The sequence below is a fragment of the Methylobacterium sp. Leaf93 genome, assembly GCF_001422345.1.
Taxonomy (GTDB): Bacteria; Pseudomonadota; Alphaproteobacteria; order Rhizobiales; family Beijerinckiaceae; genus Methylobacterium; species Methylobacterium bullatum.
Genome location: NZ_LMMS01000026.1, coordinates 225742 through 281095 on the forward strand (window position 1 = coordinate 225742; position 55354 = coordinate 281095).

The 55354-nt window shown below is 67.3% G+C and carries 56 protein-coding genes, 1 tRNA gene and 1 pseudogene (1 of these 58 cut by a window edge); 31 read left to right on the top strand and 27 right to left on the bottom strand.

Features of this window, described 5'->3' with window-relative positions; translation table 11 throughout:
- Positions 1-331: the 5' end (the start) of an MFS transporter gene (locus ASF26_RS14780; protein ID WP_200925945.1), read on the bottom strand. Its footprint begins 977 nt before the window's first position; 331 of the gene's 1308 nt are visible here — the first part of the coding sequence; the start codon lies at positions 329-331; its stop codon lies off the left edge, out of view.
- Positions 332-597: 266 nt separating this feature from the next.
- On the opposite strand from ASF26_RS14780, the gene ASF26_RS14785 reads away from it, so the two are divergent.
- The 6 genes from ASF26_RS14785 to ASF26_RS14810 all read left to right on the top strand — a co-directional run bounded on the left by ASF26_RS14785 (position 598) and on the right by ASF26_RS14810 (position 5913).
- On the top strand, positions 598-1206 hold the full coding sequence (locus tag ASF26_RS14785; RefSeq protein WP_056255409.1) for an XRE family transcriptional regulator: 609 nt from the start codon (positions 598-600) through the stop codon (positions 1204-1206).
- 78 nt (positions 1207-1284) lie between these two features.
- On the top strand, positions 1285-2454 hold the full coding sequence (gene solA, locus ASF26_RS14790; protein WP_056255411.1) for an N-methyl-L-tryptophan oxidase: 1170 nt from the start codon (positions 1285-1287) through the stop codon (positions 2452-2454).
- A 130-nt stretch (positions 2455-2584) separates the two neighbouring features.
- Positions 2585-3415, top strand: coding sequence for a transporter substrate-binding domain-containing protein (locus ASF26_RS14795; RefSeq protein WP_056255413.1), 831 nt, complete (start codon positions 2585-2587; stop codon positions 3413-3415).
- Positions 3416-3537: 122 nt separating this feature from the next.
- Positions 3538-4284: an amino acid ABC transporter permease gene (locus ASF26_RS14800; protein WP_056255415.1), complete on the top strand. Its 747-nt coding sequence runs from the start codon at positions 3538-3540 to the stop codon at positions 4282-4284.
- Positions 4281-5132 carry an amino acid ABC transporter permease gene (locus tag ASF26_RS14805; protein ID WP_156463000.1) on the top strand — a complete coding sequence of 284 codons (852 nt, stop codon included), beginning with the start codon at positions 4281-4283 and terminating at the stop codon, positions 5130-5132. Before ASF26_RS14800 ends, ASF26_RS14805 begins: the two co-directional genes overlap by 4 nt.
- 28 nt (positions 5133-5160) lie before the next feature.
- Positions 5161-5913 carry an amino acid ABC transporter ATP-binding protein gene (locus ASF26_RS14810; RefSeq protein ID WP_056255419.1) on the top strand — a complete coding sequence of 251 codons (753 nt, stop codon included), beginning with the start codon at positions 5161-5163 and terminating at the stop codon, positions 5911-5913.
- Positions 5914-6108: 195 nt separating this feature from the next.
- On the opposite strand, the pseudogene ASF26_RS23475 reads toward ASF26_RS14810, so the two are convergent.
- Positions 6109-6377: pseudogene (locus ASF26_RS23475) on the bottom strand (IS256 family transposase); the annotation flags it as partial.
- Positions 6378-6805: 428 nt separating this feature from the next.
- Positions 6806-7327, bottom strand: a complete 522-nt coding sequence (locus tag ASF26_RS14815; protein WP_056255421.1) for a MarR family transcriptional regulator — start codon at positions 7325-7327, stop codon at positions 6806-6808.
- Positions 7328-7477: 150 nt separating this feature from the next.
- Here ASF26_RS14815 and ASF26_RS14820 point away from each other — a divergent pair, with 150 nt between their 5' ends.
- The 14 genes from ASF26_RS14820 (at position 7478) to ASF26_RS14885 (ending at position 21273) form a co-directional block, all read left to right on the top strand.
- Complete coding sequence (locus tag ASF26_RS14820; protein WP_056255423.1) at positions 7478-8752, top strand: amidohydrolase/deacetylase family metallohydrolase; 1275 nt, start codon at positions 7478-7480, stop codon at positions 8750-8752.
- A 26-nt stretch (positions 8753-8778) separates the two neighbouring features.
- Positions 8779-9645, top strand: coding sequence for an alpha/beta hydrolase (locus ASF26_RS14825; protein WP_056255426.1), 867 nt, complete (start codon positions 8779-8781; stop codon positions 9643-9645).
- The gene (locus ASF26_RS14830; protein ID WP_056255428.1) at positions 9642-12014 is read left to right on the top strand and encodes a xanthine dehydrogenase family protein molybdopterin-binding subunit; all 2373 of its coding nucleotides are present in this window, start codon (positions 9642-9644) and stop codon (positions 12012-12014) included. Before ASF26_RS14825 ends, ASF26_RS14830 begins: the two co-directional genes overlap by 4 nt.
- A complete protein-coding gene (locus ASF26_RS14835) occupies positions 12011-12886 on the top strand; it encodes an FAD binding domain-containing protein (protein WP_056255429.1) in 876 nt (291 codons plus the stop codon). Before ASF26_RS14830 ends, ASF26_RS14835 begins: the two co-directional genes overlap by 4 nt.
- On the top strand, positions 12883-14106 hold the full coding sequence (locus ASF26_RS14840) for a 2Fe-2S iron-sulfur cluster-binding protein (protein WP_056255431.1): 1224 nt from the start codon (positions 12883-12885) through the stop codon (positions 14104-14106). The genes ASF26_RS14835 and ASF26_RS14840 overlap by 4 nt, the downstream gene beginning before the upstream one ends.
- A gap of 44 nt (positions 14107-14150) precedes the next feature.
- Positions 14151-15302 carry an ABC transporter substrate-binding protein gene (locus tag ASF26_RS14845; RefSeq protein ID WP_056255813.1) on the top strand — a complete coding sequence of 384 codons (1152 nt, stop codon included), beginning with the start codon at positions 14151-14153 and terminating at the stop codon, positions 15300-15302.
- Between the two features lie 71 nt (positions 15303-15373).
- Positions 15374-16246: a branched-chain amino acid ABC transporter permease gene (locus ASF26_RS14850; RefSeq protein ID WP_056255814.1), complete on the top strand. Its 873-nt coding sequence runs from the start codon at positions 15374-15376 to the stop codon at positions 16244-16246.
- A complete protein-coding gene (locus tag ASF26_RS14855; protein WP_056255433.1) occupies positions 16243-17274 on the top strand; it encodes a branched-chain amino acid ABC transporter permease in 1032 nt (343 codons plus the stop codon). The genes ASF26_RS14850 and ASF26_RS14855 overlap by 4 nt, the downstream gene beginning before the upstream one ends.
- Positions 17271-18086, top strand: a complete 816-nt coding sequence (locus ASF26_RS14860; RefSeq protein ID WP_200925940.1) for an ABC transporter ATP-binding protein — start codon at positions 17271-17273, stop codon at positions 18084-18086. Before ASF26_RS14855 ends, ASF26_RS14860 begins: the two co-directional genes overlap by 4 nt.
- Positions 18079-18783 carry an ABC transporter ATP-binding protein gene (locus tag ASF26_RS14865; protein ID WP_056255436.1) on the top strand — a complete coding sequence of 235 codons (705 nt, stop codon included), beginning with the start codon at positions 18079-18081 and terminating at the stop codon, positions 18781-18783. Before ASF26_RS14860 ends, ASF26_RS14865 begins: the two co-directional genes overlap by 8 nt.
- Positions 18755-19105 (top strand): Rieske (2Fe-2S) protein, encoded by a 351-nt coding sequence (locus tag ASF26_RS14870; RefSeq protein ID WP_056255438.1) that lies wholly within the window; start codon positions 18755-18757, stop codon positions 19103-19105. Before ASF26_RS14865 ends, ASF26_RS14870 begins: the two co-directional genes overlap by 29 nt.
- Positions 19106-19480: 375 nt before the next feature.
- Complete coding sequence (locus tag ASF26_RS14875; protein ID WP_244475941.1) at positions 19481-20488, top strand: alpha/beta hydrolase; 1008 nt, start codon at positions 19481-19483, stop codon at positions 20486-20488.
- A 112-nt stretch (positions 20489-20600) separates the two neighbouring features.
- Positions 20601-20909, top strand: coding sequence for a HigA family addiction module antitoxin (locus ASF26_RS14880; protein ID WP_056255445.1), 309 nt, complete (start codon positions 20601-20603; stop codon positions 20907-20909).
- A 166-nt stretch (positions 20910-21075) separates the two neighbouring features.
- The gene (locus ASF26_RS14885; protein WP_056255447.1) at positions 21076-21273 is read left to right on the top strand and encodes a hypothetical protein; all 198 of its coding nucleotides are present in this window, start codon (positions 21076-21078) and stop codon (positions 21271-21273) included.
- A gap of 29 nt (positions 21274-21302) precedes the next feature.
- Here ASF26_RS14885 and ASF26_RS23480 read toward each other — a convergent pair whose 3' ends face one another.
- A complete protein-coding gene (locus ASF26_RS23480) occupies positions 21303-21443 on the bottom strand; it encodes a hypothetical protein (protein WP_244475942.1) in 141 nt (46 codons plus the stop codon).
- A 78-nt stretch (positions 21444-21521) separates the two neighbouring features.
- Positions 21522-21770, bottom strand: coding sequence for a hypothetical protein (locus tag ASF26_RS23760; RefSeq protein WP_348271092.1), 249 nt, complete (start codon positions 21768-21770; stop codon positions 21522-21524).
- A gap of 335 nt (positions 21771-22105) precedes the next feature.
- Between ASF26_RS23760 and ASF26_RS14895 the strand changes: the two genes are divergently transcribed.
- Together ASF26_RS14895 and ASF26_RS14900 are read left to right on the top strand one after the other, a co-directional pair.
- Positions 22106-22525 carry a hypothetical protein gene (locus tag ASF26_RS14895; RefSeq protein WP_056255816.1) on the top strand — a complete coding sequence of 140 codons (420 nt, stop codon included), beginning with the start codon at positions 22106-22108 and terminating at the stop codon, positions 22523-22525.
- A 62-nt stretch (positions 22526-22587) separates the two neighbouring features.
- Positions 22588-23799, top strand: a complete 1212-nt coding sequence (locus ASF26_RS14900; protein WP_056255449.1) for a PHB depolymerase family esterase — start codon at positions 22588-22590, stop codon at positions 23797-23799.
- A gap of 46 nt (positions 23800-23845) precedes the next feature.
- Here the strand turns inward: ASF26_RS14900 and ASF26_RS22140 are convergent, their stop codons facing one another.
- The 4 genes from ASF26_RS22140 to ASF26_RS14915 form a co-directional block, all read right to left on the bottom strand.
- Entirely contained in the window at positions 23846-23983 is a 138-nt protein-coding gene (locus ASF26_RS22140; protein ID WP_082477647.1) for a DUF2474 domain-containing protein, read from the bottom strand.
- The gene (gene cydB, locus ASF26_RS14905; protein WP_056255451.1) at positions 23983-24990 is read right to left on the bottom strand and encodes a cytochrome d ubiquinol oxidase subunit II; all 1008 of its coding nucleotides are present in this window, start codon (positions 24988-24990) and stop codon (positions 23983-23985) included. Before cydB ends, ASF26_RS22140 begins: the two co-directional genes overlap by 1 nt.
- Before the next feature lie 10 nt (positions 24991-25000).
- Positions 25001-26419, bottom strand: a complete 1419-nt coding sequence (locus ASF26_RS14910; RefSeq protein ID WP_056255817.1) for a cytochrome ubiquinol oxidase subunit I — start codon at positions 26417-26419, stop codon at positions 25001-25003.
- Positions 26420-26512: 93 nt separating this feature from the next.
- Positions 26513-26917, bottom strand: a complete 405-nt coding sequence (locus ASF26_RS14915; protein ID WP_056255454.1) for a DUF983 domain-containing protein — start codon at positions 26915-26917, stop codon at positions 26513-26515.
- A 192-nt stretch (positions 26918-27109) separates the two neighbouring features.
- On the opposite strand from ASF26_RS14915, the gene ASF26_RS14920 reads away from it, so the two are divergent.
- Entirely contained in the window at positions 27110-28501 is a 1392-nt protein-coding gene (locus tag ASF26_RS14920) for a PLP-dependent aminotransferase family protein (RefSeq protein WP_056255457.1), read from the top strand.
- Positions 28502-28768: 267 nt separating this feature from the next.
- A complete protein-coding gene (locus ASF26_RS14925) occupies positions 28769-29533 on the top strand; it encodes a sigma-70 family RNA polymerase sigma factor (protein ID WP_244475958.1) in 765 nt (254 codons plus the stop codon).
- A 1264-nt stretch (positions 29534-30797) separates the two neighbouring features.
- Here ASF26_RS14925 and ASF26_RS14940 read toward each other — a convergent pair.
- Positions 30798-30872: transfer RNA gene (locus tag ASF26_RS14940), tRNA-Glu, on the bottom strand.
- Positions 30873-31027: 155 nt separating this feature from the next.
- On the opposite strand from ASF26_RS14940, the gene rlmB reads away from it, so the two are divergent.
- Positions 31028-31843 carry a 23S rRNA (guanosine(2251)-2'-O)-methyltransferase RlmB gene (gene rlmB / locus ASF26_RS14945; RefSeq protein ID WP_026175694.1) on the top strand — a complete coding sequence of 272 codons (816 nt, stop codon included), beginning with the start codon at positions 31028-31030 and terminating at the stop codon, positions 31841-31843.
- Between the two features lie 118 nt (positions 31844-31961).
- Here rlmB and ASF26_RS14950 read toward each other — a convergent pair whose 3' ends face one another.
- Complete coding sequence (locus ASF26_RS14950; protein ID WP_056255467.1) at positions 31962-33509, bottom strand: CYTH and CHAD domain-containing protein; 1548 nt, start codon at positions 33507-33509, stop codon at positions 31962-31964.
- A 220-nt stretch (positions 33510-33729) separates the two neighbouring features.
- Between ASF26_RS14950 and ASF26_RS14955 the strand changes: the two genes are divergently transcribed.
- From ASF26_RS14955 to ASF26_RS14965, 3 genes are all read left to right on the top strand, one after another.
- Entirely contained in the window at positions 33730-34476 is a 747-nt protein-coding gene (locus tag ASF26_RS14955; RefSeq protein ID WP_056255469.1) for a TlyA family RNA methyltransferase, read from the top strand.
- Positions 34477-34487: 11 nt separating this feature from the next.
- Complete coding sequence (locus tag ASF26_RS14960) at positions 34488-35753, top strand: methyltransferase (RefSeq protein WP_056255818.1); 1266 nt, start codon at positions 34488-34490, stop codon at positions 35751-35753.
- A gap of 82 nt (positions 35754-35835) precedes the next feature.
- On the top strand, positions 35836-36084 hold the full coding sequence (locus ASF26_RS14965) for a hypothetical protein (RefSeq protein ID WP_156463001.1): 249 nt from the start codon (positions 35836-35838) through the stop codon (positions 36082-36084).
- Between the two features lie 17 nt (positions 36085-36101).
- Here the strand turns inward: ASF26_RS14965 and ASF26_RS14970 are convergent, their stop codons facing one another.
- From ASF26_RS14970 to ASF26_RS14995, 6 genes are all read right to left on the bottom strand, one after another.
- Positions 36102-36863 (bottom strand): SOS response-associated peptidase, encoded by a 762-nt coding sequence (locus ASF26_RS14970; protein WP_056255474.1) that lies wholly within the window; start codon positions 36861-36863, stop codon positions 36102-36104.
- Between the two features lie 85 nt (positions 36864-36948).
- Positions 36949-37953 (bottom strand): magnesium transporter CorA family protein, encoded by a 1005-nt coding sequence (locus ASF26_RS14975; RefSeq protein WP_056255477.1) that lies wholly within the window; start codon positions 37951-37953, stop codon positions 36949-36951.
- 10 nt (positions 37954-37963) lie between these two features.
- Complete coding sequence (locus tag ASF26_RS14980; RefSeq protein ID WP_056255479.1) at positions 37964-38830, bottom strand: NAD(P)-dependent oxidoreductase; 867 nt, start codon at positions 38828-38830, stop codon at positions 37964-37966.
- 10 nt (positions 38831-38840) lie between these two features.
- Entirely contained in the window at positions 38841-39698 is an 858-nt protein-coding gene (locus tag ASF26_RS14985; RefSeq protein ID WP_056255482.1) for an SDR family NAD(P)-dependent oxidoreductase, read from the bottom strand.
- Complete coding sequence (locus ASF26_RS14990; RefSeq protein WP_056255485.1) at positions 39695-40453, bottom strand: enoyl-CoA hydratase-related protein; 759 nt, start codon at positions 40451-40453, stop codon at positions 39695-39697. The genes ASF26_RS14985 and ASF26_RS14990 overlap by 4 nt, the downstream gene beginning before the upstream one ends.
- Positions 40454-40880: 427 nt before the next feature.
- Positions 40881-42647, bottom strand: coding sequence for an acyl-CoA dehydrogenase (locus ASF26_RS14995; RefSeq protein ID WP_056255487.1), 1767 nt, complete (start codon positions 42645-42647; stop codon positions 40881-40883).
- Between the two features lie 186 nt (positions 42648-42833).
- Between ASF26_RS14995 and ASF26_RS15000 the strand changes: the two genes are divergently transcribed.
- Positions 42834-43826, top strand: coding sequence for an L-threonylcarbamoyladenylate synthase (locus tag ASF26_RS15000; protein WP_056255490.1), 993 nt, complete (start codon positions 42834-42836; stop codon positions 43824-43826).
- 188 nt (positions 43827-44014) lie between these two features.
- Here the strand turns inward: ASF26_RS15000 and wrbA are convergent, their stop codons facing one another.
- The 9 genes from wrbA to ASF26_RS15045 form a co-directional block, all read right to left on the bottom strand.
- Entirely contained in the window at positions 44015-44614 is a 600-nt protein-coding gene (wrbA, locus tag ASF26_RS15005; RefSeq protein ID WP_018042435.1) for an NAD(P)H:quinone oxidoreductase, read from the bottom strand.
- Between the two features lie 233 nt (positions 44615-44847).
- On the bottom strand, positions 44848-45309 hold the full coding sequence (gene greA, locus ASF26_RS15010; protein WP_056255492.1) for a transcription elongation factor GreA: 462 nt from the start codon (positions 45307-45309) through the stop codon (positions 44848-44850).
- Positions 45310-45351: 42 nt separating this feature from the next.
- Positions 45352-46338: an MDR family oxidoreductase gene (locus tag ASF26_RS15015; protein ID WP_056255494.1), complete on the bottom strand. Its 987-nt coding sequence runs from the start codon at positions 46336-46338 to the stop codon at positions 45352-45354.
- Positions 46339-46450: 112 nt separating this feature from the next.
- Positions 46451-47062, bottom strand: a complete 612-nt coding sequence (locus ASF26_RS15020; protein WP_056255495.1) for a hypothetical protein — start codon at positions 47060-47062, stop codon at positions 46451-46453.
- Between the two features lie 207 nt (positions 47063-47269).
- Positions 47270-48241 (bottom strand): cell wall hydrolase, encoded by a 972-nt coding sequence (locus tag ASF26_RS15025; RefSeq protein ID WP_082477648.1) that lies wholly within the window; start codon positions 48239-48241, stop codon positions 47270-47272.
- 231 nt (positions 48242-48472) lie between these two features.
- Positions 48473-48730 carry a hypothetical protein gene (locus ASF26_RS15030; protein ID WP_056255498.1) on the bottom strand — a complete coding sequence of 86 codons (258 nt, stop codon included), beginning with the start codon at positions 48728-48730 and terminating at the stop codon, positions 48473-48475.
- A 210-nt stretch (positions 48731-48940) separates the two neighbouring features.
- Positions 48941-51619, bottom strand: a complete 2679-nt coding sequence (ppdK, locus tag ASF26_RS15035; RefSeq protein ID WP_056255821.1) for a pyruvate, phosphate dikinase — start codon at positions 51617-51619, stop codon at positions 48941-48943.
- Positions 51620-51955: 336 nt separating this feature from the next.
- Positions 51956-52633, bottom strand: coding sequence for a L,D-transpeptidase (locus ASF26_RS15040; RefSeq protein ID WP_056255500.1), 678 nt, complete (start codon positions 52631-52633; stop codon positions 51956-51958).
- Positions 52634-52716: 83 nt separating this feature from the next.
- A complete protein-coding gene (locus ASF26_RS15045) occupies positions 52717-53553 on the bottom strand; it encodes an N-acetylmuramoyl-L-alanine amidase (protein WP_056255503.1) in 837 nt (278 codons plus the stop codon).
- A 205-nt stretch (positions 53554-53758) separates the two neighbouring features.
- Between ASF26_RS15045 and ASF26_RS15050 the strand changes: the two genes are divergently transcribed.
- On the top strand, positions 53759-54202 hold the full coding sequence (locus ASF26_RS15050) for a VOC family protein (RefSeq protein ID WP_056255505.1): 444 nt from the start codon (positions 53759-53761) through the stop codon (positions 54200-54202).
- 10 nt (positions 54203-54212) lie between these two features.
- Here the strand turns inward: ASF26_RS15050 and ASF26_RS15055 are convergent, their stop codons facing one another.
- The gene (locus tag ASF26_RS15055; RefSeq protein WP_056255506.1) at positions 54213-54656 is read right to left on the bottom strand and encodes a cyclic nucleotide-binding domain-containing protein; all 444 of its coding nucleotides are present in this window, start codon (positions 54654-54656) and stop codon (positions 54213-54215) included.
- A 345-nt stretch (positions 54657-55001) separates the two neighbouring features.
- On the opposite strand from ASF26_RS15055, the gene ASF26_RS23765 reads away from it, so the two are divergent.
- A complete protein-coding gene (locus tag ASF26_RS23765; RefSeq protein WP_027172650.1) occupies positions 55002-55196 on the top strand; it encodes a KGG domain-containing protein in 195 nt (64 codons plus the stop codon).
- Positions 55197-55354 lie beyond the last annotated feature (158 nt).

The following is a 55354-nucleotide window of genomic DNA, read 5'->3' on the forward strand; positions in this document are numbered from 1 at the left end:
GGCAGCCGATCAGGAATGTGCCGAGGCCCATGATGATGATCGTCAGGGACAGCATGGCCTTTCGACCGATCTTGTCGCCGAAATGGCCGAAGACGATGCCGCCCAGGGGGCGTGCCAGAAAACCGACAGCGTAGGAGCCGAAGGCGGCGATCGTCCCGACGACGGGGTCGATGCTCGGAAAGAAGAGCTTGTTGAACACCAAGGCACTGGCGGTGCCGTAGATCAGGAAGTCGTACCATTCGACCGTCGTGCCGATCACGCTCGACCAGACGATCTGCCGTCGGTCCGCGAGGGACACCTCGTTCCGGTCGAGGCCGACTTCGGCCTCCATCGCGATCGCCGCACTGGCCATGATGATCTGCCCTCCACGAACTTGGAGAAATTTCCACTCATGTGGAGGCAATCGTCGTGCCACATGCGGCAGCGATCGTTTGGCGAGCCCAGGTCGCGCACGCTGTCGCCCGGCTGTGCGGCGAAAGCCGGGACGTCGCGGGATGGGGCGCGTGCAAACGTCAGGACGATCCCCTATTCAGGGGCGAAGCTGACCCGCACGGCCCTACTTGCCGGTCTACCGGGAGGATAGGAGTGGATGACGGCATGTCGGTGAGGGAGATGGTTGCCCCGGCGCAGACAGCGGCCGAAACGAGTTCCCAGGCCTACGTGTCCGAGGAGATCCGTCGCCGCCGCAGGGAACTCCACCTGTCCCTGGAGGCGCTGGCGACGCGCTCCGGCGTGAGCCGCTCGATGATCTCGAAGATCGAGCGCGCCGAGGCGGTGCCCTCGACCGCTGTGCTCTCCCGCCTGGCGGAGGCGCTCGGCGTGACCTTCTCGCGATTGATGTCCCCGGCGACCGAACTCGAGGTCCTGCTGATCCCGGCGCGTCGCCAGCCCATCCTTCGGGACGAAGAATCGGGCTTCCTGCGTCGCTGCTTGTCGCCGGTCCTACCGGGCCGAGGCATCGATCTGGTCCTGAACACCCTGCCGCCCGGTGGCAGCACGGGCGAGTTCACGGCCCATCGCCCCGGCGTCTCGGAATACATCTACATCCTGCGGGGCCGCCTGCGCGCCGTGATCGGCGACCGGACCGTGATCGCGGAGACAGGGGACAGCCTGTATTTCGAAGCCGATGCCGGGCACGCCTTCACGAATCTCGGCACGGACCCGTGCGAGTATATCCTGGTGATCGATCCATCCCGCGCTCGGTAGCGATCGTCCGTCGGGAGATCGGGGTTTCGCATGCGTTGCAGAGAATCGGCCTGAGAACGAACCGGAGCGCATCCTGCGATGGAAGACCGTTTCGACATCGCCGTCGTGGGCCTTGGCGCCATGGGCAGCGCGGCCCTCTATCAATTGGGGCTGAGGGGGGCGAAAGCGGTCGGCCTCGATCGCTTCGCCCCGCCGCATGCCCTGGGGTCGAGCCACGGAGAGAGCCGCATCACCCGGCAGGCCGTCGGGGAGGGCCGCGACTACGTCCCCTTCGTCCTGGCTTCGCACCGGATCTGGCGCGCTCTGGAGGCGGAGACCGGCGAGACGCTGCTGACGGCATGCGGCGCCTTGGTGATGGGACCGGGCAGCGGCGACACCTCCCATCACGGCAAGCCGGATTTCGTCGGGCGTTCGATCGATGCCGCACAGGCCTTCGCGATCCCGCACGAGGTCCTCGACGGAGGCGAGGTCGCGCGCCGTTTCCCGCAATTCCTGAATCTCAACGGCGACGAGAAGGCCTATTACGAGCCTGGCGGCGGTTACGTTCGCCCCGAACGCTGCATCGCCGCGCAACTGCGACGGGCCGGCGAGCTCGGCGCCGACATCCGCACCGGGACGACGGTGCTGTCGATTATCCAAGAGCCGGGCGGGGTCCGCATCGAGACCGAAAACGGCGTCGTCCTGGCCGATCAGGTGGTGGTCTCGGCCGGGGCCTGGACCGCCCCACTTCTCGGCGCGCCGTTCACGGAACTGCTCACGGTCAGCCGCCAACTCCTGCACTGGTACGCCCTCGACGACGCCTCGGCCTACGGCTCCGAGGCGCCGGTCTTCATCTGGATGCACGGTTCCGGCGACGCGGACTACCTCTACGGCTTTCCGCCCCTGCCGGGGGAGGCCCAGGTCAAGGTCGCCACCGAACAATACGAGACCTCCACGCTGGCCGAGGCCTTTGACCGCGCCGTGAGTCCCGAGGAATCCGCCGCCATGCATCGGCACCACGTGGCGGGCCGGCTCGCCGGCGCGACGGCGCGGGTGACCAAGGCCGCGGCCTGCCTTTACACCGTGACCCCCGACCGCGGATTCATCATCGACCGCCATCCGCGGATGGACCGGGTGCTCGTCGTCTCGGCCTGTTCGGGGCACGGCTTCAAGCACTCCGCCGGGATCGGCGAGGCCGTGGCGAACGAGATCATGCGGACCAGCGGGCGCATCGATCTCGAACCGTATTCGCTCGCGCGGTTCGGCTGATCCCCCCAGTGATGGCCTGCCGATTGCTTGACCCGGTTGGACCGGACAAGGCAGTCTCTCTGAAGAGGGTCCGTCGCGCCCGGATCTCGTATCCGGTCGACCCGGATGTCCCAAGCACAGGTGTTGTTTCATGCGCAAGCCGACAATGGCGTTCCTCGGCTCCGGTCTGCTTGCAGCGGCGACATTGCTTTCAGCCTCCTTGGCAACGGCTGCGGATGGGATCGAGGCGATCAAGCAGCGCGGGACGCTCATCGTCGGCGTGAAGGCGGATTACCGCCCCTTCGGCTTCCGCGATCCGAGCGGAGCGATCATCGGGTTGGAACCGGATCTCGCCGCCGACGTCGCCAAGCGCCTCGGCGTGAAGCTCGAACTCGTGCCGGTAGTCTCCTCCAACCGGATCGAGTTCCTGCAGCAGGGCAAGGTCGACCTCCTCATCGCCACGCTCTCGGACAAGCCGGAGCGCCGCCGCGTGGTGCAGGCCATCGACCCGCAATACTATTCCGACTTCGTCAACGTCATGCTGCCCAAGAAAGCCGGCATCACCGACTGGGCGCAGCTGAAGGGCAAGCCCCTCTGCGCCACCTCGGGCGCCTGGTACAACAAGGATGTTGCTCGCACATACGGTGCCGAGATCGTCGCCTTCGACGGCTCCGAGAAGCCGCTCTTCGCGCTCAAGCAGGGCAACTGCCTCGGCTACGTCTACGATCAGAGCATGCTGCAGGGGAAGCTCCTCGACGCCGACTGGAAGGCGGATTACGCCCTGCCGCTGAAGGGCATCTTCGACGCCCCCTGGATGATGGCGGTGGCGCCCGGTAACAGTTCGCTGCAGACGATGATGGAGGCCACGACCAAGGACTGGATGAAATCCGGTTTCATCGTCGAAGGCGAGAAGAAGTGGGGCATCGAGCCGACGGAATACTCGAAGGCGATGCACGAGAAGTACAAGAACGCGACCAACTGAGTGTCTCTCACGAAAGTCCCGCCGCGCAGCAGGGTTCAGGGCGAGAACCGGCCGCGGTTGGGAGTTTCATGAGGCACTCCGAGCCGCGCCGGGCCGATCGACCCGCCGTCTTGAGGAGCACGATGGACGCCGTTCCGAACTGGTTCCGGACCCTTTACGACACGACGGGCTTCAACTTCACGGTCTTCTACGACCCTTATGATTGGGACCGCTACGTCAACGGCCTGAAGACGACCCTGCTGCTGGCGGTGACGACGATTCTGGCCAGTCTCGTCATCGGCGCCGTTGGGGCACTCCTCCAGGGTGGCCCGTCGCGGCTCCTGCGCGGAGTCGTGAACGGCTTCGTCGTGGTGTTCCGCAACACGCCGCCGTTGGTGCAGATCTTCTTCTTCTACTTCGGGCTGGGCACCCTGCTGCCGGCTACCCAGACTGCAGACGGGTTGCGCGTGCCGATCCTCGACAACGTGCAATGGGCCATCGTCTCGCTGGCGCTGTTCGCCGGCGCCTTCAACGTCGAAATCTTCCGCTCCGGAATCGAGGCGGTGCCGCGCACCACCATCGAGGCTGCCGAGGCCCTCGGCTATACCCGCCTGAAGGCCTACCTCTACATCGTGCTGCCGCTCGCGCTGCGCGTCTGCCTGCCGGCCCTCAACAACAACCTCATCAACCTCCTCAAGACCACCACTCTGGCCTACGCCATCGCGGTGCCCGAGACGCTCTATGCGGTAAAGCAGATCTGGTCGGAATCGCAGAACGTGCTCGAGATGATGATCGTGCTGCTCGCCACCTACGCGGTCCTCGTCGGCGTCCTCGTCTGGATCATGCATCGCTGGGAGCGGGCCTTGCGGATCCCGGGATACAGCCGGTGAGGGTGCCGGAGCCGCCTGCAAGCGACCTGCCGGTCCTGCTGCCGTTCCGAGTCTCGCGCACGCGGACCCAGTTCGCCCTCCGCCCGACTCAAGGGTGGCTCCTCGGGGCGTGGCTCGCCGGCCTCGTCCTCGTGGTGCCGGCCTTCGCGCAAGGGCCGGACGCCGTGCTGTCGCCGCTCCAGGTCGTCCTGCGCTGGGCGCCGCTGCTGCTGACGGGCTTCGCCTTCAACGTCGCGATCTCGCTCGTGGCGATGCTCCTCGGCACGGGGGCGGGGCTCGGGCTGGGGCTCGCCCTGGTGAGCGAGGGGCCGGTCCTGCGCCGCATCGCCTGGGGCGTGACACAGTTCTTCCGCAACGTGCCCTGGCTGGTGCTGCTGTTCTTCGTGATGTTTCTCGTACCGTTTCAGGTCACGGTCTTTGGCCTGCGCGTGCCGCTGCCCGACTGGGCCAAGGCGACGGTGGGGTTCGCGCTGCCGGTGATGGCCAACGTCGCCGAGATCGTTCGCGGCGCCGTGCGTTCGGTGCCGGCCACTCAGTGGGAGGCGGCCGAATCCCTGGCCTTCACCCTGCGCCAGACCCTGTTCCGCATCATTCTGCCCCAATGCCTCAAGCGCATGCTGCCGCCCTGGATGAACGTCTACGCCCTGATCGCCATGGCGACGGTGCAGGCCTCCATCGTCGGTGTCACCGAGATGCTGACGTTGACGGCGCAGGTTCACGCCGCCGAAGGCGGGCGGCCCGAGCTGTTCGCGCCCCTCTACGGCTTCGCCCTGCTGTGCTTCTTCCTCTACTGCTACCCGATCGACCGGCTGACCGCGCGCCTGGAGCGGCGCTTCGAGACGGCATGAGGTCAGTGTTCCCTATGGTGCGTCCCCGATGCTGAAGGTCCCGACCGCCCATGCGCCGATCATCCAACTGCTCGACGTGCACAAGTCCTTCGGCGAAGCCGAGGTACTCAAGGGCATCAGCTTCAATGTGCGTCGCGGTGAGGTCGTCTGCATCATCGGGCCGTCCGGCTCGGGCAAGTCGACGCTGATCCGCTGCATCAACGCCCTCGTTCCGGTGACCTCCGGCACCATCCGGGTCGACGGGATCGAAGTGGCCGACTCGAAGCTCGACAAGCTGGCCCTGCGGCGCAAGGTCGGCATGGTGTTCCAGCAGTATAACCTGTTCCCCCACAAGACGGCGCTGCAGAACGTCATGATGGCGCCCATCCACGTGCTCGGCCAGGACAAGCGGGAGGTCGAGGCCCGGGCACGGGCGCTCCTTGCGAAGGTGCGGCTCGCCGGCAAGGAGGCGGCCTATCCCGGCGAGATGTCGGGCGGGCAGCAGCAGCGCGTGGCCATTGCCCGCTCGCTCGCGATGCGGCCGGACGTGATGCTGTTCGACGAGGTCACAGCCGCCCTCGATCCCGAGACGGTCAAGGAGGTGCTGGTCACCATCCGCGAGTTGGCCGAGGAGGGCATGACCTGCCTCCTCGTCACCCACGAGATGAACTTCGCGCGCGAGGTCGCCGACCACGTCTACTTCACCGATCTCGGTGTCATCGTCGAGCACGGACCGCCCGAGACCCTGTTCTCGTCCGCCGTCGATCCGCGCACGCGGCGATTTCTGTCCCAGGTTCTCTAGAAATCCATTCACGCCTATTCCGACGAGCTTCGAGGTCGGGGCTTTGGCTGCACACCCCGGCAGGCTTTACGTTCCATCGCCGAGCGTCGCACGAAGCCGGCGCGGAGCCCGTCAATGTCGGGCACGGACGACAAGGTCGGCCTCAGCCGCGATCCCTCGTCTATCTCCCGAGCAACTCACCCGATTCCTGACCCAGCCCATCGCTTGCGTGAGGTCCTCTGCGGAGCGGATCGAGATGCCCAGGATGTAGGCCTTCTGAATCACCGCCGTCAGTGCTTCTTATCCTGAGCTTGTCGGAGGGGTCGGCCGTGCGCTGCTTCTTCAGGAGGCCGGGAAGACACAACCCTTGCGCAGCCCTCCAACGCCGTCAGCCGCTCGGCCGCAAAGCCGATCATCGAGCTCAGAAAATCTGCGTCCGGGCTCTGCTCCATGAGGCCGCGCAGGGGCCTCGTCTCGTCGGTAATCAGGGAGCTCTCGGGCTCGGGGTTGGCAGTCGCAACCCGACCCCGCCCGACAACCGCCCCGCGCTACATCACCGCCCGGGCCACGACCTCAGCATCCCGTCGATGGTTCAGGGAATGGTTTTATCGCCGCTCTACACGACTATCTTCCGAGACAAGTAAATAAGTAGAATTTCACTGATCTGCAAAGCGATCGAACAGTAAAAATTAGTGTTATTATTTAATAAATATAAAACAACTATTTACGGATAATCGGTGCTCTAGTCGTGTAAATACATTGTTATTAATCTCAATCATCATCGGGCCAATAGTACGCTCGACGACGGGTCAATCGCTCCTGTTTACGGGATTGCCCGGCCCCGCGACGATGCCTGCGCGTTCACAGTCGCGAGCTTCATCGAGACACGGATGCGGCGGACGTTGTACGGCAATCACCCCAGCAACTCATCTTTGCCCCGACGCTGTTGGTTGGCTGCAGTGATCTTCTTCATCAGGCGGATCAGGGTCGCTTGCTCGTCTTCCGAGAGGGATTCGAGCGTCGCGTCGTGGGCCTGTCGTGCGGCCGCCTCCATCCGGCTCAGCAAGATGCGGCCGGCCGGAGTCAACCGGCAGCGTTGAGAGCGTCGGTCGGTCGGTGAAGCAGAGCGTTCGACGAATCCGCGTGCTTCCAGACGTTTGATGGCGCCGGTCGTCGTCGTACGGTCGAGAGCCACAGCATTGGCTAAGGTTGTCTGATCGGCTTCGCCGCGTTCTGCCAGCAAAGAGAGCAGGCTGTATTGCAGCGGAGTGATACGGAAAGCGCCACAACGCTCTGAAAAGAGGCTGACGTGAATCTGATGCAGCCGCCGTATCAGAAAACCCGGCCGTTCCGGCAGGAGCCAGGGCGATCCGAGGGGCTGAAGAGCCTCCGGTGAGGGCGCCGCATCCGCTTCAGCCAGCCCGCTTTCGTTCATCTGCGTCCCGTCTCCCGCTCCCGATCCGAAGCCCGGACGGTTCCTGGCACGTAACATGCGTGGGCAGATATACGAAGCATGCTTCGCATTTCCCGGTCGCGTCTATGCGAGGCGAGACGAAGGCCGGCGCGAGACGTTGGAGGAGATGACATGGACGGTGGTCGCTACGACACGTTGCTGCGCGGCGGACGGGTCATTTGCCCGGCCTCCGGCATCGACGGCATCAAGGACGTCGCCATCCGTGACGGGCGGATCGCTGCCGTCGAGGACCACATCGTCCCCTCTGCATCGACCGAGGTGGTGAACGTCCAGGGCAAGCTCGTCCTGCCGGGGATGATCGACACCCATGGCCACGTCTACCAATACGTCACCGGCCGGTTCGGACTGCCGCCGGACATGGTCGGCGTGCGCTCGGGCGTGACCACGGTGATCGACCAGGGCGGCGCGTCCTGCATGACCCTGCCGGGCTTCCGCCACTTCGTCGCGGAGAAGGCCGAGACCCGGATCTACGCCTTCCTCTCCGCCTACCTGGTTGGCGGCCTCGAAGGGCATTTCTACCCGAATCTCTACAGCCCGGACGGGGTCGACATCGACGCCACGGTAAAGTCGGCGGTGGAGAACCGCGACCTCGTGCGCGGCATCAAGGGCCATGCGGAGATCGGGGGCTTCGCCCGCTGGGGCATCAAGGTGATGGAGATGGCGGCCGAGATCAGCCGCCGGGCCGACCTGCCGCTCTACGTGCATTTCGGCCAGCTCTGGGGCCTGCCCGAAAGCGGCGCCAACGGCGAGGACGCCAACACCATCATGGAGCGGGTGATCCCGCTGCTGCGCCCCGGGGATTTCCTCGCCCACCCGTTCACCCGCCATCCGGGCGGCTTCATCAACGAGGAGGGCGTGGTCCACCCGATCATCCGGGCGGCGATGGATGCGGGCCTCCGGGTGGATGTCGGGCATGGCAGCCACTTCTCCTACCGGGTCGCCCGTGCCTCCCTGCCGGCGGGCGTCATGCCCTACACGTTGGGCGCCGACATGCACGGCTACAACACCGAGGTGCCGCGGCCGGCGGGTACCCCCGACGAACACCATGACGACGAGAACCATCCCTTCCTGGGCCAGGCCCGCTTCAGCCTGACCCAGGCCATGAGTTCGATGATGGCTCTCGGCCTCAGCCTCGAAGAGGTCGTGCCCATGGTGACGAAGCACCCGGCCGAGATGCTGGGCCTCTCCGACCGGATCGGCGCCCTGACGCCGGGTTTCGCCGCCGACGTCTCGGTGCTCCACGACCATCGCGGCCGGTTCCTGCTTCGGGACAACGAGGACACCCAGGTCATCGCCCAGCGCCTGCTGCAGCCGGCCTTCTGCCTGCGCGCCGGCAAGCGCTTCGACGCCGACTCGCCGATCCTGCCCAGCGCCATCGCAGCCTGACCCTGGCACTCGAAGGAGACGACCGCATGAGGGCCGATCCGTCCCCGCTGCCGCCCGACCCCCGGCACGATTGGTCCCGTCTCGACCGGGTAGCGCGCGATGCTGCCTACGACAACAACGCGGCGGTGCCCGATGCCGCCGCCCAGGCCGCCGCGCGCAACGCGGCCTCCGCCGCCTACCGCGCCGCGCATCCGGGCGCCCTCGACATCCCCTATGCGTCGGCGCCGCGCACGGCCCTCGACCTCTATCCGGCGAAAAACCCGGCGGCGCCCTGCCTCGTCTTCATCCATGGCGGCTATTGGCAGCGCAATTCCCGTGACCTGTTCGCCTGCTTCGCCGAAGGCCCCGCCGCCGCCGGCTGGTCCGTGGCGATGCCCGGCCACACCCTTGCCCCCGAGGCGAGCCTGACCCGGATCGTCCAGGAGATCGGCTTGTGCCTCGACTGGCTGGCCGAGCACGGGCCGGCGCACGGCCTCGGTGGCCCGCTGGTCCTCGCCGGCTGGTCGGCGGGGGCGCATCTCGCCGCGATGCAGCTCCATCACCCGGCCGTGGTCGCGGGGCTCGCCATCTCGGGCGTCTACGAACTCGGGCCCATCCGCGACACCGGGCTGAACGATGCTCTCTCCCTTACCGATGCGGAGGTTGCGGCCTTGTCGCCCCTGCGCCTGCCGGTGGTGGGGAAACCCCTGGCCATTGCTTATGGCAGCGCCGAGCGCCCGGCCCTCGTCCACGACGCCCGCGACTTCCATGCCCTGCGCAGCGCACACCACGCGCCGGGGCCGCTCGTCCCCGTGGCGGGGGCCGAACATTTCTCGATCTTGAACGAACTGCGTCGTCCCGGCGGCGTGCTGGTTCGCGCCGCCATCGATCTCATCGACGGGAGACACGCATGAGCGACGCGAAAGGCCTCACCGAAGGGGTCGGCGCCCGCCTGCCCCGCAAGGAAGACGACCGCCTGATGCGCGGGCGCGGGCAATATGTCGGCGACCTGCGCCTGCCCGGCCTGCAGGACGTGGCCTTCGTCCGCAGCCCCCTGGCCCATGCCCGCATCCGGGCGATCCACGTACCGGAGGCGTTTCGCGCGCAGGTGTTCACCGCGGCCGACCTGACCGGCGTGCAGCCGATCCGGGCCGTTTCGGGGCTCGCCGGCTTCAAGGTCTCCGAGCAGCCGGTCCTCGCCAGGGACAAGGTCCGGCAGGTCGGCGAATTGCTGGCGATCTGCCTCGCGCCGACGCGGGCGCAAGCCGAGGACATCGCCGCCGCCGTTGTCCTCGACTTGGAGGAGCTTCCGGCCGTGCACGACATGCTCGCCGCCCGCGAGCCCGGCTCCGCCCTGGTCCACGAGCATTGGGGCGACAACGTTTTTCTTGAGACCCTGGTCGACGTGAACTTCACTTCGGCGCTCGACGCTCCGATCAAGGTCTCGCGCACCATCTCCACCGGACGCCAGTGCATGGCGCCCATCGAGGGGCGGGGCACGGTGGTGCATCTCGACCACCGCATGGACCAGCTCGTGGTCCACACGGCGAGCCAGATGCCGCACATCGTGCGCAACGGCCTCTCCGAATGTCTCGGCATCGAGCAGGGGCGCCTGCGCATCGTCTCTCCCGATGTGGGCGGCGGCTTCGGCTACAAGGCGATCCTGCTCGCCGAGGATGTCTGCCTCGCCTGGCTCGCGCTCCGCGTCGGCCACCCCGTGCGCTGGCTGGAAGACCGGCGCGAGCACCTCACCGCCAACGCCAATTGCCGCGAGCACCATTACCGCATCACCGCCTATGCGGAGCGGGACGGCACCCTCCGGGGCATCGATTGCGAGGCCACGGTCGATTCCGGTGCCTACTCGGCCTACCCGTTCTCCGCCTGCCTGGAGGCCGCGCAGGTGGCCAGCATCCTGCCCGGCCCCTACGACTTCCCGGCCTATCGCTGCCGGACCTGGTCGGTGGCCACCAACAAATGCCCGATCCTGCCCTATCGCGGGGTCGCCCGGACCGGCGTGTGCTTTGCCATGGAACTGATCCTCGACGCGGTGGCGGCCGAGGCGGGCATCGAACCCTGGACGGTGCGCGAGAAGAACCTCGTGCGGGCCGAGCAGATGCCCTTCGACAACATCACCGCCAAGCATTTCGACAGCGGCGACTACCCGCAAGCGTTGAGACGCGCCCTCGCCGCCATCGACGTCGAGGCCGTACGGGCGCGCCAGCGGATTCCCGAGGCCGACGGGCGCCGCATCGGCCTCGGACTCTCGATCTATTGCGAGCAGGCGGCGCACGGCACCTCGGTCTATTCCGGCTGGGGCATCCCCATGGTGCCGGGCCACGAGCAGGCCGGCGCGCGGCTCACCCCCGATGGCGGCCTCGAACTCCGGATCGGCGCCCATTCCCACGGGCAGGGATTGGAGACGACCCTGGCGCAGGTGGCGCACGAAATCCTCGGCGTGCCGGTGGCCCGCACGCGCCTCGTCCATGGCGACACCGCGATGACGCCGTATTCCACCGGTTCCTGGGGATCGCGCGTCATGGTGATGGCGGGCGGCGCCGTGGCGTCGGCCTGCCGCGAGCTCAGCTTGCGGGCGCTCCGCATCGGGGCGCACCTGCTCCAGGCCGACCCGGCGGACTGCCGCTTCGAGGCGGGTCGCGTCGTCGGCCCCTCGGGCGATGTCGGCCTCGCCCAGATCGCCCACACCTGGTACCGGAGCCCGCAGGATCTCGCCCTCGATGTCGATCCGGGCGGCCTCGAAGTCACCGCCGGCTACAAGCCGCAACGCGATTCCGGCACCTTCTCCTACGCCGCCCATGCGGCCCTCGTCGCCGTGGACCCCGATTTAGGGGCGGTGGAAATCCTCGACTACGTCATCGTCGAGGATGGCGGCACCCTCGTGAACCCGCTGTTGGTGGACGGCCAGATCTATGGCGGCCTGGCGCAGGGGATCGGCACGGCCCTCTACGAGGAGATGCGCTTCGATTCCCGGGGCCAGCCCCTCGCCTCCACCTTTGCCGACTACCTCCTGCCCGGACCGGCGGAGGTGCCCGAACCCCGCATCGACCACATGGAGACCCCCTCCCCCTACACGCAGTTCGGCGTGAAGGGGATCGGCGAGGGCGGGGCCATCGCGCCCCCGGCCGCGCTCGCCAACGCCATCAATGACGCCCTGCGCCCGCTGGGCGTGGCGATGCTGCATTCGCCGGTGAGCCAGCATCGGATCGTCGAGGCCGTCTTGGAGGCCCGTGACGTGGCCACTGCCCGCAGCCGGGAGGCCGCATGAAACCCGCCCGCTTCGCCTATGAGCGCCCCGGCGATCTGCCCGCCCTGCTCGCCCGGCTCGCCACCGCCGAGGGCAGCGTGAAGCTGATGGCCGGGGGGCAATCCCTCGGACCGATGCTGAACCTGCGCCTCGTCGAACCCGACCTCGTCCTCGACATCACGGGCATCCCCGAGCTGCGCCGGGCGTCCGTCGAAGGCGAGACCCTGGTGCTCGGCGCCTGCATCACCCACGCGGATATCGAGGACGGGCGTGTCCCCGACGTCACCGGCGGCGCCATGGCGCGGGTGGCGATGGCCATCGCCTACCGGCCGGTGCGCAATCGCGGCACGATCGGCGGCTCGCTCGTCCATGCCGATCCGGCCGCCGACTGGGTGACGTCGCTGATCGCCCTCGGCGCCGAGGTCGAGCTGGCCTCGACATCCGGTCGCCGCCGGCTGGCCCTGGAGGACTTCGTCACCGGCGCCCTCGACGTGGCCCTGGCGCCCGGTGAGATGCTGGTCGCCGTACGGATTCCCGCCCTCCCTCCCGGCATCGCCTGGGGCTACGTCAAGCATTGCTCCAAGATCGGGGAGTTCGCCCACGCCATCGGGGCCGTGCGGATCGAGCCCCATGCCGGGCGCAGTCGCGTGGTGATCGGCGCCATCGAGCGTGCGCCCCTCGTGATCCCGGACGCATCCGACCTGTTCGGCGGCCGGATCGGACCCGACTTCGCCGAACGCTTCGATGCCCGGGCCGCCGATGCGCGCCTGCGCGGGGCCGGGATGACCGACGCCGTCGACCGCCACGTCCACGTCACCGTTCTGGCGCGCGCCATCGCGCAGGCGGCTGCCGCGCCGCCCTCCCTCACACGCACAGTCGGCGAGGCCGCATGAGCACCGCATCGTTCGCCCTCCGCGACGAGAGCCCGCCCCTCGCCCTCACCGTCAACGGCCGGGCGCGCAGCCTGCGGGCCGAGCCGCGCACCCATCTCGCCGACGTCCTGCGCGACACCCTCGACCTCACCGGGACCCATCTCGGCTGCGAGCACGGAATCTGCGGCGCCTGCACGGTGCTCCTCGACGGCGAGCCGGCGCGGGCCTGCCTGACCTTCTCCGGCGCCTGCGCGGGCGCCGAGGTGACCACCATCGAAGGGCTAGACGATGACCCGGTCGCCGGTGAGTTGCGGGCGGCGTTCAACCGCGAGCACGCCCTTCAGTGCGGTTACTGCACGCCCGGCATGCTCATCGCCGCTCGCGACCTCGTCCTGCGCCTGCCAGATGCCGACGAGCGCCGCATCCGCGCCGGCCTCTCGGGCAATCTGTGCCGCTGCACAGGCTATGTCGGCATCGTCCGGGCGGTGCGCGGCGTCATCGCCGAGCGCCGGGCCCGTGGCATCGCGCCGACGACCGGCGGACAGCGCGGCCTCGGCCCCGTCGGCGCACGCCTCGGCACGCCGTCCGGCCCGGCATCGGAGGCGGCCCGCACGCCCCTGCGGCCCGTCGCGCAGACGGAGGCCGCGCCGTCGAGCGCCGATCTCGACGGCGATTTCGTGCCCGCCCACCGGTTCGGCCAGTCCTTCACCGTGGCGCACCCGCCCGACACCGTCTTCGCCCTGTTCGGCGACGTGGAGGCCGTGGCCGCCTGCCTGCCCGGCGCCATGCTGACGGGCCAGCCGACTCTGGACGCCGTCGAGGGCGCGCTGCAGGTGCGGATCGGGCCGATCGCCGCGCGCTTTCGCGGTCGCGCCCGGATCTTTCGCGATGAGGCGGCCCGCACGGGACGCATCCTCGGCGCCGGCAGCGACGCGGGCGGACGCTCCGCCACGCAGGGCGAGATCCGCTACCGCGTCGGACCGGGCGAGACCCCCGGTACCGCCCGGATCGATCTCGCCGTCGGCTACACCCTTAAGGGGCCGTTGGCGCAGTTCGGGCGGCCGGGGCTCGTGCGCGACCTCGCCGGGCGCCTCGGGGCCGACTTCGCCGCGAACCTCGAAGCCCGGCTCTCCGGTGCGCCGGCCCCGGCCGCAACGGGCCTCAACCCCCTGCGCCTGCTCCTCACGATGCTGACGACTTCCCTGCGCCGGCGCCTCGCCGCATGGGGCCGCCGTTCCTGACCGTCGCCTCCTGCCCGCGATCCTGCCAAAGACCGGAGACCACCATGACGCGCAGCCACACGATCCCCGCTCTGACCCTCGCCTTCGTCCTGTCGGCGGGGGTGGCCCACGCGCAGGCCATCCGGATCGGCGTCAACGAGCCCCTGACCGGACCCTTTGCGGCGTCGGGAACCTACGTGGTCAATGGCGCCAGGATCGCCGCCGACGAGATCAACGCCAAGGGTGGCGTGCTGGGCAAGAAGCTCGAACTCGTCGTCGAGGACAACAAGAGCAACCCCACAGAAGCGGCGGCGGTGGCCGAAAAACTCATCACCAGCGACAAGACCCCGGTGCTCATGGGCGCCTGGGGTTCGAGCCTGACCCTCGCGGTGATGCCCAAGCTCGCCGATTACGAGACTGCGATGCTGGTGGAGACCTCGTCGTCCGGCAAGATCACCACCTCGGGCAACCCGTACGTCTTCCGCATCTCGCCGCCCTCGGCCCTGGAAGCCGAGGCCTTCGCGCCGATGGTTGAGAAGCTTGGGCTGAAGAAGGTCGATTTCCTGGCCATCAACAACGACTGGGGCCGGGGGGCTGCGGCCGATTTTGGCAAGATGCTCAAAGGCAAGGGTGTCACGCTCGGCCTCGTGGAGACCATGGACCAGGGCGCGCAGGACATGAGCGCCCAGCTCTCCAAGCTGAAGGGTTCGGATGCCGACACGCTTCTGATCACGGCCGCCGTCGATCAGCTGACGCTTCTGTTCAAGCAGATGGCGGCGCTCGGCCTCAAGAAGCGGATCATCACCACCGGCGGCTCCCAGAATCCGGACCAGATCATCGCCCAGGCGGGTGCTGCCGCCGAGGGGACGATGCATCTCACCACCTTCCTGCCCTGGTACCCAGAGAAGACCCCGAACCCGGCGGCCACCGCCTATTTCATCGGCGAGTGGAAGAAGCGCGGCTTCGAGTTCGCCGGCGTCACCGAGAGCTTCCGGGGCTACGACGGCATCCGCGCCATCGCGGCGGCCATCGAGAAGGGGGGCGCCCCTGATGCGGCCTCGATCAAGAAGGGCTTCTGGTCGGTCGATTTCACCGGCCTCAACGGACAGATCCGCTTCGCCAAGGCCGGCCCCTCCGGGTCCGAGAGCGGCCAGAGCAAGCCGGACGTCTATCTCGTCAAGATCGACGGCGGGAAGGTCGTGATGCCCGAATTCTAGCCGAGCGCAAGCCTCCCGGCGGACCCATGACCGGGGCCGCCGGACCTATCCGTCGCACCGGCGAGGCCTCGATGACCGAATTCCTGCAGCACCTCCTCAACACCCTGGTTCTGGGGGGCACCTACGCCCTCCTCGGTATCGGGCTGACCCTGATCTTCGGCATCATGAATGTGGTGAACTTCACCCACGGGGCGCTCTACACGGTGGGCGCCTACGTCATGTACCTCGCCGTCACCGCCCTCGGGCTCGGCTTCTTCGCCGCCCTGCCGACCGCGATCCTCGGCGGCCTGCTGCTCGGCGCAATCCTCGACCTCGTGCTGCTGCGGCCCTTACGGGGCGCGGACATGGATACGACCATGCTGGTGATGATCGGGGCCGGGATCGTCCTGCAATCGGGCACGCTCTGGCTCTTCGGCGGCGTCGCCAAATCGATCCCCACGCCGTTCCCGGATGCGCCGCTCCAGTTGGGGGCCGTCTCCGTGTCGTGGCTGCGGCTGTTCGTGCTGGGTGCGGCCCTCGCGCTGATCGGCCTGACCTACTGGCTCATCAACCGGACCCGCCTCGGTCTGGCCATGCGGGCCACCTTCCAGGACCACGACACCGCCTCGCTGATGGGGGTCAACGTACGGCTCATCTACACCGCGACCTTCGCCATCGGATCGAGCCTCGCGGCGGCGGCGGGCGCACTCCTCGGGCCGGTCTACGTGGTGTTCCCGCAGATGGGCGGCATGGCGGAGCTGAAGGCTTTCGCCATCGTGATTCTCGGCGGGCTCGGCAACGTCACCGGGGCGGCCATCGGTGGCTTCATCCTGGCACTCGCCGAGGAACTGGGCGCCGGCTACATCTCGTCGGGCTACCGGGACGCCATGGGCTTCCTGATCATCATCGCGGTGCTGATCTTCAAGCCGACGGGCCTCTTCGCCAAGGCGGAGCGCATCGGATGACCCGGCACCTTCCCGCTCTCGCCCTGCTGGCGGCTCTCGTCGCCCTGCCCTTCGCGCTGGGCCACAATCCCTACCTGCTCAACGCGCTGATCACGACGGGCATCGTGACCATCGCCGCCATGAGCCTGAACCTGCTCCTCGGCTTCACCGGGCAGCTCAGCCTCGGGCATATCGCCTTCTTCGGCATCGGCGCCTATGTCAGCGCGCTGACCAGCCTCGGCTTAGACGTGGAGCTGCTCTGGGGCCTTCGCGTCGTACACGAGCCCTGGCCGCCGGTGGTGGGGTTCGGCCTCGCCGTGCTGGCGACGGCCGCCTGCGGCTACCTCGTCGGCCGCCTCTCCTTCCGGGTGCGGGGCGCCTATTTCGTCATCGTGACGATCTCCTTCGCCGAGGTGGTGCGGCTCGTGGCCCTCAACTGGGTGGAGCTGACTCAGGGCCCCCTGGCGCTGACGGGTATTCCGCCGTTCACCCTCTGGCTCCCCGGCCTCGGCTCCGTCACCCTGCGGACGAAGCTGCAGAACTACTACCTCGTCCTCGTGGTCGGCACGCTCTGCTACGGGCTCATCGTGCGCCTCGTCCGTTCGCGCTTCGGCCGGGCCATGCGGGGCCTGAAGGAGAACGAGTCCCTCGCCCTCTCGGTCGGCATCAACGCCACCCGGACCCTGACTCTCGCGGCGGTGATCTCGGCGGCGATGGCGGGGGCGGCCGGCAGCCTCTACGCCCATTACCTCCGCATTATCGACCCCGACGTGTTCCTGTTCTCCACCACGGTGACCATGGTCATCATGGTGGTGGGTGGCGGCAAGGGCACGCTGCTCGGCCCCGTCGTCGGCGGCCTGATTTTCGGCCTGCTTCCCGTCGCCCTGCGGCCGGTCATGGTGCCCGAGGCGCAGTGGATGGTGTTCGGTCTCGTGCTGATCGTGATCCAGTTCGTCATGCCCCGGGGCATCGTGCCGGGCGTCGCCCGGCTCGCCACGCGCCGCCGCGCTTCGGAACCCGCCCGCGTTCCCGTGGAGGTCAGGCCATGAGCGAGATCCGCGCTCCCATCCTGTCGGTGGACCATGTCGGCGTGCGCTTCGGCGGCCTTGTCGCCATCGCCGACCTGCATTTCGACGTCCATCCCGGCGAGATCGTCAGCCTGATCGGCCCGAACGGGGCCGGCAAGACGACGGCCTTCAACGTGATGACGGGCTTCCTGAAGCCCAGCCAGGGTCAGGTCCGGTTCCGCGGCACCAGCCTTCAGGGGTTGCAGCCGCACGAGATCGTCCGGCTCGGCCTGAGCCGGACGTTCCAGCGCACGAGCGTGTTCCCCGACGACACCGTGTTCGACAACGTGATGATCGGCCTCCATCGCCGGGGCCGCGCGCGGCTGGTCGACACCCTGCTCGGGCGGGACCGCGCCGGCGAGGCCGCTCTCCGGGACCAGGCCCGTGAGCTCCTCGACTGGATCGGACTTGCCGGCCGGGCTCAGGACAAGGCCGGGTCCCTGGCCTATGGCGAACAGCGCCTCGTCGGAGTCGCGCTGGCGCTCGCCACCGAGCCGGCGATGCTGCTCCTCGACGAGCCGGTCTCCGGTATGAACGCCTCCGAGACCCAGGTCTTCGTGCGCCTGATCCGCTCGATCCGCGAGCGCGGCGTCACCATCCTGCTCGTCGAGCACGACATGCCGATGGTCATGGAGGTCTCCGACCGGATTGTGGTGTTGAACTATGGCCGCCTCATCGCCGAGGGGCCGCCGGCGGCGATCCGTGCCGATCCGGCCGTGATCGAAGCCTATCTTGGGCAGGGCAGTGCCGCCCGCGAAGCCGCACAGGCCGCCAAGGAGGCGATCGATGCTTGAGATCCGCGATCTCGTCTGCGGCTACGGCGCGGTGACGGCCCTCAAGGGACTCTCCCTGACAGTCGAAGAAGGGCAGCTCGTGGCCCTGGTGGGCGCCAACGGCGCCGGCAAATCGACGACGCTCCGGGCCGTCTCCGGCCTGATCCCGGCGCGCTCGGGCAGCATCCACTTCGACGGGCGGGACATCACCGGCACCGACCCGCGCAAGGTGCTGGCCCAGGGCATCGCCCATTGCCCGGAGGGGCGGCGGGTATTCCCGCAGATGAGCGTCGCCGAGAACCTCGCCATGGGCGCCTACCTGCGGCGCGATCCGGCCGGAATCTCCGCCGATCTCGCGCGCATCTACGGCGAGTTCCCGCGCCTCGCCGAGCGCCGCAATCAGGCCGCCGGCACCCTCTCGGGGGGCGAGCAGCAGATGCTGGCCATCGGCCGCGCGCTGATGTCCCGCCCCCGCCTCGTCCTGTTCGACGAGCCTTCGCTGGGCCTTGCCCCCAACATCGTCGAGCGCATGTTCGCCGTCATCCGGGCGATCTGCGATACCGGCACCACGGTCCTCCTGGTGGAGCAGAACGCCTTCGCGGCCCTGGAACTCTGCGACTACGCCTACCTGCTGGAGACCGGCCGGATCGTGCTGGCGGGACAAGGCTCGACGCTGATCGCGGACCCGCATGTGCGCCAAGCCTATCTCGGTGGCTGACAGCGGGCGTTGGGTTCACGTCTGCCGTATCGAGGCGCTCGCCGGCCGTGCGATCATCCCGGTCTTCGTGGCTGGCCGTCATCTCGTGCTCGTGCAGGACGGCGACGGGATCTTCGCCGCGGAACGGGCCTGCCCGCATGAGGGGGCGGATCTCGCCCTGGGCCATTGCTCCGGAGGGCGCCTGTTCTGCCCGCGGCACCTGGCATGGTTCGCGCTCGCGAACGGTGCCGTCTCGGCGGGATGGTCCTTCCGCGCTCTTCGCACCTACCCGACCCGCAGGGAGGGGGGCGATATCCAGGTTCGGATCGAGGCCCGGGGATGAGGGTGCCGAAAGGAGGCGGGTAGGTGACGAAACATTGGGTTCTGACAGGTCTGCGGCCAAGGTGATATCGTTGCGCTGGCCGGGACTGGCTCAGCAAATTTCGCAAAAGTGGTCACCGGTTCTGCTGCGTCCCAAAAAGGCGCGTCGGTCGCGGGAGGGAGCTTCGTGCTCGGCCCGGCACTGTTGACATGCTCGCCGATGTCGCCGTCCGCGACGGTTGCGGTGCCGAGCACCGGACGGTCCTCATGTGGCCCGGACGAACGGCCAGGGAGCCACGCCGCGCGGCGGACACATGTCCTCACCGGTTGTTGGTGTAGGGTCATGTCATCTCGACCGACAAAGGGGCATCCTATGAGACTGATCGGGGCTCTCTGCTTGGGAGGCGTCATCGCTATGAGTGGGCTTATCCAGCAGGCATCGGCGGGTGACGCAGAACTGCCCGGTTATTCCGAGGGGGCTCAGGTCGTTCGCGTCGAAGGAAGCCGAGTCCAGGTCGACCAGATCAGCGGTGTGATCTATTCCCAGATCCGTTCGATGCGTGCGGTCAGACAATTGCGCATGTCGCTGCTCGTGCCGCGCACCAGCGACAAGAAGCCTGCGATCGTCTATTTCCCGGGTGGCGGATTCATCTCTGCCGACTATGAGAAATACTTCGAGATGCGCTCGGCGTTGGCCGCGGCCGGCTTCGTCGTGGCCGCCGCCGAGTATCGCGTCGTCCCCGACAGGTTTCCGGCTCTCTTGCAGGACGGCAAGGCGGCCGTGCGCTACCTGCGGGCTCATGCGGCCGAATATGGCATCGACCCGGCCCGGATCGGCGTGCTCGGCGATTCGGCCGGGGGGTATCTCTCGCAGATGGTCGGCGTCACCGGTGGAGAGAAAGCCTTCGACAAGGGCGATCATCTCGATCAGTCCTCCGATGTGCAGGCGGCGGTGACCCTTTACGGTATCTCGAACCTCCTCAATATCGGCGAGGGATTTTCTCCGGCGGTTCAGCTCATGCACCAATCGCCCGCGGTGACCGAAGCGCTTCTGGTCAACGGACCGGCCTTTCGCGACTTCGCCGGTGCTTCGATCTCGGCCGATCCCGCAAAGGCGCTGGCGGCAAGTCCCATGGGTCATCTCGGCGGCAACGAGCCGCCCTTCCTGATCATGCACGGCACCGCCGACACGCTCGTCTCACCGGTACAGAGCAAGCAGTTGTTCGAGGCCCTGCGGGCGAAGGGCAGCAAGGCGGAGTATGTGCTGGTCGAGGGAGCGAACCACGGCGACCTGCCCTGGTTTCAGCAGCCCGTGATCGATCGGGTCGTCGCCTGGTTCAAGGCGACGCTCGGTGGCCCCATCGCGGGCGCCGGCGGCAAGACCGATCCCAGATCCGATCTCTGACCGCCCCCCGGCCACGGTACCCTCGTTGCAGCTTATCTTTCGATGGGACGGCAGTTGCGGCGAAGCGTCGGAACTCTATCTCGACGACCATAGCTATCGGTGAGGTGATGCGATGTTGATGACCACACGCAAGCCGGCCACGGTGGGCGAAATCCTGACGGAAGAGTTCATGCAGCCGCTTGGCCTCACACAGGCGGTACTGGCCGACGCAATGGGCGTCCAGCGCAAGCATGTGAACGAACTCTGCAACGACCGGCGCAACGTCACGGCTGCGACTGCGCTCATTCTCGCGCGGGTGTTCGGCAACAGCCCTGACTTCTGGCTGAACACGCAGCGTCGCAGCGATCTCTGGAGCGTCATGAACTCACCCGACCAGCGGGCACGGATAGACCGGGCCAGACCCCTGACAAAGGCGGCATAAACAGGACGCGATCCTGCCGGTTCGTTCTGCCACTCTCGACTTGCCGTCGCGCGATGTCGGTTGGCCTTGCACAGAGGAACGGGGACCGCCGGCCGCATGGGAACCCGACCCCGGCCCCCGCGCTTGCCCTCACGAGCCGGCATTCCGCCCGGCCGAGGAGACCGCCATGTCGAGCGACACCGAGAAACATCAGGCTCTCCTGGCCGCATTGAAAGCCGCCCAGGGCAAGGGTGACGGATCGTTCGAGCAGGCCGTCACGCAAGCCTTCGCGCATGTCTTCGAGCATCTCGAGCGCCTGAACGCCGTTAGCGGTCCCGATGAAGGACGCGCGCTTCATGCCGGTGAGTCCCCGACCCTGCGGTAGGTCCGCGCCCATCGTGGGCAGCGAGGTTCTCAGCTGCCCGGGTCGATGACCGTGCGGACCTGTTCCAGCAAAGACGGACGGAGCGCCAGCGGTCCGTCGAAGGGGCGTTCGTGCATCGCCACGACGCCCAGCGTGATCACCATCGCCAGACCGAAGACGGCCAGCGTCACGGCCTGCGACGAGGGTCGCTTGGTGTGGATCGCGGCGATGACCAGCAGGGTCAGGGCCAGGAGCGCGAGCAGGGTCGCCTACTTGCTGTCGTCCCCCTCCACCTCGCTGAGGGCGAGCCGTTCGCTACGGGCGGTTTGCAGGGCGAGGGTGGCGGCCAGGAGAGCGGAGTGATTGGCTCGTCCGACGACGATGTCGATATTCGGCGCCACCACGGCCTGGAGCAGCCGGCCGAACGCCAGATCCGCCTTCGATGATGCCTTTCCGCCATTGGCCATCGCCGGCCATTCTTCGACCACGATGGTCTCGCTGTACTCCGCGAGCATCATGCGGATATCCGGCAATTCCTTCGACACGCACCGGCTCAGGTTGAATACGGCCCGCGCCTGAGCGCTCTCCGTCTGGACGACGCGGGAGGCTTGCCTCTGGCGCTCCCACGCATCGTTGGCGACGAAGCCCGTCAGGAGTGAGGCACCCGGTGCTCACGATCCTACGGGCCATGTCGGCGCGAACTTCGGGCCCGCCGGTTATAACCCCGTCACGCTCTCGGAAAGAACGCCGCGATGCCCTCGTTCCGGCGCCGAGGATCGCCGTCGGCACTTGCGCTCGTGCTGCGGTGCACCATCTTTAAACCATCCAACGAGATGGTAAGGGGATGGTTTCGATGTCGGATACGGTTCGTGAGCTTCGTCCCAAAGCGCCCGACAGCGAGAAGCTGACCCTCAATCTCGGCTTCGTCGATCTCGGCCAGATCGATCTCCTGGTTCGGGACGGGTTCTATGCCAACCGTGCCGACTTCATCCGCACGGCCGTGCGCAATCAGCTCGACCGTCAGAGCGACGCGGTGAAGCAATCGGTCGCCCGCAAACAGCTCAGCCTCGGGCTGTCCCACTACACCGTCCGCGATCTCGAAGCCGCCAGGGATGCGGGGACGCCGCTTCATATTCAGGTGCTCGGCCTTGCCAGCATCGCGTTCGACGTGACGCCGGAGCTGGCCCGACAGGCCATCGCCTCGGTGCAGGTTCTCGGGGCCTTCCAGGCCAGTCCCGGAGTCAAGGCGGCCTTGGCCGACCGCATTGCCTGACCCTTCACCATGACCCGTGCGGAACGCCGTTCCGTGCCGCCACCCCATCCAGGATCGTGACCATGACTGCTTTCTCGACCATCGACATGGGTGAGGTGACCCGTCTCACCCGCGCGGGCCAGTTGAGCGAGGCGATGGCCCTGCTCCAGGGAAGGCCCGTTCCATCGACACCGACCGGCCCCCACACTGCTGCCGGGACCATCGACATGGTGGCGCCCACGATGTCCGGCGGGGCCTGGACCGCGCCCGGCACCGATCGCACTGCCGCCGATGGGGCGGCCAGCACGGCGAAAACCGTCTTCGCACGGCCGGGCCTCGCGGAGACGATCCAGACCCTGCGCGAGCGTTTCCCCAAGATGGCCGCGATGCCCGACCTCGGACAGGGCATTGGATCGGCGCGGGGCGTCACCGTCACCGTACCGGAAGGGGCGCGGTTCGAGGAGCGGAGCTTTGGCAACGAGGCGGGCAGCCGAACCTATAAGGTCTATGTGCCCAGCGGTTACCGGGGCCAGGCCCTTCCCGTCATCGTCATGCTGCATGGCTGCACCCAGAACCCGGACGATTTCGCCGCCGGAACCCGCATGAACGACCTCGCCGAGGAGCAGACGTTCCTCGTGGCCTATCCCGGCCAGCCGCAATCGGCCAACATGCAGAAGTGCTGGAACTGGTTCAACGCGGGTGATCAACAGCGGGGTCGCGGCGAACCTTCCCTGATCGCCGGCATCGCCCTCGAGGTGGTGAAGGAGTTCTCCGCCGATCCGAGCCGGGTCTATGCGGCGGGCCTGTCGGCCGGCGGGGCGGCGGCGGCGATCATGGCGGCGACCTATCCGGATGTCTTCGCGGCGGTCGGCGTCCATTCCGGGCTGCCGTGCGGGGCGGCCAGTGACATGCCCTCCGCCTTCGCCGCCATGAATGGGGGCGGTACTTCCAAGGCGCCGCAAAACGGTCCGGGCGTGCCGACCATCGTCTTCCACGGGGATGCCGACAAGACGGTGAAGCCGGTCAACGGCGAACAGGTCATCGCCCTCGCGATGCCGGACGTCTCGCTCGCGCGCACGGCGACCCAAGGGACGACCGAGGGTGGGATGGGCTTCACCCGTACGGTCCGGACGGATGCGTCCGGGCACGCCATGCTCGAGCATTGGGCGCTTCACGGCGCCGGACATGCCTGGTCAGGCGGAAGCAGCGACGGAACCTACACTGACCCGCGCGGCCCCGATGCCAGCCAGGAGATGGTGCGGTTCTTCATGACGCATGCGAACCGTTCGTCGTGATCGAGGCAGCCGCTTCGCATGGCGCGATGGGTTCGGCCGCCCGGCGCTAACCGGCCTTGAGCCAGGCGCGCAGACCGAAGGAGACGAGCCCGAGGGCAAGGATGCTCGTCGCCCAGATCGCCGCGAACCAGAGCAGACGCCGCCACAACGGCGACGGGTTTCGGGGAAGCGCGGCGGGCTCCATCAATGGTACCCCGCCTCGTCGACCTTTCCGCGAAAGACCCAGTACGAGTAGGCGGTATAGGCCAGGATGACGGGGATCAGCACCGACGCACCGGCCAGGAGGAAGACCTGGCTCGAATGCGGCGAGGCGGCTTCCCAGATGGTGATGCGGCCGGGCACGATATCCGGGAAGATGCTGATTCCGAGCCCGGCAAAGGAGAGCAGGAATAGGCCGAGGGCCAGGAGGAACGGCGCGGTCTCGGCCCCCTTCCGCAGCAGGTGGAAGAACAGGAACGAGGCGACTGCGACCAGGATCGGCACCTGCGCGGTGAGCAGCACGTTCGGCATCGAGAACCAGCGCTCCCAATATTGTCCTTTCAGGAACGGCGTCGCCGCGCTCACCGCCGCCACGGCGGTGATCGTCGCCGCACCGAGCCACAGGGACAGGGTGCGGGCGCGAGCCTGCAGCGACCCTTCCGTGCGCATGACGAGCCAGGTCGCCCCCAGGAGCGCGTAGCCGCAGACCAGGCCGATTCCGACGAGCAAGCTGAAGGGAGACAGCCAGTCCCACCAGCCGCCGGCATAGGCGCGGCCTTGGACCTCGATGCCCTGCAGCAGCGCACCGAGGGCGACGCCCTGCGCGAAAGTGGCCACCACCGATCCGCCGGTGAAGGAGATGTCCCACAGGGCCCGGTGGCCGGGATCGCGCCACCGGAACTCGAAGGCGACGCCCCGGAAGATCAGGCCCAGCAGCATGGCAATGATCGGCGCATAGAGGGCCGGCATGATCACCGCGTAGGCGAGCGGAAAGGCGGCGAACAGGCCTCCCCCGCCCAGGACCAGCCAGGTCTCGTTGCCGTCCCAGACGGGGGCCACGGAGTTCATGGCGGTGTCCCGCTCCTGCCCCGGCCGGAACGCCGGGAACAGGATTCCGAGACCCAGATCGAACCCGTCCATCACGATATAGGCGAAGACCGCGAAGGCGATGATGAAGGCCCAGACGACGGTCAGGTCGATGCTCGCGAGCATGGCGGCGTCCTCACTCGGCCGGATGGAGGGAGCGGCCGGGATCGACCGAGGGGGCGGGCGTGATGCCCGCCGTGCGGATCGGAACGCCGGGCTCGATCCCGTGCTCGCCGAGATGCGGGGATTTCGCCATCAGGCGCAGGATGTAGAGGATGCCCATGCCGAACACCGCGAAATAGATCAGCACGAAGGCCACGAGGGAGGAGCCGACGGCCGGCGCAGACAGAGGAGACGCCGATTCTGCCGTGCGCAGCAGGCCGTAGACCGTGAAGGGCTGCCGCCCCACCTCTGTGGTGATCCAGCCCGCCACCACGGCGACGAAGCCGGCTGGCCCCATGGCGATGGCGAAGCGGTGCAGAAGCGTCCATTCGTAGAGCGCCTTCCTGTAGCGCGCATACAGGCTGGAGACGCCGAGCAGCAGCATCAGCATGCCGAGGCCGATCATCACGCGGAAGGACCAGAACACGACCGGAACCGGCGGCCAGTTCTTGCGGTCCACCGTATCGAGCCCCTTCAGCGGCTCGTTCCAACCGTGTTTGAGGATCAGCGAGGACAGTTTCGGGATGGAGATCTGGTAATCGACCCGGCCTTCCGCCTGGTTCGGCAGGCCGAACAAGATCAGCGGCGCCCCGTCCGGATGGCTCTCGAAATGCCCCTCCATCGCCATGACCTTGGCGGGCTGATGCTCGAGGGTGTTCAGCCCATGGGCGTCGCCGGCCAGGATCTGCAGCGGCGCGACGATGGCGGCCATCCACATGGCCATCGAGAACATCGTCCGCGCCCCGAGATTGTAGCGGTCGCGCAGCAGGTGCCAAGCACCCACAGCCCCGACCACGAGGGATGTGGTGAGGTAGGCGGCCAGCACCATGTGGACGAGACGGTATGGGAAGGAGGGGTTGAAGACGATCGCCCACCAATCCTCCGGGATGAACTGGCCGGCGGCATTGATGCCGTAGCCCTGCGGCGTCTGCATCCAGGAATTCACCGACAGGATCCAGAAAGCCGAGAAGAAGGTGCCGATCGCCACCATGAGGGTGGCGAAGAAATGCAGCTTCGGCCCGACCCTGGACATGCCGAACAGCATCACGCCGAGGAAGCCGGCTTCGAGGAAGAAGGCCGAGAGCACCTCGTAGGCCATCAGCGGGCCGAGCACCGGTCCGGTCTTGTCGGAGAAGACCGACCAGTTCGTGCCGAACTGGTAGGACATGACCAGCCCGGACACGACGCCCATGGCAAAGGCGATGGCGAAAATCTTGATCCAGTATTTGAACAGATCGAGGAAGACCTGACGGCCCGTCGCCAGCCAGAGCCCTTCCAGCACGGCGAGAAAGCTGGCGAGCCCGATGGAAAACGCCGGGAACACGATGTGGAATGCCACCGTGAAACCGAACTGGATTCCCGCCAGCAGGAGGGCGTCAACGTCCGACAGCATGTCGATCAACCTGAATGGTCGTTGGGAACGGGCAGGAAAACGACTCGGCAGCTCAGTCTCGGCGACGAACCCTGCCCCATTGCGTCGCTGCGCTCAACGCCCGGCTTCCGGCCCGGCCTTCGGCACGGTTCGGACCGCGAAGCGGCCTTCCTCGGCCTTGTTGATGTACTGGCTCGCGATGAAGAGCCCCTTGAGCGGGCGGATGATCGGCACGCAGGCCAGGAGAAGCAGTGGGAGCGTGACCACCGCATGGATCCAGAGCGGCGGATCGTAGGACAGTTCCAGCCAGATCCCGAAGGCGGTGACGGGAAACGCCATCGACATCATGATGAAAAACGCGGGGCCGTCCGCCGGATCGGCGAAACCGTAATCGAGGCCGCAGGCCTCGCATGCCGGCTTCAAGGTGATGAAGCCATCGAACAACCGCCCCTCGCCGCAGCGCGGGCATCGGCAGCGCAGGCCGACCGACAACAGGGATCGATCCGTCGTTCCGTCCATGGTCGAGGGTCCTCGCTTTTGGCTCACGTCCCGCACTCGAGCGCCAGTGGCTCAGGTTTGCGGGCTCAAGATTGTATGGTATAGAAATCCATACATTGCCTCGCGTCGTTGGCCGCGTTTGTCCTTTCGAGCGAGGCAAACACGTTTGTCTCTGTTCGATGTATGCATACAACTTTGTGTGATGTAGGGTCAATGATGGATTCATGGAGCCCTACAATCCTGGACGAGGCCGGGCCGAAATATCTGGCCATCGTCCGGGTCCTGGCGGACGACATTCGCACCGGGCGGCTCGCCCCCGGTATGCGGCTGCCGCCGCAGCGCAGCTTGGCCAAGCATCTCGACGTCGATCTCACCACCGTCACGCGGGCGTTCAACGAAGCGCGGAGGGCCGGGCTGATCGATGCCTCGGCCGGACGAGGCAGCTTCGTTCGCGCTGCCGCATCGCCGCTGGCGAAGGTCCGGACGCCGGACCCATCGGCGAGCGTCGATTTCAGCATGAACATGCCGCCCCAGCCGGAGGAGGCGCGGCTCGCCGAGCGCATGGAGGCGGGGCTGGCGCAGCTTTCCGCCTCGCCGGGCTTCCTCGACCGCATGCAGTATCAGGACAGCGCCGGCAATCTGGCGGATCGCGCGGCTGCGGCGACTTGGCTCGCTCGCCGGCTGGGTCCCGTGCCGGTCCAGCGGGTCATCGTGGCCGGCGGGGCGCAGGCCGCCCTCTCGGCCATTCTCGCCGTGCTGCTCAGGCCCGGCGACGCGCTCTGCGTTCCCGCCCTGACCTATCCGGGCTTGCGTATGGCGGCCGAGCGGCGCGGAGCCCGGCTGATTCCCGTCGCGACCGATGGCGACGGCATCGACCCCGATTCCTTCCTCGAGCGCTGCCGGGCCGAGAGGCCGCGCGCCCTCTACCTAGTGCCGACCCTCGACAACCCGACGACGGCGACGCTCCCGCTGGCCCGTCGCGAGCGGATCGCCGAGATCGCCCGGTCCCATGGGGTCGCGATCATCGAGGACGACGCCTACGGCGCCCTGCCGCCGGACGCTCCGGCCCCGTTCGCGGCTTTGGCCGGCGACATCACCTGGCATGTGGCGACCTTGTCCAAATGCGTCACCCCGGGCCTGCGCATCGCCTATCTCGCCGTGCCGGGCACGAACGAAGCGGTCCGTGTCGCGGCCGAGCTGCGTGCCATCAGCATGATGGCTTCTCCGCTGGCCGCCGCCCTCGCCTCTCACTGGATCACCCACGGAGATCTCGACGCGATCGTCGGGTCCATCAGGCGCGAGAATGGCCGCCGGCAGATCGTGGCGCGGGAGGCGCTCGTCGGCCTCGAAGTCCGCGCTCATCCCTGCGGGCACCATCTCTGGCTCCCGCTGCCGGCGCCGTGGCGGCGGGGCGAGTTAGCTGCGCATGCGCGCCAGCTCGGAGTGTCGGTGATCCAGAGCGATGCCTTCGCCGTCGGTCCGGCGCCCGACGCGATCCGCGTCTCCCTCGGCGCCGCCCCCGACAGCGAAGCCCTGCGATACGGCCTCGGCCTTCTGGCGACCCTGCTGGCACACCCGCCCGGTGCCATTTCGAGCGTCGTGTGATGGGAAAAGCGGGATCCGGCCGCCTCGATCCCCAGTGAGCGTGTCTGGTCACCCTGCATCCGGGATGAATACAGCAAAGCTTGGCATTCAGCCTCGGTAGGGTCTCCCTCGACATCGGGCGATACGATTTCACCCTCAGTTTAGAATTCCTTTAGCCTGCGTTCAGCTTTCTTTTGCCAAAAGCTCCCGTTGGCATTGCCCAATGAGCCCGGCGCGCACGGCGTGCCGACTGCCGAGGGGGGATGGATGGACGTTCGCAAACCGGGAATGGCGCAATCACCGCAAGCGGCCGAGGCTGACGGTCAGACGTTGGAGCGCCCCGCCAAGGGAGGGATACCGGAGGCGGTGCGCGTGCATCTGGGGGCCGAACTGAGGGCGTTCTACGCTGGCATCGTCGCGGAAGATCAGCCGCCGGCTTTGTTGGATCTGATTGCCCGGCTCACGCATGCCTCCGCCGGGCGCGGCGAGGCCGCGTATGCCGCCTTCAGCGCCGATCTGCTCACGGCTCTGCCGGGACTGAGGGCGTTCGCCCTGTCGCTCGCCATCAACCCGGCAATGGCGGACGATCTCGTGCAGGAGACGCTCTTGAGAGCCTGGCAAAACCGGCATCGGTTCGAGCCTGGCAGCAATCTGATGGCTTGGCTCTGCACCATCCTGCGAAACCACTTCTACACGGAGTGTCGCAAGCGGAAACGGGAGGTCGAGGACGCGGATGGCGCCATTGCGGCGCAGGTGGCCGCGCCGGCATCCCAGGAGGCGAGCAGTGACCTCAAGCGGGTCTGGCAGCATCTCGGCAAGCTGCCGCCATCTCAGCGGGAGGCCCTGATCCTCGTTGCGGCGCAGGGGATGACCTACGAGGCCGCCGCGGAACTCATCGGCTGTCAGGTCGGTACGATGAAAAGCCGTGTGAGCCGCGCACGCTCGTCCCTCGTCGGGTACCTCGGGATGGAGGTGCGCCCGAAGGCGCCTCTGGGCCAGATCGCCGCCGACAGTCTCGAACCCGCCGCCATGCAGGTCGGCCTCGGCGCCTGACGTCGATAGGGCTGGACGTCGAATCGATGAGCCGCCGTCGACCGGCACTTCATTCTGAACATCATCGCTGATGTCGGCGGATACCTCTTGGCAAGGTCATACTCAAACCGGCGGATCAGCATGTCCCCCCATGCCCGCCGCCGGGTTTCCCTCGGGACGAACCTGATGGCCCCTGCCCCCTCCCGTCATGCGAATGATTGCGCCGGCCCACCAACGACCCCTACCATCTCCAGGCCAGCCGCGCGGTCATGCGGTCTCGGCCCGGATGAGGTCCCCTCATGTTTGTGGACGAAGGTTGGAAGCCGCCGAGAGAGCCATCGTGGGAGCCGCCGGCCCGCAAGCCTCCGCTCACCAAGGCGCAGGAGCGGGCGGTGGTCTGGATCATCGGCTTTAACGTGTTGCTCCTCTTTGTAGCACCCGTGGGCGGAGCAACCGTGATCCATGCTATCGCCGCGCTGTTGGTGAGGGGTTAAGCAATGGATAGAAAGACACAGATTTTAATCCTTGCGGTCTTGGCCGCACTTGCGGTTGTTATATTTGACCGGCTGCGGAACTGTGATCCAGCCTCGTGCTCCTACCGAAAGGGGCCGTCAGTGGCGTTGCCACGTTGATCGTGCCCGCTCGCCCGGCAGTAGCGACACGTTGTTGTCCGCAAGGGTGTATTGCAGCGTACAGATCGGCGACCGTTCTTAAGGCCGTTTGTAAGGGTCAGCATCGGCATACCGATCCTTCCCCGGTTTTGCCGACACCTTTGATACGCTCCTTGCGGGCGGGGAAGGTGATTGATGGCCAAGACCGGACGCGAGTTCACACGCGAGGCGGTGGCCCTGCTGGAGAGCAGCGGCCGGCCGCAACCGCATCGTCCTCGGTGAGGAGCCGCGCTAGTTCGTCTGCCTCGATCTCCGCATCCTTGGGCGTGACCCACTGCCCAACTTGGAGGGTAGGCCTCTCACCGCGCTTGAGCCGCTCCGCAGCCGCGAAGTGCGCCATACAGTCCCTTGGGACGGGCGAGCCTACTTGCTTCGCGATGGCCAGGGGGGCGTCCTGAGGCTCAACTTCCATTTCGCCTTGCCCGTCCAGGGGGCGGCATGAAGGGCCTGAGGTCCGCCGGGATGACGCGGCGGAAATAGTACGTGCCCAGCCTGTCGCGGAGGAGGTATGACATCAGGGCAATGAGCGTTTGCACCACCGGATTGTATGACCGGCGTCTGCTAGGGCACTGATTTGCGCGCTATTTCAGCCTAAGCAATGGCTTAGATCTTAATGGCGCGCCCTGCGGGAGTCGAACCCGCCTTTTCAGCGTGAAAGGCTGACGTCCTAACCGATAGACGAAGGGCGCTTGCTCGAGAGCGAGGGTTCTATAGGCGGCTTCTCCCGGCAGGGCAACCGGTGTTTCGCGGTGTTTCACGCTTGACGAACGGCATGGCGGTCGCTTTGTCGCTGCTCAGCATCGGCGCGGCGTTTCGATCGTGCCGTCAGATAGTGGATCACACCATGAATACGCGACGCGACGGGCCGGGCGGACCCCGCACCGGCCGCCCCGGTGGCCAACGCGACCGGTTTCGTCATGGTCCGCCCTCCTCCGGGCCGCGCGGGTCAAGCGGCGATCACGTCGTGCTCTACGGCTGGCACCCGGTGTCGCAGGCGCTGGCGAACGAGGGGCGCGGCCTGCATCGGCTGCTCGCCACCGAGAACGCCCTGGCGCGCCTGACCGAGGAACTCGGCCAACTCCGGATCGACGCCGAACTGGTGCGCCCCAACGCGATCAACGCCCTGCTCGGGGCGGATGCCGTGCATCAGGGCCTCTATCTCGAAGCCGATCCCCTCCCCGGCCCGGATCTCGACGACCTGCCGGACGATGCCCTGCTGCTGGCGCTCGACCAGATCACCGACCCGCACAATGTCGGTGCCATCGTCCGCACCGCCGCGGCTTTCGGCGTCGCTGGGATCATCACCACCGCGCGGCATTCGCCAACGGCCACGGGCGTGCTCGCCAAATCCGCATCGGGCGGGCTCGAACACGTTCCCCTCGTGATCGTACGCAACCTGTCCGATGCGCTCATCGATCTGGGCAAGCGTGGTTTTACCCGTATCGGTCTTGATTCGGAGGGGGAGGCCACCCTCGATTCCGTCGGGCCGAAGCGGCCTGCGGTGATCGTGCTCGGTGCCGAAGGTAAGGGCCTGCGCCAGCGCACGCGGGACAATTGCGACGTCCTCGCCCGCATTCCGTTCAGCGGCGAGATCCGCAGTATCAACGTCTCGAACGCCGCCGCGATCACCCTCTATGCCCTGAGCGTGCGCGGTGATTGAGACCGAGCGACGCTGATCCCGACCAATGGTCCTCCTCGGCGCGATCGGCGGACGCCCGCCGCTGCGCGGGCAGACGGTGATGAGGTTCACTCACCACCGTCTGGTCTGAGGCCGCGATTCAGCGCCAGAACGGTTTCACGTCGAGCAGTTCCTCGTGTGCCTTCTCCGCCGCCTTGAGCAGATCGTTGGTGCGGGCTTCGCCGTCGGCAGCGGTGAGGCCGGCGGCGAACAGCGCCCGCCCGTCGATGCCGGAGGTCTCCCCGGTTTCGGCGCTCGCCAAGCTCGCTAGCACGGAATGGGCGGTGGCGAGGTCGTTGAGCGCGCCAAGATGGTCCTGCAGGTCCGAGAGGGCCGAGACGAACGCCTTGTGGTGCTTCTGCGCCTTCTTCTCCGCATAGAGCGAGGCGAAGAACTCCGCGCCGTAGCGCAGCTTCTTGGCTTCAATTCGGACCTCGTGGCGGGCCTCCGCATCGAGGCGCCGGAGATGGCGGCCACGCTTGCGGATGCGCCGGCGGGCCTTGTCGAGCATCGCCTCGGCATGGTCGCGGGCGGTGACCGCCTCCCGCTCCGCATCGCCGCGCCACGGCCCGGTCTCGATCCAGGCGGACAGATCGAGGATCAGGCTGCGCCAGGATTGCGATTCCAGGATCGTGAAGACGGTCCCGTAGGCGCGATCCCGCTCGGCTTCGAGGCGGATTCGCAGATCGTCGAGCCCCGCCTCCTCCGGCCGGCGCGCCATCTCGTCGGCCAGGGTCTCGCTGAGGAAGACATCGAGGTTGCGGGCGTGCCCGAACGGCTCGGTGACGCGCTTGATCTCCTCGCGCAGGGTCGTTGCGGCGGGATCGCTCACGAGAATCGGCTTGAACAGGGTGAAGGCCGAGCGCAGCCGCCGCAGAGCGACGCGGATCTGGTGCAGCCCTTCCGGGTCGCGCGTCTTGAGGAAGACATCCTCGTTAAGCCGCAGATGGGTCAGGCAGGCGACGGCGATGGTGCGGAAGGCCGTGGCCGCCGAAGCGTCCCGGTCGAGCTTGACCGCTCCGGCCTTGCTCGGGCGCCGCAGGGTCTCGCCGAGGATCCTGAAACCGCGCTCGCTCTTCGACAGGACGCCGAGACGCAGCGGCACGGTCTCCGCGAGGCTCTGCGCCAGGGAGAACAGGTCCGCCGGATCGCCCTCGATCAGTTCGAGTTCGAGTTCCCAGATGGGCGCGTCGCCGACCGGCGTCTCCACCCGCCCCTGGTCGAGGGTCGCCGAAATGCGCGAGTGTCCGTGGGCGACGGCCCGGGTGGTACGCTCGATGATGGTGGTGACGACGGCGGCGAGGTCGGGCGAGGATGCGCTGGCGAGTACCTCCGGCACCGGCGTCTCCTCGATGAGCGACAGGTCCGGTGTCGGGCCGTCCACGGCCCATTCCCATTCCGAGCGGTCGAACAGGCCGGCCGCGGAGGATGCGGCCTTCACCGTCTGGACGTGGCGCTCCCCATGCCGGCGAACCCGCAGGGTCATCCCCTTGCGGTGAAGCGCCCGGTCGGCCGTGTCGTAATAGGTGGCGGACAGGAACTCGGCCTCCGTCGGCTGCTCGACGGCAAGCAGCGGGTGGCGCGCCAACTCCGCCAGTTCCGCAGCGCCACAATCCAGCTTGAGCTCGACTTCCCTCGGGGTACCCATCGATCGTCCTGTTCTGTGATCCGGTATGACGGGCGCCAACGCCCGAGGACCGGGTGTGGATCATCCATGGGCTTCGACGGGCGCGCAAGCGGGCCATGTCGTTGCCCGGATGGACAAACCCGAGAATTCCCGTAGCTGAGACAGGATGGCCCGGCCGGCCGGGCCCCGATCCGGAGAATCGGATCTTAGGCGAGAGATCACACGGGATCGTAAGGGTTCGATGACGGTGGACCGGGTGAGGGCCGATCGGCTCCTGGTCGAGGGCGGCCATTTCGAGAGTCGGGCGAGGGCCCAGGCGGCGATCGAGGCGGGCCTCGTCACCGCCGACGACCGCCCCGTGACCCGCGCCTCCGACCGGCTCGACCCTCGGGCGCGGATCGTGGCGAGCGCCCCCCATCCCTTCGTCTCACGCGGCGGGCTGAAGCTGCAGGCTGCGCTGGACGCGTTCGGCTTCGATCCGGCCGGGCTCGTCTGCCTCGATGTCGGCGCGTCCACCGGCGGTTTTACCGATGTCCTGCTGAAAGCCGGTGCCGGGCACGTCTATGCGGTCGATGTCGGACGCGACCAGCTGCATGCCTCCCTGCGCGGCGATCCCCGTGTGACCAGCCTTGAGGGCCGGGACGTGCGTGGGCTCGACACCGCGGCGATCCCCCGCGCACCGTCCCTGGTGGCGATCGATGTCAGCTTCATCGCCCTTCGCCTTGTCCTGCCCGCAATCGTACCGCTCATGGCCCCCGGTGCGGCCCTGGCGGCCTTGATCAAGCCTCAGTTCGAGGCGGGGCGCGACCGGGTCGGGCGCGGCGGCATCGTGCGCGACGAGGCCGTCCATCAGGCGGTCTGCGAGGAAGTGACGAACCTCGTCGCCGATCTCGGCCTGTCGGTCCTCGGCCTCATCCCCTCCCCTGTCGCCGGTGGCGACGGCAATCGCGAGTTCCTCATCGGGGCACGCTCGACGGTGCGCCCATGACGGACACGACCATGACCGAACAACAGACCCTTCGCACCGTCGAGATCGCGCGCCTCGGGCAGCGCGGCGACGGCATGGCGACGGACGGCACCATCGTCCCCTATACCCTGCCCGGCGAGCGCGTCTCGATCCGCAAGGACGGCCCGCGCGTGTCCCTCGTCGCGGTGGAAACGCCCTCCCCGGATCGGATCGACCCGTTCTGCGGCTATTTCGGAACCTGCGGAGGCTGCGCGGTCCAGCATCTCGCGCCCGAGCCCTACGCCGCCTGGAAGCGGGGCAACCTCGCGCAGGGACTGGCCCAGGCCGGAATCGACGTGCCCTGCGAGCCCGCGCGCGATGCCCATGGGTCGGGCCGCCGCCGGCTGACGCTCCACGTGCGCGAGATCGAAGGCAAGGGCGTCGCCGGGTTGATGGAGGCGCGCAGCCACGCCCTCGTAGCCATCGACCATTGCCCGATCACCGTCGAGCAACTCCACCGGGCGCCGGCCGTCGCGCGGGCGCTGAGCGCTCCCCTCGGCCATGGCCGCAAGCCCCTCGACGTCGCCTTCACCGCCACCGAAGCCGGTCTCGACGTGGACCTGCGCGGGCACGGCCCAGTGAGCGAAGGATTGCGCGCCACGCTGGTGCGGCTTGCGGGCGAACTCGACCTCGCGCGCCTGTCCCTGCACGGCGACATCGTGGTGGAGCGCCGCGCCCCCGCGATCACCACCGGCGAGACCCGTCTCGTGCCGCCGCCGGGGGGCTTCCTGCAGGCGACGGAAGCGGGCGAGGCGATGCTCGCCGAACTCGTGGTCTCCGCCCTCGACAAACGCGTGAAGCGCGTGGTCGACCTGTTCTCCGGGGCCGGCCCGTTCACCCTCGCCATGGCCCGCACGCGGGATGTCCATGCGGTGGAGGGCGAGGCGGCGGCGATCGCCAGCCTCGACCGGGCGTTTCGTGCCACGCGCGGCCTGCGCCGGATCACGAGCGAGACCCGCGACCTCTTCCGCCGGCCGCTCCTGCCCATCGAGCTCGAGACCTTCGACGCCGTGGTGTTCGATCCGCCGCGCGCCGGAGCCCAGGCCCAGGCCAAGCGCATCGCGGAATCGAAAGTGCCCCTGGTCATCGGCGTCGCCTGCGACATCGGCTCGTTCGCCCGCGATGCGGCGACCCTGATCGAGGGCGGCTATCGCCTCGAACGGGTCGTTCCCGTCGACCAGTTCAAGTATTCGAGCCATCTCGAAATGGTGGGCGTGTTCCGGAAGGACGTGGCCAAGCGCAGGCCCTCGTTGAGGTAGGCGCCGGCCCTGACGGCCGCAGGGCCCACCTTGCTTTCCGGGTCGCGGTGCGCTGCGGCACGCGGCAGGGCTCCGCGAGGTCATGGCAGCCGCGCTCGAAATCCCATGGCCGGCGTGGATGGCCATCGCCATGTTGGGAGGAGCCAAGTCGCACCCCCATTCAGGACCATTCGTCGTGGACGTCTTCACCGCCAAGCTGCTGGTTTCCGCAGCCATCGTCACGGCCGTCGCCGGTTTCTCCCTGCTGACCGCCGGCTGGGCCCTCCTAGACGTCTACAACGACTTTCGTCGCGGAGCCGACGAGCGCGCCTCTTCCCGAACCCAACCCTGAGCGCCCGCGCCCTTCGGTCAGAACAGCGTCCCTTGAGCGTCCTCGTCGCTGGATAACGGGCGCTCCTCCGGCGGAATGTCCGAGACCGTCTCCGGTCTGGCCCGGCCGACCGGGACAACGAGGTCCGCGCCTTCATTGCGCGCATCGTTAACCCGCGCGCTCACCACGTCCAGGGTCAGCCATTCGTCGGGGCACGGCCGGCACAATGAGACCGCATCGCGCGGCTCCGTGCCGAGATGGTCGAGCCAGGGCGCGATGGCCTCGGGCGGGAGGATGGCCGGCATCCGGTCGTGGATCGCCGCCATGGTGCCGTTGGCGCCCGTGGTGACGATGGCGGCGGTGTCGATCTCGGACCCGTCGGCCCCGAGCCAGTTCTCCCACACACCCGCGAGAGCCATGGGCGCACCGTCCGCCCGACGGATCATGTAGGGCGTGCGTGTCATGGCCTTGCCGGTTCCCTCCCGGCGCCATTCGTAGAACCCGTCGGCGAGGAAGACACAGCGGCGGTGGCGGATGGCCCCCCGGAACGTCGCCTTCTCCTGTACCGTCTCGACGCGTGCGTTGATGATGAGCGGAAAGCCCTTCGGATCCTTCAGCCAGCCCGGCAGGAAGCCCCAGCGCATGAGCCGGAAATGCCGCTCCCCGCGCTCCGTCAGCACGATCGGTACCGGCTGCGTCGGCGCCACGTTGTAGCGCGCCGGGAAATTCGGCTGCTCGGGATAACCGTAGAACGACCGGAAGACGTTCGGATCCTGCTGGATGAGAAAACGGCCGCACATGTCATTACTTTCGCCGGCGGCCCATTGCAGGACGAGCCCGATGAGCGGTGCCGAGGGGCCGGGGGCGCGCGAGGTCCATCCTAGCCTACAACCATTTCTTCCAACGGAAGAAAACGTAAGGCAGTACGGCGGCCACCACCATCATCACCACGGCCATGGGATAGCCGAAGTTCCAGTCGAGCTCGGGCATCGCCTTGAAGTTCATGCCGTAGATCGAAGCGATGAGGGTCGGCGGCATGAACACCACCGCCATCACCGAAAACAGCTTGATGATGTTGTTCTGCTCGAGGTTGACGAGGCCCAGCGTCGCGTCGAGGAGGAACTGGATTTTTGAGGATAGGAAGGTCGCGTGCTCTTCCAGCGACTGCAGATCGCGCAGGGTCGAGCGCACGTCCTCGCGCAGTTCCCGCGGCGCCTTGGTGGTGCGGTAGGTCGCCGAGAGCGAGAGCAGGATGCGCTCCATGGAGACCAGGCTCTCGCGCTGCTTCGAGATCAGGTCGCCCAGGCGTCCGAGCGCCCGCAGCGTGTCCTGCAGGGCGGTGTTGCGGGCCGAGGGGTCCGCCTTCTCCTCGAAGATCTTGCCCGAGAGCCGGTCGATCCGCTCTCCCTGGAGCTGGAGCACGTCCGCCGCCCGGTCGATCACGGTCTCGATCAGCCCGGCGAGGATCGTTTCCCCCGAGGGCGCGGCCGATGGGCCGTTGCCGGTCGAGCGTCCGGCCCGCTGGGTATACATGCGGAAGGCCTGGGGCTCTTCGTAACGCACCGTCACGAGGCGGTTGCCGCGCAGGATGAAGGTGATGCCCGCCAGCCCCGGCTCATCAGCGTCGCTGACCTTGCTCAGCACCCGGCCGGTCATGTAGCGCGCCCCGTCCTCCACGTAGAGGAGTTCGGAGGGCTCGATGTCCTTCATCTCCTCGCGGGTCGGCACCGAGATGCCCATGAAGGCCTCGACCTTGAGGTCTTCCTCCCGCGTCGGGCGGATCATGTCGAGCCATACGGTCTCGTCGGGAATGGGGTCCTGAAGTTCGAGGGGACGGCGGTCGAGCAGGATGTGCCCGGGGCCGGCGATCGGCTGATGGATGAAAATCACGCTTTACGTCTCAGGCGAGTGCCCCGGAAGGCGGTGTGTTCGCATCCGGCACGAAGAAGTCCGGCGCAAGGGGTACGCCGGGTGTGACGCGGTATTGTGTGAAGTCCGTGACACCTTGCTCGGCGAGGAAGCTGTCGTCGATGAGAAATCGGCCGGTGACGTCGCGGGACGGTTGCAGGAAAAGGGCATGGGCCGCATCGGCGACGATCTCCGGCGTCCGGCTCGCCTGGATCAGCGCCTCGCCGCCGAGGAGGTTCCTGACCGCCGCCGTGGCGATGGTGGTGCGCGGCCACAGGGCGTTCACGGCGATGCCCTGGCGACGCAATTCGCCGGCGAGGCCGAGGACGCAGAGGGACATGCCGAACTTGGCCATGGTGTAGGCGAGATGTGGCGCGAACCACTTCTCCGCCATGTCGAGGGGCGGCGACAGCATCAGGATATGCGGGTTCTGCGCCTTCTCCAGATAGGGGATCGCGTATTTCGAGACCATGTAGGTTCCGCGCGTATTGATCTGGTGCATCAGGTCGAAGCGCTTCATCTCCGTCTGCGGCGTGCGGGTGAGCGAGATCGCGCTCGCGTTGTTCACCACGATGTCGATGCCGCCGAAAGTCTCCGCCGTCCGCGCGATGGCCGAGGCGACGCCGTCCTCGTCGCGCACGTCGACGAGAAGCGGCAGGGCACGCCCGCCCGCCGCCTCGATGGCCGCCGCCGCCGTGTGGACCGTGCCGTCGAGCTTCGGGTGCGGCGTGTCGGTCTTGGCGGCGATGGCGACGTTGGCACCGTCGCGGGCGGCGCGGAGACCAATGGCGAGGCCGATGCCGCGCGAGGCGCCGGTGATGAAGAGGGTCTTGCCCTTCAGGGACTTCGAATCCGTCATGGCCGTCTTCTCACGATCCGAGTTCAAAACGCGGCGGCGTCGTGCCGTCGGCATCCGTGAAGCCGTATTCGGCGGCCAGATCGCCCGCGTGCAGGATGCGCCCGGCGCGGGCCTGGACATCGGGATCGGCGGCGAGAGCCGCCAGCGCCCGGCCCGCATAGAGCGGGCTCTCCGTCGCCCGGTCGGCATGGCCGTTGTCCCGCGCGCGCTCCGTGAGGACGAAGCCGGGCGAAAGGCCGAGCGCGGTGACCCCATGGGGGGCGAGTTCCCGGGCGCAGGCGAAGGCGAGCCGGTTGGTGCTGGCCTTGGCGAGATCGTAGAACACGTCGCCGAGGTAGCCGGTCTCGGTGTCAAATGAGACGAAGGCGATGAGGCCGCGTTTCGCCGAGACCATCGCCGGCGCCACGGCTCTGGCGAGGAGCAGCGCCGGATAGGGGCCGGTCTCGAAGACCTGCGAGAACGACTCGGCAGAGCGGCGCCAGAACGGCGTGCCCCATTCGATCCCGTCGGCGTAGCTCTCCCCGTCGAAGCCTTCGTTGCCGCCCCAGACGCTCGAGACCGCTACGTCGATCCGGCCGAAGCGACGCAGTATCCAGTGGACGAGGCCGTCCACCGCCCGTTCGCTGGTGTGGTCGCAGAGGTAGTGGTGGCCCTCGCCCCCGGCGGCATCGACCTCGCGCGCCGTATCCTCGATGGTCTCTGGCCTGCCCTCGGTGCGCGGCCCCGTCTCGCTCGACCGGGCCGTGACGATCACCGTGGCCCCGGCCTCCCCCAGCCCACGGGCGATGCCTCGGCCGACTCCCCGTGATGCGCCCGCGACGAGGCAGATCGTCCGGCTCAGATCCGGGACGGAGGCGCGCCCGCTCATGAGGCTTTCGACTTGCCGAGGAAGCGCGCGAACGCCTCCTGCGCTTCGGGCGCCCGCAGCCGCGCCTCGAAGGCCACGGCCTCAGCTTCGAGGGCGGCCTCGACCTCGGCCTGGTTACCGCGGATGAGCCTGCGGGTCGCGGCGACCGCACCGGGCGGAAGGGCAGCGAGGCGCGCGGCCTGGGCCAGGGCGTGATCGAGGAGGAGGTCGCTCGGCGCGATGGCGTTGACGAGGCCGAGGCGCAGGGCTTCCTCCGCATCGAACGGTTGCGACAGAAGGAGGAGTTCGGTGGCCTTCAGGATCCCGACCCGGCGCGGCAGCAGGTAGGACGAGGCCGCTTCCGGCACGAGTCCGAGTTCCACAAACGGCATCCGGAACCGCGCCGCCGGACTCGCATAGACGAGGTCGCAATGCAGCGTCAGCGTCGTGCCGATTCCCACCGCGATCCCGTCCACCGCCGCCACCATCGGTGTCGTCGTCCGGGCGAGCTGGCGGATGAAGTGAAGGGCCGGCGCCTCGGTGAAGGGCTTTCGCGCGCCGGCGACGAAATCGGCGAGGTCGTTGCCGGCGCTGAACGCGCCCGGCGTCCCGGCGAAGACGATGGCGCCGATGCTCTCAGATGTATCCGCCTGCGCGAGCACGTCGCGCATGGCATCGTACATGGCGCCGGTGAGCGCGTTCTTCTTCTCCGGCCGGTCGAGACGGATGAGTCGCACGCCGTCCGGTGTGTCGTGGATCGCGATGTGTTCGGTCATGTGTGTCCTCGCTTTCCGGCGATCCCTCTCCCCTTTGCGGCAGAGCTATCGCATGCGTCCTATTCGTCGAACGGAGGAGAGAGCCGCCCTCTCCCCGCGCGCGGGGAGAGGATCGCGGGCACCTTGTCGTGTCCGCGATGAGCGAGAGGCGAAGCCGAAGCGAGGGTGAGGGGGCGAGTCCGGATGAGACTCCTTCGGGTCCGCCCCCTCACCGTCGGCTGCCGCCTCGCCGCGTCGACGACAAGGTCGTCGCGGCCCTCTCCCCGCAAGCGGGGCGAGGGGATGCGCACCCGCCGCTCCGCTTGAAGCATCCTCCCCTTTCATCTCCAATTGCTCCCTCTAAAACCCAAGTCGGATCTTCCCGAGTTGGGCACCTGGGATGGGAACCACGGGCAAGCCCTAGGTCCGTGGGGGAGGGTCTTCGTACTCACCCGGCCAAAGCCAGTATACCGTCCTGCGTGAACCCGCCGCCGTCGACGACGCTCTGTTCAAGCCCGCCCGCCGCCGTGAGGAGGTTCTCGGCGAAGAACCGCGCCAGCGCGATGCGGGCGGCGTGGGCGGGATCGGTTTCGCCGGTCTTGAGGGCGGCATTCGAGGCCAAGGCCGCAAGGGCGAGACAGGTCGCGCCCTGCGCGAGGCCGAACAGGCGCAGATACGGCGTCGCGCCGGCTTGGGCCTCCTCCGGCCGGTTGGAGGCCAGCGCCTTGAGGAGGTAGCTCGTCGCCCGGTCGAGGCTTTCGATGCCGGCGCGGAGGCGCGGCCCGAGATGGCCGAAGGCCGGAGTCGCATCCTTCTGCACCGCCTCCGCCACGCGACGCATGGAGGCCAGCTGCGCCCGCACGGTGGCTCCGCCATTCAGCGGCAGCTTGCGCGCCACGAGATCGATGGCCTGGATGCCGTTGGTGCCCTCGTAGATGGCGAGGATGCGGGCGTCGCGCATGTGCTGGGCCGCGCCCGTCTCCTCTACGAAGCCCATGCCGCCATGGACCTGAACGCCCAGCGACGTCACCTCGTTGGCGATGTCGGTGGAGAAGGCCTTGGCCACTGGGGTCAGCAGCGACGCCCGGTCGAGCCCGGCCTTGCCCTCGGCCCCGCGCGCCGCGTCGAGGGCTTGCGCCGTGAGGTAGCAGATGCCCCGCGCGGCCGCCGTATAGGCCTTCATCGTCAGCAGCATGCGCTGCACGTCGGCATGGTCGACGATGGGGCTCACGGGATCGGACGAGCCCGCCGCCTTGCCCTGGCGCCGGTCGCGGGCATAGGCCAGGGCCTGCTGGTAAGACCGTTCGGCGACGCCCACCCCCTGCAGCCCGACATTGAGGCGGGCCGAGTTCATCATCGTGAACATGCAGGCGAGGCCCCGGTTCTCCTCGCCGATCAGCCAGCCCGTGGCGCCGCCGTTGTCGCCGAAGGTCATGGAGCAGGTGGGAGAGCCGTGGATGCCGAGCTTATGCTCCAGGCCGGAACACCGCAGGTCGTTGCGGCTGCCGTCGGGAAGGATCTTGGGCACGAGAAACAGGGAGATGCCACGCGTTCCGGCCGGTGCGTCCTTCAGCCGGGCGAGGACGAGGTGGACGATGTTGTCGGTCAGGTCGTGCTCGCCATAGGTGATGTAGATCTTCGAGCCGACGATCCGGTAGGTCCCGTCGCCGGCGGGCTCCGCCCGGCTGCGCAGCAGCGACAGATCCGACCCCGCCTGGGGCTCGGTGAGGTTCATCGTGGCGGTCCACTCGCCGGAGACGAGTTTTTCGAGATAGCGCTCCTTGAGATCGTCGGAACCGTGCTTGGCCAAGGCCTCGATCCCGCCGGCGGTGAGCAGAGGACACAGGGCGAAGCTGATGCTGCCGGCATTCCACATCTCGCTGCAGGCCGCATTCAGCAGGAGGGGCAGGCCCTGGCCGCCGTGATCGGCCTCGGCGCTGAGCCCGTTCCAGCCGCCCTCGATCCAGGTGCGATAGGCCTCGCGCCACCCCGGCGACGTGGTTACGGCGCCGTCGGCGAGACGGGCGCCCTGGCGGTCCCCCACCGGGTTGAGCGGCGCGATAACCGCATCCGCCACCCGGCCCGCCTCCTGAAGGATCGCGTCCGCGTCCTCCATCGTCAGGTCGCCATGGGCTCCCGAGGCGATGGCGGCATCGAGCCCGGCCACGTGGCGCAGGGCGAAGCGGATTTCGGCGACTGGCGTGCGATAGGTCATGGACGTTCCTCCCGCGTCGTCTTGAGCGACGCTTCACCTGAGTTTGACGCGCGAGCCGACCCGGCGATACGGCCCCTCGCGCCATGTGCTCCCAGGCATAGGCAAGACGGGTTCACGGGGATAGGCAGTGCCCGTCGATGATGCGGCACCGAGCCCGACGCCCTTCAGGCAGGGAATAGTTTAGATATGAACGATCTCGGGTCAATCCCCGGCGAAACGCTGAGGCTGGACATCGGCGAGACCGGGATCGAGCGCTCCGCGCAACTGCTGCGGAATGGCGGGCTCGTCGCGTTTCCCACGGAGACGGTCTACGGCCTCGGCGCCGATGCCTCCGATGCCCAGGCCGTCGCGCGGATCTATGCGGCCAAGGAGCGGCCGAGCTTCAACCCGTTGATCGCCCATGTGCCCGGTCTCGATGCCGCCCGGCGCGAGGGCGTGTTCGACGGTACCGCCCTGCGCCTCGCAGAGGCGTTCTGGCCCGGTCCGCTTACGCTCGTCGTCCCGGTTGCACCCGGCGGAACCGTGAGCGACCTGGCCCGCGCCGGTCTCCCCAGCGTGGCCCTGCGCGTCCCGGCCAATCCCGTCGCCCTGTCCCTGCTCGAAAAAGTCGGGCGGCCGGTGGCGGCGCCCTCCGCCAATCGCTCGGGCCGTGTGAGCCCGACCCGTGCCGAGCACGTCCTCGCCGATCTCGACGGCCGCATCGCCGCCATTCTCGATGGCGGCAGCACCCCGGTCGGCTTGGAATCCACGGTCGTCGCCTGTCTCGACGGTCGCGCTCGCTTGTTGCGTCCCGGCGGCGCGACGCGCGAGGCGATCGAGGCGATCCTGGGATTTGCCCTCGATGCCGGTCACGAATCCAGTAAGGCGCCGATCGGTCCCGGCCTCCTCGCCTCCCATTACGCGCCGAGGGCCGCCGTGCGGCTGGACGCATCGCGGGTCGAACCGCACGAGGCGGTCCTGCTCTTCGGCCCCGCGGACCCCCCTGGAACGGAGGCGGCGACAGCGCGCCTGAACCTGAGCGTGGCAGGAGACCTGAGGGAGGCTGCCGCCACCCTGTTCTCGGCGTTGCGTCGTCTCGACGAGGCTGGAACCGGGATTATCGCCGTCGCGCCGATCCCTCGGACGGGGCTCGGAGAAGCGATCAACGATAGGCTGAGCCGAGCTGCGGCACCCCGATGAAATTTTTTCTACAAACCGTGGAACTCATCCACGACGAGGACGTTCCAGATTCACGAAGGTCGGTTCAGCCCCCAATGACCTTCTCTCCTTCAAGGCTCGGATTTATCCGAGCCTTTTTTCTTGGTCGCCGCTCCCACACGTCGAAAGCCCCGCGCGATGCGCGAGGCCTGCTATGGGCCGGGCCTAATTCAGCCGGCGAGCTTGGCGGCGATGCCGGCTACGTGCCTGCCCTGGTAGCGTGCGCCATCAAGTTCGATGCCGGCCGGCTGGCGGCTCCCGTCGCCATCGGCGATCGTGGATGCGCCATAGGGCGTGCCGCCCTTGACCTGCTCGACACCGTTCTGCCCGGCGAAGGAATAGGGCAACCCGACGACGACCATGCCGTGATGGAAGAGCACGGTGTGGAAACTTGTAAGGGTCGTCTCCTGACCGCCATGCTGGGAGGCGGTGGAGGTGAAGACCGAACCGACCTTGCCGATCAGCTTGCCCTGCGCCCAGAGGCCGCCGGTCTGGTCGATGAACTGCTTCATCTGGGCGGCCATGTTGCCGTAGCGTGTGGGCGTACCGAAGATGATCGCGTCGTAATCGGCCAGCTCGTCCACGGTGGCGATGGGCGCCTGCTGGTCTAGCTTGTAGTGAAACTGTTTGGCGACGTCGTCGGGGACGAGTTCCGGCACGCGCTTGACGCTGACCTCGGCCCCGGCCTCTCGGGCACCTTCCGCGACGGCGTTCGCCATCTGCTCAACATGTCCCCAGGACGAGTAGTAGAGAACCAGAACCTTCGCCATCGTGCTCGCTCCATCATGAATGCCGCAAAACAGTCTTATGCGGGGGCATATATCGGTCCGCGAAGCGCGACTGGGGGTGCCTATTCTCGGATGGCAGCCGTACGCTTCTTACGGTGCGGTGCGGCGCTTTTGGAGAGTAGGACCGTGTGGGGATAAGGCCGCACGGAAGTCGGCTGGCAGCGCGCTCTGCCTTTATGGACCGGGCGGCCAGGATAGAGCCGGCCGCGCGTCGATCAGGCAATCGCCTCGATCTCGACCTCGTGCCCGTTCACTTCGACGCTGTCGCCCACGCTCTTGCCGGTGAGCGCCTTCGCCATGGGCGAGACGTAGGAGATCGACCCCTTCGTAGGATCGGCCTCGTCCTCGCCGACGATGCGGAACGTCTGCTTGGTGTCGTCCTCTTTGACGATGGTGACGGTGGAGCCGAAATGCACGGTGTCGCCGCTCAAGGGCTCAACCAGTTCGGCCGAACCGAGCCGGGCCGTCCAGTAGGCGAGGTCGCGGGTGACGCGGGCCTCGTCGGCCTTGGCCCCAGGCGTCAGCGCGGAAAACTCCGCCTGCAGCCGCGCCACCTCTGACTCCATCTGAGCGAGCCCCTGGGGGGTGACGAAGTTGGAGTGGGGCGAGATCGGACGATCGGGAAGATCCTCGAAGGCTTCGCCGCCCTCACGCTCTTTGACGAATGCACTGCTCATGGAAACGGCAATGCTCCGGGATCGAAACGGTTCCGCTTGCCCTCAGCCGATGGTGACGACGGTGCGGCCACGAATCCGTCCCGCGAGGATGTCTTCGGCGAGCGAACCGACTTGCGCGAGTGGCACGGTGCTCGTCATCCTGGCGAGGAGGTCCCGGTCGAGATCCCTCGCGATCCTCGCCCAGGCGTCCCGGCGCTTGGGCAGGGGCGTGGTGACGCTGTTGATGCCGAACAGGCTGACGCCGCGCAGGATGAAGGGTGCCACCGATGTCGGCAAGTCCATGCCGCCGGCGAGGCCGCAGGCCGCGATGGCCCCGTCGGCCTTCGTGGCGGCGAGGAGATTGGCGAGGGTCGTCGAACCCACCGCGTCGATCCCGGCCGCCCACCGCTCCTTCGCCAGGGGCTTGCCGGGATTGGAGAGTTCGGCCCGGTCCAGGATCTCGGAGGCGCCGAGGGATGTGAGGTAATCCGCTTCGCCGGCGCGGCCGGTGACGGCGATGACGTGCCACCCGGCGCTTGCCAGAAGCGCCACCGCCACCGATCCGACACCGCCGGAGGCGCCCGTGACGATGGCGGGCCCGTCGGAGGGTTTGAGTCCATGGGCATCGAGCGCCATGACGCAGAGCATGGCGGTGTAGCCGGCGGTGCCGACCGCCATCGCCTCTTCGGGTTTCAAACCGTCCGGAAGCGGAACGAGCCAATCGCCCTTCACTCGCGCGCGCTCGGCATAGGCGCCGAGATGGCTCTCACCCACGCCCCAGCCCGTGAGCACCACCGAATCGCCGGGCTCGTAGTCCGGATGCTCGGAGCTTTCGACCACGCCGGAGAAGTCGATTCCGGGGATCATGGGGAAGCGGCGAACCACGGGCGAGCGCCCGGTCATCGCCAGTCCGTCCTTGTAATTGAGGGTCGAGTGCGTGACCCGGACGGTGACGTCGCCGTCCATCAGGTTCGCTTCGTCGAAATCGGTGAAGCGAAGGCTCTGTCCCGCCTCGCCCTTCTCGACCACCCATGCCTTGAACGTCGCCATGTCCGTCGGTCTCCTCACGCCTCGGTCATGACCTGTGGCGGGGCGGGCGTGAATCAAGCCGGCCCCGAGCGCGGATGCGCCCGAGGCCGTGGAGGCCTCGCCTCGTGGCCGATCAGTAGCCGTCGTAGATGCTGCCGGTGGAGAAGCCGAGGCCGACCCCGATATCGGCCGAACTGGCGCCGGTGATGCCGAAGGCGTCGGGGATCGAGCCGATGAGCGGAGCGCGGTGGGAGCCGGCATAACCGGGGCCTGCAAAACCGGGGCCTGCATGGGTCGGCACCCAGCCGGACCGGCCGCGCGAGACCAGGACGGAGCGCTGGACGCTGGCGTATTCGGCGGGAATCGTCTCCGGGATGGTCTGACCGGGCTGGGCCAGGATCCGGCGGTGGCGGACGGCGAAGCGCGGCGGAATCTCGACCCAGCAGCCGATCGTCTCGCCATAGGCATCACGCCGCGTCTGCCAGACGCGGCCGCCGGGCGAGACCTCAACCTGTTCGGAGACGGTCTCGTAGACCGGAGGAATCGAGCGATAGACGGTGCGGGCGGGGCGGACGAGAACCCGCTCGGACACGGTGTCGTAGACGGGAGGGGTCGTGACATGCCGGTAGCATTCGGCACCGCCGCAGCCCCCGGCCTGAGCCGGTGTCGCAAGGATCGATGCACCGAGCAGGGCGCCGGCAAGGGCGGAGACGGATAACGTGAAATGGGTGACCGGCGCGGTCATGCTCGAATCCTCGACACTGAAATGCGGTGTGATCGGCGCGCACCCAGCGTTGGTACGCAGCCTTCGACGCATTAGAAGCGGTCAAGTTGCCTTCGGAGCAAGCTCTATCGCAGATCAGGGTAAAATTAACCCTGGCTTAACACTACGCAATCTTCACGCTGCTTAAGTAAAGCCCTTCCGTTCGATTCACGGCTCGTTAAACCGGTCTCAGGTCTGGCCGCGCTTCAGCTGGTAGAAGATGTGACGTCCGATCACGTCCATCTTCTTCAGGCGCCTCGACCAGCCCGGCTTCACGTAATCGGCGTGGTAATGCGTGGCGCCTCCGACCTCGCTGAGATAGGTGCGGCCTTCGATCACCGCGCTGGCGATGCGGGTGGCGCTCTGCCAGGAGGGGCCGTCGGTGATGCGTAGGGACTTGCCCTCGCAGGCGAAGGAGAACTGGCAGCCCATGTAGCGGTGGCGGTTCTGGTAGACGACGCCGCAGACATTGGACGGGTAGAGCCCGCTTTTCACGCGGTTGAGCACGACTTGGGCGACGGCCGCCTGGCCGTCTTCGGGCTCGCTCCGGGCTTCGAAATAGACTGCTTCGGCGAGGCAGCGTTGCTCGCGGTCGATGGAATCGGGGACGATCAGGTCGGCATAGCGGTGCCGGGCGTCCTCGGGGGCGGCCTCGGTGATGCCGGCACCGAGATCCTTTCGCGGCGAGAAGCCGGGAATCATCAGGCTGGCCGCCGCGACTTCGATCGGCGTGGCATCCGCCGGGGCCGGTGTCGTGGACGACAAGGCGACGGCGCGCGGAATGGCCGGTGTGGCGCCGTCCGACGGTTCATCGGTCTCCTCCTCGCCGACCGTCTCGTGCGGGGGCGTGAAACCCGAAGCCGGTTCGAGGTCGGGCGACCAGATCGCGGAGCCGGGAACGAGAAGGCCGGTATCGGCGCTCGACAGGCCGACCCTGACGACGGGCGCTTTCATGTCCTGGCCGGCACCGGCTTCATGGTTCGGATAGAGCCGTTCCGTCGCCTTCGCATCGACGCGGCGACGAACCCCCGGCGTATCGTGCGGGAGGCGCAAGGCGATCCTCGCCCCGCCCTGTTCCGTGAGGCCGGATGCGGAAGGGTCGGTTCCGGCGCTTGCCGTGAAGGAGACGACGAAGCCGAGGGCGAGGGTCCACGGCACCATGGAGGCGCGAAACCAGGGCCGTTGGCAGGGGCGGCGAACGCGTTTCGTACTCACGACCAAACAACCCGGTTAGGGACCTGGCCTCACTGGTCACGCGCATGGGCGACCAGAAGGGACGATCCAAACTATCGGGCGTTATGGTTGCGAGTGTCTTAAGACGATGCACGAGATCGCGTCTCGCGAAGACCTCGATCGGTCCTCGCGAAGTCGTCCTGACGTATTAGAGAGTGATCAGAGGTTTCCGGGGCGACCGTGTGTCACCGCGAGGGCGCCCACGAGAGCATTGACGCTGGAGCGTCCCTTGCTCTCGGTAATGCGCTCGGCATCGGCACTGCTCTGCGTCGCGACCGCGAAGACGAGAAGAGCGATGGTCGCGACACCGCCGAGCGCCGAGACGACCCAGATATAGGCCTGCTGGACCACCCGTGGCACGGGCACGGCATGCGAGGATTCGGAGAGGAAGACAGGGGGTTGGCTCGAGTCGCTCATGGTAGGCGTTCCCGCGCGTTGAATGCCGTCCCACCCAGCCGGGAGCGTCGTCGCGCTTTGGTCTGGCACTAGCACTCAACGTGCCGAAGCGACATCGGTTCAAGGGGTATTCGGAGATTTATTCAACGACATTTCCAATGGCACTGCGCCACGAAAAAGGGCGGCCATCGGCCGCCCTTTCGGGTCTTCTGAAATCTCAAGGACCGGCGCTCAGCCGCGGGTCTTGTCCCGCGTCGCGAGGGCTGCCTGAGCGGCGGCGAGACGCGCGATCGGCACGCGATAGGGCGAGCACGACACGTAATCGAGGCCGACCTCCTGGCAGAAATGGATCGAGGCCGGATCGCCGCCATGCTCGCCGCAGATGCCAAGCTTGATGTCGGGGCGGACCGCCCTGCCCCGCTCGACGCCGATGCGAACGAGTTCACCCACGCCTTCCTGATCGATCGAGATGAATGGATCGGCGGACAGGATGCCCTTCTGGGTATAGGCCCCGAGGAACGTCGCGGCGTCGTCACGCGAGATGCCGAGCGCGGTCTGCGTCAGGTCGTTGGTGCCGAAGGAGAAGAACTCGGCGGTCTTGGCGATGTCCCCGGCGCGAAGGGCCGCGCGCGGCAACTCGATCATGGTGCCGACCTGGTAGGACAGCGCCGCGCCGGTCTCCTCGGTGACGGCCTTCGCCATGGCGTCGATGCGCGCCTTGACGATGTCGAACTCCATCTGGGTGAAGACCAGCGGAACCATGATCTCGGCGGTAACGGGGGCATCCGTCTCCTTGGCGGCCTGGACGGCGGCCTCGAAGATGGCGCGGGCCTGCATCTCCGCGATCTCCGGGAAAGCGATGGCGAGGCGGCAGCCACGGAAGCCGAGCATCGGGTTGAACTCGTGCAGCTCGGTCATCCGGCGGCGGAGCTTCTCCTCGGACACCCCGGTGCTCTTGGCCACATCCTGAACTTCCGCATCGGTATGCGGCAGGAACTCGTGCAGCGGCGGATCGAGCAGGCGGATCGTCACCGGCAGGCCGGACATGATCGTGAACAGCTCGACGAAGTCCTGGCGCTGATAGGGCAGGATCTTGGCCAAGGCCGAGCGGCGGCCCTCGACATCGTCGGCAAGGATCATCTCGCGGACGGCGACGATCCGGTCCCCTTCGAAGAACATGTGCTCGGTGCGGCAGAGGCCGATTCCTTCCGCGCCGAAATTGCGGGCGGCGCGGGCGTCGGTGGGCGTGTCGGCATTGGTTCGCACCTTCATGGTGCGAACCTTGTCGGCCCAGCCCATCAGGGTCGCGAATTCACCGGAGAGTGACGGCTCCAGCATCTTCACTTCGCCGAGGAGCACCTGGCCGGTGGAGCCGTCGATGGTGATCTTGTCGCCTGCCTTCAGCGTCGTGCCCGCCACCGTGAGGGTGCCGGCCTTGTAATCGACGCGGATCGTGCCGACGCCCGAGACGCAGGGCTTGCCCATGCCGCGGGCGACCACGGCGGCGTGGGAGGTCATGCCGCCGCGCGTGGTGAGGATGCCCTCGGAGGCGTGCATCCCGTGGATATCCTCGGGGCTGGTCTCGATCCGCACGAGGATACACTTGCGCTCGGCCTTGCGGGCGGCCTCGGCATCCTCGGAGTTGAACACGATCTCGCCGGTGGCCGCACCCGGGGATGCCGGCAGGCCGGAGGCGATGATCTTGCGCTCGGCTTTCGGGTCGATGGTGGGGTGGAGGAGCTGGTCGAGGGCGGCGGGCTCGACCCGGCCGATCGCCTCCTCCTCGGTGATCAGGCCTTCGGCGGCGAGATCCACGGCGATGCGCAGGGCCGCCTTGGCGGTGCGCTTGCCGTTGCGGGTCTGGAGCATCCAGAGCTTTCCGCTCTCGATGGTGAACTCCATGTCCTGCATGTCGCGGTAATGGGTCTCGAGCAGCCCATAGATCCGCACCAGCTCGGCATAGGATTCGGGCATCGCCCGCTCCATCGACGGCTTGTCGGACTTGGCCTCGATCCGCGCCTTCTCGGTGATGTCCTGCGGCGTGCGGATACCCGCCACCACGTCTTCGCCCTGGGCGTTGATGAGGAACTCGCCGTAGAGCGCGCGCTCACCGGTGGAGGGGTTGCGGGTGAAGGCGACGCCCGTGGCCGAGGTATCGCCCATATTGCCGAACACCATGGCCTGGACGTTGACCGCCGTGCCCCAGCTCTCGGGGATGCCGTTGAGCTCGCGGTACTTCTTGGCGCGCGGGATCATCCAGGAACTGAACACCGCGCCGATGGCGCCCCAGAGCTGGTCTTCCGCGTCCTGCGGGAAGTCCGACCCGTGCTCGTCGCGGACGATCTTCTTGTAGAGACCGATCATGTGCTTCCAGTCCTCGGCACCGAGTTCGGTGTCGAGGTTGAAGCCCTTGGTCTCCTTGTAATGCTCCAGCGCCTCCTCGAAGGCGTGGTGTTCCACGTCGAGCACCACGTTCGAATACATGGTGATGAAGCGGCGATAGGAATCGTAGGCGAAGCGCGGATCGCCTGCGCCCTCGGCCAGGGCCTCGACGGTGGTGTCGTTCAGGCCGAGATTCAGCACCGTGTCCATCATGCCCGGCATGGAGGCGCGGGCACCGGAACGGACGGAGACGAGGAGCGGGTTCTCGGGATCGCCGAAGCCGCGCCCGGTCAGCGCCCCCACCGCATCGAGGGCGGCCTGGACCTCGGCCTTCAGCTCGGCTGGGTATTGGCGGCCGTTGTCGTAGTACCAGGTGCAGACTTCGGTGGTGATGGTGAAGCCCGGAGGGACTGGGAGCCCGAGATTGGACATCTCGGCAAGGTTCGCGCCCTTACCTCCGAGGAGGTTGCGCATGGAGGATTGACCCTCCGCCTTGCCGTCGCCGAACGAGTAGACCCACTTCGCCATCGTCATTGATCCGCTTGCAACACTTCGGGATAGCATACCCCTAGATGCCGCGTTGGACCATTGCATGCTGCAACGCAAGATGAACGGCCGTTCGTGGCCCCTTGCGTGTAACGAGAGACGAGGTTTGTCATACGGCGACGTGACAAATATGCATCATGCAGAGTGTGCCACTCCGACGAGAGGGTACCCGGCGGTTCTGCCGGGTTGCGCGCGATCAGCGGTCCTGGCGAACCTCGCCCGAGGATCGAGGGCCAATGTCGGCGGTGCCGTCACTCACGGATGACGTTGTCTCGGCCCCGTGCCCGGACCCGATACGTCCTCAGACCAGATACGTCCTCAGACCCGATACTTGCCGTTGCGCCGCACCAGCACCCGCGTGCCGACGGGAACGCGCTCGAACAAGTCGACGATGTCTTCGTTCAGCATGCGCACGCAGCCGGACGACATCTGCTCGCCGATGCTCCACGGCTCGTTGGTGCCGTGGATGCGGAACAGGATGTCCCGGTTGTTCTGGTAGAGGTAGAGCGCGCGGGCGCCCAGCGGGTTGTCGACGCCGCCCTTGCGGGTCCGCGGCAGGTCGGGGTTGAGGGAGACCATCGTGGTGGTGGGGCTCCAATCCGGCCATACGCCCTTGCGGCCGACCTTCGCCTCGCCCTTCCAGGAGAAGCCGAGCTTGCCGACGCCGATTCCGTACTGACGGGCCGTGCCGTCCTCCTGCACCAGGGCGAGCTGGCGGTTGTCGATGTCGACGACGATGGTGCCCGGCTTCTCCGCGCCGGTGTAGCGCACGACCTGGCGGCGGTATTTCGGATCGAGCCGCGACGTGTCCACCAGCGGGACGTCGTAGGGCTTGTCCGGCATCGAACCCGTATACCAGGCGGCCTCGTCATCCTGCGCCACCGTCATCGGGCCACGGGAATTGCATGCGGCCAATGGAGCGATGACGAGCAGGCTGAGTAGGACGCGACTGATATGCATGGAGGGCTCCACGAAAGTGGTCGTCGGGCGGATCATTGCCCTCATGACTACCGTCCGGTGGCCTCTAATGTTGTGTCTTTCACGTCGCAGCCGGAGGGAACCTGCCCAACCTGCGCCCTTTACGAGAGGTAGTGGTCGTGGACCCAGCCCGTCTGGCTCGGCTGACCTTGCGCATTCAGCACGCTGACGCTGAGCCATCTACCATCGCGCTCGATCGGCTCCACCAGCGTCCCGGACGGAAGCAGCCGGACCACAGGAAACGTCGTTCCGGGTCCGGTTCGCAGGTTCAAACCCTCGGCGACATCGACCGTGAGGCCGACACCGTCACTGTCGGCCCGGCCCCCGAAGACGAGGCTGCGAAAATGCGCCATGTCGAAGGCCGGGCCGGGATCCCATTTCCGGTCAGGGCTGACGTCGTCATGACCGACGATCTCTTCGACGCCATATTTCTCCACGAGCAGTCGCACGACCTCGACGGCGGCCTGGAACTGAACCGGGGGATAGGCCTCCCATCCGATCGGCCCCTTCACGCCGTTGGGATTGCCGTTCTTGTGTCTCGCCATGTGCGGATGGGCGATGGTAAGGCCGGTATAGGTCTTCCATTCGGTCCCGGCCGGATTGAGGTACCCCCAATTGGCGAGCTCGATGCCGATGGAATGGTGGTTGAGGCCGGACAGGCCGCGCCATGTCGATTTGCCGGCATGCCACGCCACCTTGTCGAAGCGTACGCATTGGATGACCGATCCATCGCGGTCGATGACGAGATGGGCCGACGAACCCTTGTTCGCCTTGCTTTGGAACCACTCGGCGCTGGATCTCGCACTGGCTCCGTAGGTGAAATGCATCACCAGAAATCGCGTCGGCGAGGGAAGTGCTCCATCGGTATAGGGCGAAGGGATGGAGGTGACGGGTTTGCCATCGCGGCGCAATTGATTGGAACTGATCGCGAACGCCATGATCCCCGCCCCCCTCGAGCCGCGAGCGATTCGCGGTAGGACGAGCATGTGGAAAAGCCGACGGTTAATGCAACTTGAGATTTAGCAGTAGACCTCAGGTTTGTGCGACCGGCGTATCCGCAAGACCCGCGTTGCCCCGCCGGTCCGCACGGGGCATGCTCCCCGTTGATGCGGCCGAGCCGCCGAAAACCAAGGCGCAGGCGCGATGGCCGATACCGAGACGCTCACCGTTCCTGAGATCGAGGAACCCCTCGCCGAGCTTGGTCCGGCGATCCACCTCGACCATTGCGTGATCCATGTCTCGGATTGGGAGCGATCCACCGCATTCTATCGCGACGTGCTCGGGGCCGAGGTGATCCCCCGTGGGAAGGGTGTCGCGTACCGGTTCGGCGGCGTTCAACTGAACGTCCATGGTCCGGGCCTGTCGCCGACGCCCCTGGCCGAGCGGCCGGTGATGCCCGGCGGCAGCGACCTGTGCTTTCGCTGGTCGGGTTCGATCGAGGACGCGGTGGCGCATCTGGCGGCGCAGGGTGTCCCTGTCGAGCTCGGCCCCGTGGATCGAAACGGGGCTGCCGGCGCGGGGATCAGCGTCTATTTCCGCGATCCGGACGGGTCGTTGATGGAATTCATCACCTACCCGACTGAGTAACGGTTCCGTCTCAGGTGCGGCGTTCCGCCAGCTGCTGGTTCGTGTGCTCGAGCCGCAGCGCGAGTTCACGCATGACGGCGATGCTGATCTGAGGGAACTGAGCCAGGAGTTCGAGGAAGACGGTCCGATCGATGCGGAGGGCCGTGATGGGGGTCTCCGCCTGGACGGTGGCCGAGCGCGGCTGGTCGGCCAGGATGCCCATCTCGCCGACGAGGGCATTCGGCCCGAGAAGGGCCAGCCGGAACGGGCCGAACGGTCCATCGATGGTCACGGCTGCCGAGCCTTCCAGGATAAGGTAGGCGGCGTCCGCCACGTCGCCTCGGGCGAAAAGCTGCTGACCGGCCTCGAAATGAACGCGCTCGCTCGTGAAAGCGAGCAGCTTCAGGCGCGACGGCTCGACACCGCGAAACAACGGGACCTGTCGAAGTGAGGATACCTCCGTGTCGAGGGTCATGATGCGTGGACCATTCTGAGCGCTCCGCTCGCAGACGCCCACCACCGGGCGCTCTTACGTCCCGCGCATCCATGCGGTTTGCCCATCCATTGTCCAGCCCTGCCCGATCCAAGCGCATGCCTCACCCTCGCGGGGATCGCCGAAGCGGTCCGCCGCCGCCGATTCATGGGAGTGACCGTTCGCATTCCGCAGCGAATTTCCGGCTTCGCCGAGGCAGATGACGACAGTGATGTACCCTGCACGACCAGACCGGGGCGGCCATTTGTCTTCGGCAAGGTTGGCCGAGGAACCATCGATATTGGCGAAGGTTGTTCTGTTCGAGAACCACATGCTGAGGAGGCGCTGATGGCATCAGGAAATTCTACCTCAAAGCGAGGTTTTGCATCGATGGATCTGGAGCGGCAACGCGAGATCGCGAGCAAGGGTGGACGGAGCGTGCCGGCGGAAAAGCGTTCATTTTCCCAGGATCGCGAACTCGCCTCGTCGGCCGGTCGCAAAGGTGGCCAGTCGACAACGCCTGGGCGCCACGGCGAAGACTAAGGCCCGGAACGATATCGAAATGAAGCGCGCACCGTTTACCGGTGCGCGCCTTTCTGTTGCTGGCACCCTTCTGCCATCTGTTCCGTTCCGCGATAGCGACCGTCGACGGCAAAAAACCCTCCGCGAAGAGCGGAAGGCTTTTTTGCGGGTCTCTGGAC

Bases quoted from the DNA above. Each gene is read 5' to 3' on its own strand.
- ASF26_RS14965 (WP_156463001.1), top strand. From the start codon at position 35,836: ATGGCAGCCGCGCTCGAAATCCCATGGCCGGCGTGGATGGCCATCGCC.
- ASF26_RS14850 (WP_056255814.1), top strand. From the start codon at position 15,374: ATGACCGAATTCCTGCAGCACCTCCTCAACACCCTGGTTCTGGGGGGC.
- ASF26_RS14800 (WP_056255415.1), top strand. From the start codon at position 3,538: ATGGACGCCGTTCCGAACTGGTTCCGGACCCTTTACGACACGACGGGC.
- ASF26_RS14865 (WP_056255436.1), top strand. From the start codon at position 18,079: ATGCTTGAGATCCGCGATCTCGTCTGCGGCTACGGCGCGGTGACGGCC.
- solA (WP_056255411.1), top strand. From the start codon at position 1,285: ATGGAAGACCGTTTCGACATCGCCGTCGTGGGCCTTGGCGCCATGGGC.
- ASF26_RS15020 (WP_056255495.1), bottom strand. From the start codon at position 47,062: ATGACCGCGCCGGTCACCCATTTCACGTTATCCGTCTCCGCCCTTGCC.
- ASF26_RS14900 (WP_056255449.1), top strand. From the start codon at position 22,588: ATGACTGCTTTCTCGACCATCGACATGGGTGAGGTGACCCGTCTCACC.
- ASF26_RS14915 (WP_056255454.1), bottom strand. From the start codon at position 26,917: ATGGACGGAACGACGGATCGATCCCTGTTGTCGGTCGGCCTGCGCTGC.
- ASF26_RS14980 (WP_056255479.1), bottom strand. From the start codon at position 38,830: ATGACGGATTCGAAGTCCCTGAAGGGCAAGACCCTCTTCATCACCGGC.
- ASF26_RS14825 (WP_056255426.1), top strand. From the start codon at position 8,779: ATGAGGGCCGATCCGTCCCCGCTGCCGCCCGACCCCCGGCACGATTGG.
- cydB (WP_056255451.1), bottom strand. From the start codon at position 24,990: ATGCTCGCGAGCATCGACCTGACCGTCGTCTGGGCCTTCATCATCGCC.
- ASF26_RS14920 (WP_056255457.1), top strand. From the start codon at position 27,110: ATGATGGATTCATGGAGCCCTACAATCCTGGACGAGGCCGGGCCGAAA.
- ASF26_RS14990 (WP_056255485.1), bottom strand. From the start codon at position 40,453: ATGACCGAACACATCGCGATCCACGACACACCGGACGGCGTGCGACTC.
- wrbA (WP_018042435.1), bottom strand. From the start codon at position 44,614: ATGGCGAAGGTTCTGGTTCTCTACTACTCGTCCTGGGGACATGTTGAG.
- ASF26_RS14860 (WP_200925940.1), top strand. From the start codon at position 17,271: ATGAGCGAGATCCGCGCTCCCATCCTGTCGGTGGACCATGTCGGCGTG.
- ASF26_RS14960 (WP_056255818.1), top strand. From the start codon at position 34,488: ATGACCGAACAACAGACCCTTCGCACCGTCGAGATCGCGCGCCTCGGG.
- ASF26_RS14810 (WP_056255419.1), top strand. From the start codon at position 5,161: ATGCTGAAGGTCCCGACCGCCCATGCGCCGATCATCCAACTGCTCGAC.
- ASF26_RS14955 (WP_056255469.1), top strand. From the start codon at position 33,730: ATGACGGTGGACCGGGTGAGGGCCGATCGGCTCCTGGTCGAGGGCGGC.
- ASF26_RS14995 (WP_056255487.1), bottom strand. From the start codon at position 42,647: ATGACCTATCGCACGCCAGTCGCCGAAATCCGCTTCGCCCTGCGCCAC.
- ASF26_RS15000 (WP_056255490.1), top strand. From the start codon at position 42,834: ATGAACGATCTCGGGTCAATCCCCGGCGAAACGCTGAGGCTGGACATC.
- ASF26_RS15030 (WP_056255498.1), bottom strand. From the start codon at position 48,730: ATGAGCGACTCGAGCCAACCCCCTGTCTTCCTCTCCGAATCCTCGCAT.
- ASF26_RS23765 (WP_027172650.1), top strand. From the start codon at position 55,002: ATGGCATCAGGAAATTCTACCTCAAAGCGAGGTTTTGCATCGATGGAT.
- ASF26_RS14985 (WP_056255482.1), bottom strand. From the start codon at position 39,698: ATGAGCGGGCGCGCCTCCGTCCCGGATCTGAGCCGGACGATCTGCCTC.
- ASF26_RS14840 (WP_056255431.1), top strand. From the start codon at position 12,883: ATGAGCACCGCATCGTTCGCCCTCCGCGACGAGAGCCCGCCCCTCGCC.
- ASF26_RS22140 (WP_082477647.1), bottom strand. From the start codon at position 23,983: ATGGAGCCCGCCGCGCTTCCCCGAAACCCGTCGCCGTTGTGGCGGCGT.
- ASF26_RS15025 (WP_082477648.1), bottom strand. From the start codon at position 48,241: ATGGTGCCGTGGACCCTCGCCCTCGGCTTCGTCGTCTCCTTCACGGCA.
- ASF26_RS14795 (WP_056255413.1), top strand. From the start codon at position 2,585: ATGCGCAAGCCGACAATGGCGTTCCTCGGCTCCGGTCTGCTTGCAGCG.
- ASF26_RS14870 (WP_056255438.1), top strand. From the start codon at position 18,755: ATGTGCGCCAAGCCTATCTCGGTGGCTGACAGCGGGCGTTGGGTTCAC.
- greA (WP_056255492.1), bottom strand. From the start codon at position 45,309: ATGAGCAGTGCATTCGTCAAAGAGCGTGAGGGCGGCGAAGCCTTCGAG.
- ASF26_RS15050 (WP_056255505.1), top strand. From the start codon at position 53,759: ATGGCCGATACCGAGACGCTCACCGTTCCTGAGATCGAGGAACCCCTC.
- ASF26_RS14950 (WP_056255467.1), bottom strand. From the start codon at position 33,509: ATGGGTACCCCGAGGGAAGTCGAGCTCAAGCTGGATTGTGGCGCTGCG.
- ASF26_RS14815 (WP_056255421.1), bottom strand. From the start codon at position 7,327: ATGAACGAAAGCGGGCTGGCTGAAGCGGATGCGGCGCCCTCACCGGAG.
- ASF26_RS15045 (WP_056255503.1), bottom strand. From the start codon at position 53,553: ATGGCGTTCGCGATCAGTTCCAATCAATTGCGCCGCGATGGCAAACCC.
- ASF26_RS14830 (WP_056255428.1), top strand. From the start codon at position 9,642: ATGAGCGACGCGAAAGGCCTCACCGAAGGGGTCGGCGCCCGCCTGCCC.
- ppdK (WP_056255821.1), bottom strand. From the start codon at position 51,619: ATGGCGAAGTGGGTCTACTCGTTCGGCGACGGCAAGGCGGAGGGTCAA.
- ASF26_RS14835 (WP_056255429.1), top strand. From the start codon at position 12,011: ATGAAACCCGCCCGCTTCGCCTATGAGCGCCCCGGCGATCTGCCCGCC.
- ASF26_RS14880 (WP_056255445.1), top strand. From the start codon at position 20,601: ATGTTGATGACCACACGCAAGCCGGCCACGGTGGGCGAAATCCTGACG.
- ASF26_RS14910 (WP_056255817.1), bottom strand. From the start codon at position 26,419: ATGCTGTCGGACGTTGACGCCCTCCTGCTGGCGGGAATCCAGTTCGGT.
- ASF26_RS14970 (WP_056255474.1), bottom strand. From the start codon at position 36,863: ATGTGCGGCCGTTTTCTCATCCAGCAGGATCCGAACGTCTTCCGGTCG.
- ASF26_RS15015 (WP_056255494.1), bottom strand. From the start codon at position 46,338: ATGGCGACGTTCAAGGCATGGGTGGTCGAGAAGGGCGAGGCGGGACAG.
- ASF26_RS14820 (WP_056255423.1), top strand. From the start codon at position 7,478: ATGGACGGTGGTCGCTACGACACGTTGCTGCGCGGCGGACGGGTCATT.
- ASF26_RS23760 (WP_348271092.1), bottom strand. From the start codon at position 21,770: ATGATGCTCGCGGAGTACAGCGAGACCATCGTGGTCGAAGAATGGCCG.
- ASF26_RS14925 (WP_244475958.1), top strand. From the start codon at position 28,769: ATGGCGCAATCACCGCAAGCGGCCGAGGCTGACGGTCAGACGTTGGAG.
- ASF26_RS14885 (WP_056255447.1), top strand. From the start codon at position 21,076: ATGTCGAGCGACACCGAGAAACATCAGGCTCTCCTGGCCGCATTGAAA.
- ASF26_RS14855 (WP_056255433.1), top strand. From the start codon at position 16,243: ATGACCCGGCACCTTCCCGCTCTCGCCCTGCTGGCGGCTCTCGTCGCC.
- ASF26_RS14785 (WP_056255409.1), top strand. From the start codon at position 598: ATGTCGGTGAGGGAGATGGTTGCCCCGGCGCAGACAGCGGCCGAAACG.
- ASF26_RS14845 (WP_056255813.1), top strand. From the start codon at position 14,151: ATGACGCGCAGCCACACGATCCCCGCTCTGACCCTCGCCTTCGTCCTG.
- ASF26_RS14895 (WP_056255816.1), top strand. From the start codon at position 22,106: ATGTCGGATACGGTTCGTGAGCTTCGTCCCAAAGCGCCCGACAGCGAG.
- rlmB (WP_026175694.1), top strand. From the start codon at position 31,028: ATGAATACGCGACGCGACGGGCCGGGCGGACCCCGCACCGGCCGCCCC.
- ASF26_RS15055 (WP_056255506.1), bottom strand. From the start codon at position 54,656: ATGACCCTCGACACGGAGGTATCCTCACTTCGACAGGTCCCGTTGTTT.
- ASF26_RS15040 (WP_056255500.1), bottom strand. From the start codon at position 52,633: ATGATCCGCCCGACGACCACTTTCGTGGAGCCCTCCATGCATATCAGT.